The sequence below is a fragment of the Ruegeria sp. HKCCE4148 genome (assembly GCF_017872495.1).
In the GTDB taxonomy this organism is placed as follows: Bacteria; Pseudomonadota; Alphaproteobacteria; order Rhodobacterales; family Rhodobacteraceae; genus Ruegeria.
This window is the reverse complement of the sequence record NZ_JAEDOS010000006.1, coordinates 1-57,671: the sequence shown is the minus strand read 5'-3', so window position 1 is coordinate 57,671 and position 57,671 is coordinate 1. Positions and strand designations below refer to the sequence as shown.

Sequence of the window (57,671 nt, the reverse complement as noted above, 5' to 3'; positions counted from 1 at the left end):
ATGCCCCAGACAGTATAATCCTCGGCCACATCCGTAAGACCCATCGAATGGCTCAGCGTCGCCTGTGGGTCAAAGTCCACCACAAGCACACGATACCCATCCAGTGCAGAGGCGTGCGCAAGATGTAACGCCACGGTCGATTTTCCAGCTCCGCCCTTGAAGTTGGCAACAGCAGCGCGAATGGCGCGCTTGCCTTCGGGGCGCGGGGGCATCAGGGACTTCCGGTTCACCTTGAGACGTCGTCGCAACTCGTTCACCTCTTCCAGGCTGAACCACCTCTGGCGCCCATCCGGCTCGACCTCGCCACTGGGCAGGGACGGATCCGCCGCCAATTTGCCGCGAAAGGTCGACTGGTTGACTCGGAAGATCAGCTCGGAAACCTCCCAGCTTGAAAACCGGCGGAGTGTCTTCTCCATTTCGGGGCTAAAAGTCTGCTGGCGAATCCAGCCCTGCAGCTTGAGGGATTGGTTGCGCAATGCGCTCAGGTCTTCGTGCGTGTACATGCCTCTGATCTCTATATTTGGAACGTAAATTTCTGTTCGTTTCCTATTTACGACCGATTTGCACTTTACGCAAAAGAAAATATCATGAAACTGCAACCTTACCCACGGGTAAGAAAACAAGGCGTCTAAGCGCAAAAGCGATTCGGGAGATTCGGCCGCGCCGCTCAGCGAGTCATGTACCAGGAACCTCGTTATTTAGGGGGACAGGGAACTGTCAAATCCTATATATAGGGGGACATTAGAACTCTTTAAGGGGACGTACTGCATGTCCCCCTTCACCAGTGATTCACCAAATTCTTTTCTTTTTTGAAGGATGACCGACCTAAAGGTTGCCTCGACTTCAGACTCTTCTTGACAGAATCGAAGGTTTGGACGCTAATTAGGCCAAGATGGCGAAAAGCGTTGGAAAACAGCGCGGACATGGCGGGATAAACCCGTCTGAGGCAGAAGAAGCGGTGAGAACGGGTATGCAACTGGCTAAACCGGTCGGGCGTAATGCGGCGGCCTTAAAATACGATATACTCTCTGCGCTGACCATTCACGCCTTGTCAGGAGACAAACATCGACAGCGTAGTGTTCTGCGTATCATCGCCTTGATTACGACCAGATATAACTGGCGCAGCAATGAATTGTCGATTGGACGCGAAGAAATTTCGCGCCTTTGGGCAGTGAACGAAAGGACAGTAAAGCGCGAAATGTCCAAATTTCGCGCATTAGGGTGGGTATCCGTCAAAAGGCCTGCGGCGCGTGGCAGAGTCGCCGTATACGAGATTGACCTCAAACAGATCATGATCGACACGCAAGAGGTGTGGCCGATCATAGGTTCGGACTTCCATGCGCGTATGATGCATGAACCGGAGCCGGAAACAAATATTGTGCCGTTCACGATGAAACCCGCGCCCACCGAAGATGGCGAGAGCGATGTCTGGTCACAGGTCCAGTCGAATCTTCATGAACGAGATCCAGAACTGTGGGCAAGCTGGTTTCAACATTTATCCGAAGCTGAGCGGGCAGGGGGGACTGTGACCCTCGTTGCTCCTTCGCGGTTTATGGCTGATTACATTTCTCAAAAGTGGAACCAACGTTTGCTCGCAGCCTATAGCCGGGTCGATCCCAGCATTAGAGTTGTGCGGGTGGAGTCGGCGGAGTGAGGGGCATCCGCCCATACTGGCGCAAGCCATCTGACCAACAGGAGAGCTCGTCCATGTTTCTGAAAAACTGCTGGTATGTCGCCGCTTGGAGCAAGGATATCGGGCGCGAACTGAAGGCCGAGACCTTTCTAGGCGAAAACATTGTGTTCTACCGCCAGCAGGACGGCACCCCCGTCGCGCTTGAGGATGCCTGCCCGCATCGCAAGCTGCCGCTGTCTAATGGCAACCTGATTGGCGATGTTGTGGAATGCGGCTATCACGGTCTGAAATTCGACTGCTCGGGTAAATGCACCGATAGCCCGACCCAGCGCGGTATGACCCCGCGTAGAGCGGTTGTAAAATCCTACCCGGTGGTGGATCGCTATCGCTTTCTGTGGATCTGGATGGGCGACCCGGATCTGGCCGATCCTGACAAGATTTTCCCGATTGATAACTTCGATGACCCAAGCTGGGGCAAAACCGATGGCGGGGTGATGGATATTGACTGTCACTACCTGTGGGTCTGCGACAACCTGTTGGACCCAAGCCATGTAGCCTGGGTTCATGTGTCGTCCTTTGCAGGTGCAGGCACGGATGAAGAGCCGTTGGATGTGAATAGAACAGATCGAGGCGTAATCGTTTCGCGCTGGATCGAGAACAAGCCGCCGTCGCCTTATTACGCGAAACTGGTGGCCTTTGACGGTGATTGTGACCGACTGCAGCACTATGAGATGTGTATGCCTGCGATCGGGCTGAACAAATCCATCTACACTCCCGTCGGGACCGGAGGCTATGATAAGCAACCGGTTGCTGAGACATTCATCAACATCTCTTACAACTTCATGACCCCGATTGATGAGGATCGAACCCGGTATTTTTGGTTCCAGCACCGCAATTCCGATCCCGACAATGCCGAGGTGTCCAAATTCATGAATGATGGCGCGCGGATGGCGTTTCTTGAGGACAAAGAAGTGTTGGAAAAGGTTCAGCTGGGCATGAAATACGCCAAGACGCCCCATATTGATCTGGGACTGGACGCGGGGGCCAAACTGTTCCGGAAAGCTTTGAACCGCGCGATTGAGGCTGAGGCTGGACCGATCGACATGGTTGAGCGGTTGTAAGGCTTGCTGGTCGGTTCTGAAACCCACTAGGCATCGAGAGGAAAGTGAAACCGGGGATGCACCGCATCCCGCCGCTCGAATCCGCAAGCCAGGTAGGCGGCTTGGGCTTTTGAATTGTCGGGGTGGGTGCCGACCATCATGTAGGAGCAGGACAGCGCGCGCGCCTAGTATATTGCGCCTTCGATCAGCCGCCGCCCGACGCCCATGCCGCGATGGGGCCGTTCGACAAAGGGGTGGTGCATGTCGATACCACGACGACCCAGCTGCAATTGGCTGAGCGGGCTCAGGACGGTGTAAGCTTCGCGACAGTAGCACAGCCATTACTTTCTCGAAGTAGGAAGAGTTGGAAGCTTGTCTTCTAACAAACTTCGATCATACGAAAGTGGCTGACTGCACACTTAGCAGACAGGTTCTGAAGTCAATATCAGCGTCGGCAGGTAGATCGAGTTCCAAAACTGTCAGCGCCCAAAGCCGCCCATCGCGGCAAGCCCCAACCGCAGTTTATCGCTCAGAAAAGGTGAAATCCAACCCAATTAGCGGAAGCAGAGACAGTTCAATCTTTGGCGTAGATGATTGTTCAGTCTGACAGCAATTGAACAACTTGGCCCGTTTCAGGTCTGCGTCTCGATTGTTCTGGCATTTCGATCACAAGAGAACGACCTGTATGGCAGGATTGACTATGCACGAGCGTCAAAGCACCAGAAGCTAAAGCTTCTTCGATCAGACACATATGTCCGATCAACATGCCTGCGCCGGCCTTGGCCTCTTCGACGGCAAGGCTGTAGAGCGAAAACTGAGGTCCACTTTGATCATCGCGCAGTTTATACCCAGTATTTTGGGCCCAAGTGGACCAATCGTCTTTCCAAGCCTGATCATGCAGTAGTGGAATGTCTTCAAATCCGTTTCCGCCTCGGGCGCGATCCAGAAGCGTAGGCGCGCAAACCGGAGCGATAATGTCCTTGCAAACAGCGATCTGCCTTGGCGATCCATCCGGCACGGCGAAGAAGATCGACAAATCGAACAGCTCACGCCCAAGAGTGGGCGGAGTTTCCATGGCTGTTACAGAAAAAGTGATGTCTGGCAATTGAGCTCTGATCTGACGCAGACGCTTGGGCAGCCAAAGTTGGGCAACACTGGGCAGGGATGCGATGTGAAAATCGGCCTTGGGCGTTAAGTTGCGCAACGCTCGGGCCGCATCGGCCACTTGGTCAAAGGCCGAGGTGAAATCCGCGACAAGTGACTGCCCTTCAGGGGTGAGCTCAACGCCCTGGGCATTGCGGCGAAACAGCGGGGACCCTGCCCAACCTTCCAGTGTTTTTATGTGTTGAGATATCGCGCCCGGTGAGACGCTCAACTCTTCGGCTGCCGCGGCAAAGCTTACGTGGCGCGCAGCAGCCTCAAAGGCGCGCATGGCGTTCAGAGGTGGTCCATTCGGGCGATTAGGAACAACGCTCATTTCAGAAGCCTTAGTTTTTCTACGCCAAGAAATATCAATTCTGCTTTGCGATGTCACGCGGCAGTCGTCACATTGAGAAAAACAGGAGATCGTCAGATGACACTTGCGCAAAGAAATTGGGTGCCCGCCGTAAGCGAAACCTTGGTTCAGGACATCGCAACAAAGGCCGCTGCGACACCGTCGGGTGATCTATTGGCCCGGATTGAGCATTTGGCAGAGGAAAACCGTCGCATCCACGAGAAAGAGTGCTTCAACCTAAACCCGGCAACCAATGTGATGAACCCCAAAGCCGAACTGCTTTTGTCTTCAGGCATTGGGTCGCGACCTTCCTTGGGTTACCCCGGCGACAAATATGAAATGGGGCTGGAAGCAATCGAAGAGATCGAAGTTATCGCCGCAGAACTGTGCGCCGAGGTTTTTGATGCCCAGTTTGCCGAAGTTCGCGTGCCTTCAGGCGCCATTGCCAACCTCTATGGGTTTATGGCGACTTGCAAACCAGGCGACACAATAATCGCTCCTCCCGCCTCAATTGGCGGGCACGTTACCCATCATGTAGCTGGTTGCGCCGGACTTTTTGGTCTGCGAACAATCGAAGCACCTGTGAACGCTAATGGCTACACCGTCGATCTGGATGGGTTGCGCGAACTGGCGAAGTCTGAGAGGCCCAAGCTGATCACGATTGGCGGCAGCCTTAATCTGTTTGAACATCCTGTGGCCGAGGTCCGCGCCATTGCGGACGAAGTAGGAGCATGGGTTATGTTCGACGCCGCCCATCAGTGTGGCATCATTGCCGGACGCGCGTGGTCCAACCCGTTGAAAGAAGGTGCGCATTTCATGACTATGAGCACCTATAAGAGCCTTGGTGGTCCGGCTGGGGGTCTGATCGTTTCAAATGAAGCCGAAATTGCGAAAGCGCTGGACGCGATAGCCTTTCCCGGCATGACTGCCAATTTCGATGCAGCCAAGACTGCTGCTCTCGCCGTCACGATGTTGGATTGGAAGGAATTTGGTTCGGCCTATGCGCGCGAGATGATCGCCATGTCACAAGCGTTGTCCCAAGCGTTGCACGAGCAGGGTGTTCCGATCTTCACTTGCCGGGATGGTTTTACAAATTCCCACCAATTCGCGGTTCTTGCGAAGGCTTTCGGCGGAGGTCAAACAGCATCCAAAAAGCTGCGGGCAAGCGGGTTCCTCGCATGTGGCATCGGCTTGCCGGTCGAACCCGTAGAGGCGGACATGAACGGCCTGAGGATCGGCACCCCAGAGTTGGTGCGGTGGGGTATGAGGTCCGACGACGCTGAGCGTTTGGCCGATCTGATCATGCGCGGCCTGAGTGGTGAAACTGTTCTAGCAGAGGTTTCCGACTGGCGCAGAGAGTTCGACCAGCTGCATTTCGTGAATTGAGATCAAAGCGGCCGTTTGAGTTGACCTCTCGAATTCCGGTCGCTTTGACAACATCCTTGGAGACGGCAAAGGGACGATTTGCCGCCGATCGTACTTGTTGGGTCGAGCGGGCTGTACAATCTCTGTCATCACCGTTAAGGGCGTGATCTTTCTTCTGCAAGGTGATCTATGCACAACCCCTTCGACCTGCCCAAGACGCTTTCGCAGGCGTTGACCCAAAAGGGTTACAGCGAACTAACACCCGTTCAAGTCGCGGTGACACAGCCTGAACTGGGCCAGATTGATTTGTTGGTGTCAGCGCAAACCGGATCGGGAAAAACGGTGGGTTTTGGCTTGGCGATTGCGCCAGATTTGTTGGACGGCGATGGCCGATTTGATCGCCCCGCGTCCCCTTTGGCTTTGGTCATTGCGCCCACACGTGAATTGGCCATGCAGGTGCAACGGGAATTTGACTGGCTGTTTTCTGAGGCCGGGATCGTTACCGCATCCGCCGTTGGTGGCATGGATGCGCGTGCTGAACGCAGAGCGATCGAGCGCGGCGCGCATGTCATTGTCGCCACGCCCGGTCGACTTAGGGACCATGTCTCTCGGGGTGTGATCGATCTGAGCGATCTCAGGGCTGTCGTCCTGGATGAAGCGGACGAAATGCTGGACATGGGGTTCTCGGAAGATCTGGAGTTCATTCTGGACCACACGCCTGAAAACCGTCGCACATTGCTATTCTCGGCAACGGTGCCGCGCGGTATCGCCAAGCTTGCCCAGACCTATCAAAAAGATAACGCTCGCCGCATTGAGGTCGGCAACAAAGACGCCCAGCACGCGGACATTTCCTATCTTGCGCTGTCTGTGGCCCCGTCTGATATCGAAAAGGCAATCATCAACCTTTTGCGTTTTCATGATGCGCAAACGGCGATCATCTTTGCCAATACCCGGTCTATGGTGGCCCGCCTTACAGCGAAGTTTTCCAACAGAGGGTTTTCCGTGGTTTCGCTTTCGGGTGAACTGAGCCAAACGGAACGCACCCATGCCTTGCAGGCGCTTCGTGATGGCCGCGCGCGTGTTTGTATCGCAACAGATGTGGCTGCGCGTGGCATTGACCTTCCCCGGCTTGAGCTTGTGATCCACGCAGATCTACCATCCAATGCGGAATCTTTGTTGCACCGGTCCGGGCGGACGGGCCGTGCCGGACGAAAGGGTACATCCGTACTGATTGTGCCGGGGCGTCAAAGGTCAAAGGCACAGCGCCTATTGAAATCCGCCAAACTGGAGGCCGAATGGGGTACGCCACCCTCCGCCGAGGAGGTGCTTGCGCGCGATGAAGAAAGGCTGATGTCCGATCCGGGATGGGGTCAATCTCCAAGCGCCGAAGAACAGGCCTTTGCCCAACGCCTTTTGCAAGAACACTCTGCCGAGAAAATTGCTGCGGCGTTTCTGCGTCTCTACCGCGAGCGCAATTCCGCGCCCGAGATTTTGGGTGATGTGCCCGAACCGGGTGCCCGCAAAAAACGGGACGCTTCGGATTTCGGGCCCAGCACTTGGTTTTCGCTGTCTTTGGGCCGCAAACAACGCGCCGAGCCGCGATGGCTGCTGCCCATGCTGTGTCGTAATGCGGGGATTTCCAAAGATGCAATTGGGGCCATTCGTGTTCAATATCAGGAGACATTCGTTGAAATCCTGACCGATGCCGTGCCTGCGATGAAGAACGAGCTTGGCCCAGAGCTTGACCTTGAGCAGGGCGCGCGTTTGACCGAATTGCCCGGCGTCCCGGATTTCGACGCCTCACCAAAAGGCCCCCCTGCGGCACCAAAGACGCCGCGTGCAGATCGCAAAAAGGACGTATCGCGTCGCGACTCTAAGCCCGCTGTGGATCCAAACGCCGCTGAATCCGAACAGAGCGCGAAAAAGCCCTCAAAGCGCCAGGATAACGTTGACAAACCACAGTCTGGCAAGCCGAAGCGGAACCATGGCAAGAGCCAGGGCAATCCTGAGAAGAAAACAACCGTCAAAAGCAACGGTATCGAGACCAAGCGGCGCAAGAACGCGGCTGATCCGTCAAAACCCATGGGTTCTCGGAAAGAACGCGCCAAGGGCCGGCAGGATGGCGACAAACCCAAACGCTTTAAGGTGCGCGCAGGAAAAGGCCCGGATGCGCGGCCGATGCGCAAAGGGTCACGGAAAAAGTGAACCCCATTGTTGCTTTCTGGTGGCATTGCAAAAGGTGCATCAGCCGAGCCATATGATGGATGCGATAAGCCGGGTTGGGATCCAACTGATCTTAAAACCCAACCCGGCGCGTCTTTGTGATCTATTCGCCTATTCGTACGGTTTCGCCGCTTTCTATCGCTTTTTGTGCCGCGTGTCCCATCCGTACGGCCCAAAGACCGTCCTTCAGGCTGACGTCCGGTTTGGCCTTTTCACCGCGCAGCACGGCCAGAAACCCTTCGTGCTGATAAAAGGTTGACCCATTGTGGTCTCCGGCCGCCAATATTCTGGCGTCTACGGGTACATCTATTGTCGTGGGCCCCTTGGGGCTGCGGGGGCTTACAATAACTTTGGGCACTGGTGGTTCCCCCAGATGATCCGGCCAGAAGCGCCCTGGGCCGGGAACCAGCGCCTCGACCTTGGCCTTGGCTCCAACAGCCGAAATTTCTTCCTGATACCGGGAGCCTTCTGCAAACATGCACAGCTCTAACATGGCCCGTGCGCCCGAGGCGAAATCGACAATGACGTACCCGTGGTCCAGAATATCGGGTGTTTCGCCTTCGTAGCTTTCGTCCAGATGGTTGACGGCTTGTCCGCCGCTTGCGGTCACACGCACCGGGTCGGATTGCAGGATCAAGCGCATGAGGTCGAAGAAATGGCAGCATTTTTCGACAAATGTGCCCCCGGTATTGCGATTGAACCGGTTCCAGTGGCCGACCTTTTCCAGAAATGGGAAACGATGCTCGCGGATAGACAGCATCTTCACGCCACCTGTTGCTTCCGCCTTGTCGATCAATGCAGCAATAGGGGGCATGTATCGGTATTCCATCGCAACCCAGATGGGGCAGGGATAGCTACGCTCAACCTCTTCTAACCGGGCCGCATCCTGTGGGTCGGTGAACAACGGCTTTTCCACCAACAACGGCAGGGGTCGCGTTTCGGCCACTTCGCAGATCTGGTCTACATGCAAGTGATTGGGGCTTGCGATGACAAGGCAATCCAACTCCGCGACTGCCAGAAGCTCTTTGACCGAGCTCACCATCGCGGCATCCGGTGCGATGGCTTTGGCAGCCTTTGCCATCACCGGATCCGGCTCAAAAATCGCCGCCACGCGCGTCCGTTCCAACAGGCCGATATTGTGCAAGTGCTCTTGCCCCATCATGCCGCATCCAATCAGCCCGTAGTTGATGGTTCGGGTCATGCGTGTTTCCTTTTACTTCAAACGTTGGACGTAGTTGGCCCGATCTGGGTCGAACCATGTTTTTGAGAATTCAACGGGTTCAGCGGTCTCTGACCAGCTGAAACGCTCGATATACCCCACTGTTTGGCCTGCTGGTTTGGTGAAGCTTTCGGGCGTCCAATCGGGAAGCGATTGGACCGAGACCCTGTCTTCGGCCCGAATGATCCAAAATCCCAATTGGCGTTGATAGTAGCGGTAAAGAGAGTCGGACAAGAGGGTCCGGTCGATCAAACCTGCTGATTCGTCCAGCCAGATTTCTTCGACGGCTATGATTGTGTCATTCAAGTAGCGCATCCGACGCACGCGTGATCCGCGGGTTGACTGTCCGAACGGGGGCAGATCGGAAGGTTTTTCCAAGTGATCCACCGACAGGATATCCGCGCGCGGCAAGCCGCCACCTTTAGGCAATTCAAGCCGGAACATCGCATAGACGCTGTTCTGTGTTCCTGTTTCCCGAATGTAATTGCCCGAGCCTTGGATGCGCTCGAGCATCCCCTTTTTTTCTAGCTCGGCGAGCGATTTTCGCAGCGTCCCGACCGAGACATTTAGTTCTGCGGCCAGCTCGCGCTCGGGTGGCAGGCGCTCGCCGTCTATCAGCCGACCCGCCGCGATGTCGCGGATCAGAAGCTCCGCAATCTGGATGTAAACCGGAAGGGCATTTGGGTTTCGATTAGCAGAGGGCACAGTCAGTCGCTTCACTTAGTCGCGGAAAAAATTGATACACTATTGATCTACATCAAAGCGATTGCTACGCAAGAGAAAAAGCAAACGCTGCGCGGAGACCGACTCAGATGACTATCGTCCCCATCACTTCCCCTGATCTGGATGCGGCAGAGGTCTCGTGGTTTGCTGCGCTCTGCTCGGACGACTACCAGTTCCTTGGAGTGCCCGATGGCGATCTGCGGTCCAGTTGGGCGCATTGTTCCGGCATCGTAAAAGAGGCCGAAGCGCAAGGGTTCCGCAATATCCTGTGCCCATCCTCTTATCAGGTTGGCCAGGACACGCTGAGCTTTGTCGCGGGCTGCGCCCCGATCACTGAAAAGATTAATATGTTGGCTGCCGTGCGGTGTGGTGAGATGCAGCCCATCATGCTGGCCCGCACCATCGCTACGCTGGATCACATGCTGAAGGGGCGGTTGACGGTCAACATCATCTCATCGGACTTCCCCGGTGAGAAAGCCGATAGTGCGTTCCGTTATCAGCGATCGCGCGAAGTGGTTGAGATTTTGAAACAGGCCTGGACACAGGATGAGATCAATCACGCCGGCGAAGTGTATAACTTCTCGGGTCTGACAACGGATCCTGCGAAACCCTATCAGACTGGCGGGCCACTGTTGTATTTTGGTGGATATTCACCTTCGGCTTTGGATTTGTGTGGTGAACATTGCGACGTCTACCTGATGTGGCCCGAAACCAAGGATCAACTTGCCGAACGGATGAAGGCCGTTCACGCTGTGGCCGAGAACTACAACCGCACGCTGGACTACGGCCTGCGTGTCCACATGATCGTCCGCGATACCGAGGCTGAGGCACAGGAATATGCGGATTACATCGTCTCGAAGCTGGATGACGAATACGGTCGCGCCATTCGTGAACGGGCGTTGGACGCGACGTCGCTGGGTGTGGCGCATCAGGCCAAGAACCGCGATCTGGCAGATGAGTATGGCTATGTCGAACCCGGTCTCTGGACTGGTGTTGGCCGGGCGCGGTCTGGCTGCGGTGCTGCTCTGGTCGGATCGACCGATCAGGTTATGTCGAAGATCGAGGAATATCAGAAGATGGGCATCCGCGCTTTCATATTCTCGGGCTACCCGCACATGGATGAGGCCAAGCACTTTGGTGCTCGGGTGTTGCCCAACTTGAAGACCTGCTCGCTGCCCGAAGCTTACGGGCGCGTGCCAGCAACGACCCCAGCGACCCCACTGGGCAACGGAGAACGCCGCTGATGCAACGTGTGAAATTATCTGACTCGCTTGAGATGAGCCGTCTTGTCTATGGCATGTGGCGGCTGGGCGATGACAGCGACACGTCCACAGGGCATGTGGTAGCCAAGATTCAGGCTTGCTTGGATCAGGGCATCACCACCTTTGATCAGGCCGACATTTATGGTGGTTACGCAGCCGAAGCTGTTCTGGGCAATGCCTTGCGCGCCAACCCGAGCTTGCGCCAGAAGATGGAGATCGTCACCAAATGTGACATCATCGCCCCGGTGGGCCGTTACGCGGATGCGAAGGTGAAATACTACGACACGTCGCGCGCCCATATTCTGAAGTCGGTCGATACCTCGCTGACAGAAATGGCCATTGACCATATCGACCTGCTGTTGATTCACCGCCCTGACCCGCTGATGGACCACAATGAAACTGGTGCCGCTCTGGACGAGGTTGTCGCCAGCGGTAAGGTGGGCGCTGTGGGTGTATCGAACTTCCGCCCGTGGGACTGGTCGCTGCTGCAATCGGCGATGAAGACCAAACTGGTCACCAACCAGATCGAGATCTCGCTGGGCGAGATCAGCCCTTTCACCAATGGCGATCTGGCGTTTCACCAGCAACACGGCCATCCGCTGATGGCGTGGTCGCCGCTTGGTGGCGGCCTGTTGATGGCCGGAAACCCTCCGGTCGGCGTTGTGGCCGATGAAATCGCAGCCGAGTTCGGTGTGGATCGCGCCGCCGTCGCTGTGGCTTTCCTGCTGGCACATCCGGCCAACATCCTGCCGGTTCTGGGAACCAACAATCTGGATCGGATCAAACGCGCCTCGGACGCGTTGAAAGTCAAACTGGATCGCGAAACCTGGTATCGCCTCTATGAGGCGGCACTGGGGCATGAGGTACCATGATGAACGCAATCTCAAAGGACATGAACCACACCTTCGTTCCACATAAGGACGACACCCGTACCCTGCGCGACGCCTTTGGTCGCTTTGCCACTGGGGTGACCATCGTCACCTGCGACAGCGCGGATGGTCCGGTCTGTATTACGGCCAATAGTTTCTCATCCCTGTCATTAGACCCGCCGCTGATCATGTGGGCGGGTGACCGCAATTCGCGGCGCTTCCCCTATTTCCAAGAGGCCCGTCATTTCAGCGTTCACGTACTGTCATCCGAACAGGCCGAGCTGTGCTTTGGCTGCTCCAAGGATGCCTTCGCCCTGCGCGACATCGCGCATGAGCGCTGCGAGAACGGAACGCCGTTGTTGTCGGATTGCCTGGCGCGGTTTGAATGCGAACAACATGCATATCACGATGCGGGCGATCACGTTATTGTTGTGGGAAAAGTTCTTAGGGCCAGCATGGCGGACGGAGACGCGCTGACCTTTTATGCCGGGAAACTCGGCCAATTCGCGCAGCACTAAGCGCGATCTGACGGCCGTGGGACATACCCGCGGCTGAACAAGGGAGGATCCGCATGGGCGGACTGGCATCGGTGCTTGTGCCGATTGCATTCGTGAACGAAACCGTGCTGCGTCTGGGCCGCGCGGTTGGTGTCGTTGCGATTGCACTCATGGTCATTGCAATCCTGATTCAGGTGTTCTTCCGATATGTTCTGGGCAATGCGCTGCCCTGGCCGGATGAGGCCGCGCGGTTCTGCATGTTGTGGATGACCGGTCTGATGGCCCCCACGGCGTTTCGGCGCGGGGGTTTTGTGGCCATTGATATGCTAGAGCGCTTTTTACCGCGTTTTATTGGCCAAACGCTGAACCTCTTCCTGTTGGTAATCTCGCTCGCCGTGCTTTTGGTCGCCGTCAATATCGGCTGGTCCGAAGTGACTGGCTTTGGCGGTAGGTTCGCCACCGCAGCGCTATACCTGCCCACATCTTTCGGGTTCGACGAATGGTACCGCATCCCGCGTAGCTGGATGATGGCCTCGCTGTTGGTGGGGATCATCTTGCTGATCTCGGTGAATATCGAGTTGATCCTGCGATCTTTCATCACTCTGCTGGGCGGAGGTCACCTGTTGCCCGAAATTCCTGATGCGGCAGTGGGGGCCGAATAAATGCTGATCTGGTTCCTGCCCACCTTTCTGATTTTTCTGCTGATCGGTCTGCCGGTCTTTTTCGCCCTTCTGGCCGCGCCCGGTATCCTGCTGTGGCTGAATGGCCAAACCAACGACATCACGCTGCTCTACCGCAACGTCTATAACGGCATGGACAGTTTCCCGCTGATGGCGATCCCCTTCTTCATGCTGGCCGGAGAGCTGATGAACCGAGGCGGCATCACCATCCGTCTTGTCGAGTTTTCACAGGCGCTTATGGGCCATCTGCGTGGCGGTCTGGCACATGTGAACGTGCTGAGTTCGATCCTGTTTGCGGGCTTGTCCGGCTCGGCAGTCGCAGACACCTCCGCCCTAGGGTCCATGCTGATCCCGGCGATGGAGAAACAGGGTTATACCCGTAAATTCGCTGCGGCGATCACAGCGGCAAGTTCGGTGATCGGACCGATTATTCCGCCCTCGGGCATCATGATCATCTATGCCTACGTCATGGGCGAAAGCGTGGCTGCCCTGTTCCTCGCGGGTATCGTCCCCGGTGTGATGGTTGGTGTCGGCCTTATGCTGATGATCAAACTGATGGCTGACAAATATGACTTCCCGGTCGCCAGCCGGAAATACACCTGGCCCGAGCGTCGTCAGGCCAGCCTTAAAGCCTTCTTCCCGCTGATGACCCCGGTCATCATTCTGGGCGGTATTCTCGGCGGTATTTTCACCCCGACCGAGGCTGCAGCCGTCGCCGTAGGCTATGCTTTCATCATCGGCTTCTTCGTTCTGCGCACTTTGACATGGAAAGAGGTGCCCGAGGTTCTCAGCAACGCAGGCATGACCTCGGCCGTCGTGCTGCTGCTGGTTGGTGCGGCGATGGCGTTCAAAACTGTGGTCAGCCTCAGCCATGCGCCCGAGCAATTGGCTTCACTGATACTCAGCCTTTCGGAAAACCCGCTGATCCTACTATTTCTGATCAATCTGCTGCTTTTCATCGTCGGTATGTTCTTGGACGCCGGTCCCGCGATCATCATTCTCGGGCCCATCCTTGGCCCGATCTTCACCAGCCTCGGTGTTGACCCAATTCACTTCGCCATCATCATGAGCGTCAACCTGACCGTTGGTCTGGCCACCCCACCGATGGGCTTGGTCCTGTTCGTGGCCGCCGCCGTGTCACGCGAACGGGTTGAGACCATCGCCAAAGCGATCCTGCCATTCCTGGCGGTCGAAATCATAGTGATCTTCCTGATCACCTACATCCCCGCACTATCCATGACCATCCCGCGCATAACGGGGTTTGCCAACTAACTGAGTTCCACAGGGAGGAAACGCATGCTCAGAAACTTTATCAAAACCGCAGCGGTGGCCACATCGTTGGTGGCCGCGTCTGCCGTGGCCGCCACAGCCGCAGACTACACGCTGCGCGCCACTGCCAATTCGAACGAAAATGACGAGGACTACGACGGCCTGATCGTCTTCAAGAACTATGTCGAGGCCGCCTCGAACGGTGCGATCGAGGTCGAGCTGTTTATCGGCACGCAGCTATGTTCGAACGGGGCCGAGTGCTTGCAAGGTGTGGCAGACGGAACCATAGACATCTACATCTCCACCTCCGGCGGTGCGTCGGGCATTTTCCCATACGTGCAGGTTCTGGATTTGCCATATCTGATGGCCGATGACCGCATTGCAGAACATGTTCTGTCCGGTGACTTCACCCGTACCATGCGCAACATGGCGCTTGAGGACTCGGGCGGCGCGATCCGTTTGATGACCATTGGCAACACCGGTGGCTGGCGCAACTTCGCCAACACGCAGCGCCGCATTGCCGAGCCTGCGGATATGGAAGGGTTGAAAATCCGCACCGTGGTTGCTGACCTGCCGCAGGAATTGGTCAAAGCGCTGGGCGCCTCGCCCACCCCAATCCCGTGGCCCGAACTGTTCACCAGCTTCCAGACCGGCGTTGTTGAAGGGTCCAAGAACGGCATCACCGACATCATGGGCATGAAATTCCCGGATGCGGGTCTGCAGTACGTCACGCTGGACGGGCATGCATACATGGGTGCGCTGTGGTGGATGAACAACGCCAAGTTTCAGGAGATGCCCGAGGACATGCGCCGCGTCGTCGTTGACGGCTTCTATGCGCTTCAACAGGCTACCTTTGCCTCACCCAAGCGCAAGTCGATCCAAGCCTATGAGGATTTTGTCGCCGGTGGCGGCGATCTCTATGTGCTGACACCTGACCAGAAGGCTGCGTTCAAAGAGGCCGCAACGCCGGTCTATGACTGGTTCCAGTCCAATGTTGCCCGTGGGGATGAGATCTTTGTTGCGTTGACAGATGCGGTGGCGGCGGCTGAGGCCGATGTGAACGCGTCGCGCGATGCGGATCTGAACTAAGCTTCCGGGTCGGGCCCCTTAAGGCCCGGCCCTTACCGAAACGGGTACATCCACCCTTTGTAGTCGTTCACCAGAACATGCGCCCTTTCGATCTGCTCCGGCGACATTTTCTTGATTACTTCCTCAAGGCTGATCGCTGCGTCGGGATCGCCGCCAATCGCGCTGAGCGTGTACCACATGTAAGCCCTGACCAGATCAGGCGCGGGCATCCCAAGACCCAGCTCATAATACCAGCCAACCCCCGACTGGGCCCCCGGATGCCCCTTCATCGAGGCGCGCAGATACCATTCGAACGCGCGCTCATAGTCCCGTTCGACGCCCAGGCCCAGCCCGTACATCACGCCGATCAATTCCTCGGCCTCGGCATTGCCCGAGCGGGCGGCGGGCAGCAGTTCTTTGCGCGCGGCCTCAAACTCGCCGGCCTCCATCAAATCGCGCGCCTGTTCCAGTTCGGCGAGCGCCGGGCTGGCAAGCAGACAAAGGGCAAGTACAAACTGGCGCATGGGGTTGCTTTCCTCTTGGCCGGGAGCGCGGCGGCACAGGATGTGCCGCGCCCTCTGACAGATGATGATTTCCTGCCTTTTGATATGGAACAGGCCGCCATCGGTCATCAACTGTTTTACGACCCGATCCTGTCGGGCAATCAGAATATATCCTGCGCGCATTGCCATCATCCGGACTTCGGGACTTCAGATGGGCTGTCGCTTGGCATCGGGGAAGGCGGTGAAGGTCTGGGACCGGACCGTACTCCGGGCACCGGCGCAGACAGAATCCGAAAGCGTATCCCGCGTAACTCACCGGGGCTATGGAATCTCGGGGCGAAAGGTATCCACACGGTGTTTCACGATGGCCGCCTGAGCATCTCGGATGTTTATGAAAACGGGTTCAACTCACCCGCGCAGGAATGGTTGCCTGAAGGGTTGAACTCTTTGCTAGCCGCACAAGCGCTTTTTCCATTGACCGCACAGTTCGAAATGGCGGGAAATGTAGCCGAAAACCAAGTGACCGGGGCCGTCCACGATCGGATCGACAAAGGTTGGCCGATCCTTGCCAAACGCGTAAGAACCGATCCGTTTTACGGACCGGCGATGGTCGCGGCGTTCGGAGAAATCGAAACAACCGAGGACATTACAATCACGCAGGTCGCCAATGCCTTGGCAGCGTTCATGGCCATCGAATGGCGCAGCACGGACAGCCCATTCGACCAGTATCTGGCAGGGGACATGAATGCGTTATCAACCGTTCAAAAAGACGGGATGGATCTGTTCTATGGTAAGGCAAACTGTTCCGTGTGCCACGCGGGCCCGTTGATGTCCGATCAGGAATTCCACGCTTTGGCCATTCCGCCTTTTGGTCCGGGCCGAACCCGTCAATGGGATCCGTATGCGCGCGACGTTGGTCTTATGGGTGAAAGCAACCGGTTGGAAGATGCCTACAGGTTTCGCACCCCCATGTTGCGCAACGTTGCTTTGACGGCCCCTTACGGTCACAACGGGGCTTTCCCCGACCTTGAAAGCGTCATCCGCCATCATCTGAACCCTCAGGCAAGCTTTGATGCCTGGACGCCCGATATGGCCGGGTTGCCTCAGGTTCCGTGGTTGCACGACGCTGACTTTCTGGTTTGGGATGATCGACTGGAAATGGAACGCCAACGCAGCAAAACTGACATTGATCCGATTGAACTCTCGGAAGTGGAAATCCAGAATCTGATCGCTTTTATGGACGCTTTGACAGGTTCCAGTGTGGATGCACCGATTTTTGGCGTGCCCAGTGGATTTGTTCCTTAGCTGTCCTTGTTTTCAGCAGGGGTCGACAAAGCCACGCCTTCAACCGTGACCCGGTGCATCAGGCGTCGAAAACCGTGATAGTCGTTGATTGCCTTGTGCCATGTGGCTCTGTTGTCCCACATCGTTATGTCGCCCGCGCGCCAGCGCACGCGGCATTGGAACTCGGGTTGTTTGCAGTGTTCGTACAGCATCGCAAGAATTGCATCAGACTCGTCTTTGCTGAGCCCTTCGATATGCGTTGTGAAGACAGGGTTCACAAAAAGACCACGACGCCCGCTGAGTGGATGTGTGATGACAATGGGATGGTGCGCATCTTGTGTTGCGGCGTCTGCGTTGCCTAATCGACCGCTCTTGGCGGCTTCGCTGTCTTGTATGGCGGCACCAAAGACGTGACGTGAAGAATGCACAGCAGTCAGCCCGTCTAGAAACTGAAGCATTGGGGCCGAGAGTGCCTCATACGCGGCTGCCATAGACACAAACAGCGTGTCTCCTCCATAGGGCGGCATCTCAATCGCATGCAGGATTGATCCCATGGCTGGCGCTTCGTCATAGGAATGATCGGTGTGCCACCCTTCACCCACCGCTTCTTTCTGGCCCTTTTCTTTTAAGACCGTCGCAATCTCGGGATAGCCATTAACCGGTTTGAAGAAACGGTTGACGTTGATCGCGCCAAAGCTGCGAGCAAAGTTCAGATGGTCTTCAGGGGTGGCTGTTTGACCCCTTAGGACGATAACGGAATACTTGGCAAAGGCTTGGTGAATATCAGGAAATTGCCCGCTGTCTCGAATATCGGCGCCGTAGATTTCAGCGCCTAAGCCGCCGGTGAGTGGTGTGATGTCCATCGGGGTGCTCCTGCTTTTTCAAGATCAGGATAAAGGACGATTGGGCTTTGGAGAAACGGAATTAGCTAGTACTACGCCGTCGCGCATTCTGGACGGCAGCCCCCTGACCATAGCCCTAATCCAATGCGGATCTGGACGAATAGTAAAACGCAATGGCCTGAGTTCTGTTTTTCACGGCCAGCTTGTCATAGATATTGGACAGGTGAAATTTGACCGTGTTTGTCGAAATCTGCAGTTCTTTTGAAAGGTCCCGATTGGACATGCCTTGGGCCAAGGCTTCAAGAATGGCGCGTTCTTTGCGGGACAAGCTTTGGATAGGGTCCTGTTGCATTTTTCGAACGTCGATGAATGGAAAGACCATTTTGCCAGCCGCCACATCGGCGCAGGTTTCAAGCAAGCCTTCAACCTCGCCGGATCGCGCCGCAAAACCAGCGGCCCCGGCTTGCATGGCCAGCCGCGGCGTTTCGCTGGTCACATCCCCATACACCACAAACCGGGGTGCATTGGCCTGTTCTCGAAGAACCTCGATCAGCTTTGCCGCTCCGAGCACCGGGAGGTTCCAGTCGACCACCCCGACCTGAACCGGAACTCGCATGACGGTTCCCAGGAACCCTTCGGCGGTGGCTGACGTCGCCACCAACGAGAATCGCGGGTCGCGTTCAAAGATTTCAGACATGGCAGACAGAACCAGCGGATTGCCGTCTGCCAGCATGACATCAATAGGGGTACCTGGCGCGCCAATCATCTGTTTTTACCCAACTTTCGCAATTTTCTACCCAAACGGGTAGGTGAAAACTCAGTATACCTTGGTATTTTTACCAATTCGGGTGGGAAATTCCCCATCCTTTTGGCCATCCTAAAGCAGTAGTAAGTTACGTTGCGTCATTGCGCAAGGCGGCGTTTTCTGTCCGGCAACGAAACACGACGGGTCCAAGAGCCCGACCAACGCCGAGGATGACAGACAATGACGTTTCAGATTTTCCCTCCTCTTGAGATCCCCGAGACTTTGGCCGCTGGCCCGGGACCGGGCAACACCGACGCCCGTGTCCTGCGCGCCTTCAGCAGCGCAGGCGTAGCGGATCACATGCAAGGTGACGTTCTGCGGGGCATGATCGAGTGCAAACACATGCTGCGGAAAATCTGGGGCACGTCCAACACGTATACTTTTGCGGTCGCAGGCACCGGTTGGAGCGCTCTGGACGCTATGTTCTCTGCCGTCATGCCTGGCGACAAGGTCGTGGCGTTTGCCAACGGGACATTCTCGGGTATCGACGCTCTGACCCTTCGGATCAAGGCAGCTACACCTCAAGAACACGCATCCAACCCGCTTGACCCACAAGCCGCCAGTGTCACCGTGATCGAGGTTCCGCACGGTCAGCCGGTGACAGGTGAACTGGTTGACGCTGCTTTGTCTGAGCACCAGCCCAAATGGGCTTTCATGGCGCATTGGGAAACCGGATCCGGGCGTGTCAATGATCTGCGCGGCTTTTCGGACGCCTGTGAACGCAATGGTGTCATGGGTCTGATCGACGCGGTGTCGTCGTTGGGTGCCGATGACTTTTCGATTGATGATTACCCCGGTGTCGCCGGGTGGGCGTCTTGCCCGCAAAAAGGTTTGTGCTGCCTGCCGCTGACTTATGCGCCAGTCAGCTTTACGGATGCTTATGTCGAAAGTTTGAAGGCGTCTGGCGCTTATTCTTATGTTCACAATCCGATCTTTGAAGCGCGCCATTGGGGCATTGTCGATGGGCAAGACGTAGAAAAAGGCACATACCACCGGACGCATTCGGGATACGCCGTTGCGGCGTTCCACGAAGCCCTGCGACTGACCCTGCAAGAAAGCCTGGCAAAGCGGGCCATGGCCTACCGCACCCATGAGAAGGTTCTGCGCGATGCGGTGATCGAAATGGGCTGCGAAGTGACATCGGACATGCCCAGCCTTGTTGTTCTGAACCTGCCACCGGAACTGGCGGGGCGAGAGATGGAGCTGGTCCAGAACTGCCGTGCACGGGGATTTGGCATCTGGCCGACTCTCAGCGCTCCGGTACAGGTGCGGATCGGAATCCTCAATCAGCTGAACCGGGACGCGGTCAGCCGGATCATACGCCTGTTTGCCGAAGCCCTTCGCGAGCTGGGCGGGGAGGTCGATCAGGATGCGATCGAGGCTTTACTTGAAAGCCGTTACGGCACTTCAATCGCGGCTTAACCACACTGCATGAACGGGAGGATTGCAGATGGATATTCATGAATACCAAGCGAAAGAACTTCTTTCCAATTTCGGGGTGGACGTCCCTGCTGGCGCGCTTGCCTACAGCCCGGAACAGGCGGCCTATCGGGCGCGCGAGCTGGGCGGTGACAAATGGATCGTCAAAGCGCAGGTCCACGCCGGTGGGCGCGGCAAGGCCGGAGGGGTCAAGCTGTGCAATACAGAGAACGAGATTTATCAGGCCTGCGATGACCTGTTTGGTCGTAAGCTGGTCACACATCAGACTGGTCCCGAAGGCAAAGGCATCTATCGTGTCTATGTCGAAGCGGCCGTGCCTATTGACCGCGAGATTTATCTGGGATTTGTTCTGGACCGATCCAGCCAGCGGGTGATGATTGTCGCCTCGTCAGAGGGTGGGATGGAAATCGAGGATATCTCGGCCGACCGTCCGGACAGCATCGTGCGATCCATTGTGGAGCCAGCGGTCGGGCTTCAGGAATTCCAAGCGCGTGAAATTGCGTTCAAGCTTGGTCTTGAACCCAAGCTGATCCAGCAGATGGTGCGCACACTGCAGGGGTGCTACGCCGCGTTCAGCGACTTGGACGCCACCATGGTTGAGATCAATCCGTTGGTCATCACCGGTGACGACCGGGTGCTGGCGCTGGATGCAAAGATGAGCTTTGACGACAACGCTCTGTTCCGCCACCCGCAGATTGCCGAGCTGCGCGACAAAAGCCAGGAAGACCCGCGCGAAAGTCGCGCGGCGGACCGGGGGCTGTCTTACGTGGGTTTGGAGGGAAACATCGGTTGCATCGTCAACGGTGCCGGTCTGGCAATGGCAACTATGGACACGATCAAGCTGGCCGGTGGTGAGCCCGCAAACTTCCTTGATATCGGTGGCGGTGCTTCGCCAGAACGGGTCGCCAAGGCGTTTCGGCTGGTTCTGTCGGACACCAATGTCCAGGCCATCCTCGTCAACATTTTCGCAGGCATCAACCGCTGCGATTGGGTGGCCGAGGGCGTCGTTCAGGCGCTGAAAGAATTGGATATCGACCTTCCGGTCGTTGTCCGGCTCGCTGGTACCAATGTCGAAGAGGGCCAGAAGATCCTTGCCAAGTCCGGGCTGCCGATCATCCGCGCCACAACACTGATGGAAGCAGCAGAACGCGCTGTAGGCGCATGGAAAAACGACCTTACCCAAGGCACCAAGATGAGGGCTGTGTAATGAGCATTCTTCTCGATCGCGACTCGCGTGTCATAGTACAGGGCATCACCGGCCGGATGGCGCGGTTTCACACCAAAGACATGCTGAAATATGGCACGAATGTCGTAGGCGGCGTCGTTCCCGGCAAGGGCGGCGAAACCGTCGAAGGCGTTCCGGTTTTTGACACCGTCAAACAAGCCGTTGAGGCGACCGGCGCGGATGCCAGCCTTGTATTTGTTCCTCCTCCGTTTGCCGCAGATTCGATCATGGAAGCAGCGGATGCCGGTATCCGGTACTGCGTTTGCATCACCGACGGTATCCCAGCGCAAGACATGATCCGGGTGAAACGCTACATGTACCGCTACCCCAAAGACAAACGTATGGTTCTGACCGGTCCGAACTGCGCGGGCACGATTTCGCCCGGTAAAGCTTTGCTGGGGATCATGCCGGGTCACATCTACCTTCCGGGGCATGTGGGGATTATCGGACGCTCGGGCACGCTGGGCTATGAGGCCGCAGCGCAGCTGAAAGAACGCGGAATTGGTGTATCGACCAGCGTCGGGATCGGGGGCGATCCCATCAACGGGTCTTCGTTCAAGGACATCCTTCAACGGTTCGAAGAAGACGAAGACACCCATGTCATCGCCATGATTGGTGAGATTGGCGGCCCGCAGGAAGCCGAGGCGGCAGAGTACATCCGTGACCACATCACCAAACCTGTGATCGCCTACGTTGCAGGTCTGACCGCTCCGAAAGGGCGGACCATGGGCCACGCGGGTGCGATCATCTCGGCCTTTGGCGAAAGCGCTAGCGAGAAGGTTGAAATCCTGTCTGCCGCTGGTGTGACCGTGGCGGAAAACCCTGCCGTAATTGGTGAAACAATTGCGCGTGTGATGGAGGCTGCGTGATGGTCAAACCTTCGGTTCTTGTGACCCGTCGCTGGCCTGCTGCCGTTGAGGCGCAGTTGGCCGAGAACTATAACACCGTGCTGAACACCGGGGACAAACCTTTGTCCCCGTCCGAAATCCGGCAGGCGTTGAAATCCTATGACGCGGTCTTGCCAACGGTAACCGACACGCTCAGCGCCGAGGCGCTGGACGTATCTGGTGCGCAGACAAAAATCCTTGCCAATTATGGAGTGGGCTACAGCCACATCTGTGAGCCGTCCGCCCGCGAGCTGGGTATGACCGTGACGAACACGCCTGATATTCTGTCAGAATGCACCGCAGATATCGCCATGACCCTGCTGCTGATGGTGGCGCGTCGGGCGGGCGAGGGTGAACGCGAGCTGCGTTCCGGCAACTGGACCGGTTGGCGGCCCACGCATCTGGTGGGGACCAAGGTCAGCGGTAAGACGCTTGGCATCATCGGCTACGGGCGCATCGGTCAGGAAATGGCCCGCCGTGCGCATCACGGCTTTGGCATGGACGTGCTGGTCTATAATCGTAGCCCGGTGGACCCGGCTGTATTGGCGCGGTGCAAAGCTACTCAGGTTGGGTCGATTGATGAGTTGTTGCCGCAATGCGATTTCGTCTCACTTCATTGCCCCGGCGGGGCTGCGAACCGCCACCTGATAAATGCGCGCAGGCTGGACCTTATGAAACCCGACGCGTTCCTGATCAATACGGCGCGTGGTGAAGTCATCGACGAACGGGCGCTGGTTCAATCGCTGGCTTTCGACATGATCGGCGGTGCAGCACTGGATGTGTTCGATGGTGAACCCCGTATCTGTGCGGATCTTCTGCAATGCGACAACCTTGTGATGCTGCCGCATCTGGGCAGCGCCACGCGCGAGGCACGCGAGGCGATGGGGTTCCGTGTACTCGATAACCTGCGCGATTTCTTCGAAGGCCGAGAGCCACGCGATCGGGTGATCTGACCTGCCAGCGCGCCTGAGGCTAATTGCCGATGCGGCCCACGGTGGCCGCGTCGCCGCCATCCACCGGAGGATTTACTTTTGAATGCACCGCAACGTGCCGATGGATTTTTCACCCAATCCCTGTCTGACCGCAACCCTGAGCTTTTTGGCTCGATCACATCTGAACTGGGCCGTCAGCGCGACGAGATCGAGCTGATTGCCTCTGAGAACATCGTCTCTGCCGCCGTGATGGAGGCGCAGGGCTCGGTCATGACCAACAAATACGCCGAAGGCTATTCCGGTCGGCGCTATTATGGCGGTAGCCAGTTCGTCTTCATCGCCGATTGGTTCATCGAAGTGGTCGACGGTCTGGCCGCGAATGGTGAAGACGGCAACGGCGCTGTCGAAGCCAAGGTCAAAGCCGAAGTCGCAGAGCTTTGCGCACGATTCCCGATCCATGCGAACTAGTAAGAAGAAGGACCAAAACATGAGCTTTCACCCCATTGAACAAGCCCCAGCGCGTCTGAACCGCAGCGAGCTTGCCGTTCCCGGTAGCCAGCCCGAAATGTTTGAAAAGGCGGCAAAATCGGATGTGGATGTCATCTTCCTTGATCTGGAAGATGCTGTCGCGCCTGACGAAAAGGAACAGGCGCGCAAGAATATCATTCAGGCGCTGAATGACATCGATTGGGGCAACAAGACCATGTCGGTGCGCATCAACGGGCTGGACACCCATTACATGTATCGCGACGTGGTGGATGTTGTTGAACAGGCTGGCACGCGGCTGGATCTGATCATGATCCCCAAGGTCGGAACAGCTGCTGACGTCTATGCCGTGGATATGCTGGTCACGCAAATCGAGGACGCCAAGGGCTATGGCAAGCGCATCGGGTTCGAGCACATCATCGAAACTGCGCTGGGCATGCAAAATGTCAGCGAGATCGCCGCTGCCTCGAAGCGCAACGAAAGTCTTCACTTTGGTGTCGCCGATTATGCGGCGTCGACACGTGCGCGGACAACCATCATCGGTGGTGTGAACCCCGATTATTCAGTTCTGACGGATGCGGATCCCGATGGAGGCCGTATGACACATTGGGGCGACATGTGGCACTACGCGCTTGCGCGCATGGTCGTGGCCGCACGCGCCAACGGGCTGCGGCCCATCGACGGTCCATTCGGGGATTTCCAGGACCCTGACGGCTATAAAGCTGCCGCCAAGCGCGCCGCTGTTTTGGGCTGCGAAGGGAAATGGGCAATCCACCCCAGCCAGATTGCTTTGGCAAACGAAGTTATGTCGCCGTCCGACGCCGAAGTGACCAAGGCGCAGCGCATTCTTGTCGCCATGGCCGAGGCGGAAGCGGATGGGAAAGGTGCTGTTTCTCTGGATGGTCGGTTGATCGACTATGCCTCGATCCGCCAAGCGGAAGTGCTGGTTGAGAAAGCAAGCCAGATTGCCGCAGCTTAAGAGCGATTAGGCAAAGGCCAGAACAGTTGCCCAAACGAAAAATCTGGTCTTTGCCACTTCGATGAAGCGAGAATGGGGCGCTTCATCAGTCCATGCCATTGTCTTTGACAGGAATGCCCAAGCCAACTTTCTTGCGTCCCATCACAACTGACGTTCGAAACCGGCGAACGTTTGAATTGTCGAAAAACAACTTTTTGGTCAGCTCTTCAAAATCATCCATATCACGCGCCGCACAGATCAGGCAGAAGTCCGCATCACCTGTGATGTAATAGCACTGTTGCACCCTTGGCTCTGCCTGCGCCTGCCGCGAAAAAGCGTCGATCTGATCCTGGCGTTCGCGTTCTAATTCGACCATGACAACGAAGCTCATTGCAACGCCCAGTTTTTTCGGGTCGACAATTGCCACTTCCGAGTGAATAGCACCAGAAGCTCTGAGCGCCTTCAGACGCCTTTGAACGGATGCGACCGATAAGCCTGTTTCGGATGCAAGCGCCTCCAGCCCCATTTTGGCATCACGTTGCATCAGGTGCAGCAGGCTGCGGTCAAATTGGTCGAGTTTCACAAAGATTTCCTTGATGTGAAAAAGTTTCCCGGAAAATCGGCAAATGTGACCATAATAGATCGCAGCTTGTGCGTAAAACTCTGATCATGGAACACAGTAAGAAACTTGATGTGGCAAAGCCGCTGGCGTTGCTGGCGGAATGTCCAGCTTATAAACCAAGCCCGTTAGAAACCCGCAGTTTCCAATGGCGAACGATCCTGATCAAAGATGAAACCAACAGGATGGGCCTGGGCGCGTTCAAAGCTCTGGGCGGTGTTTACGCTGTTGCCAAGCTGATCGAAGCGCGTGTTGGTCGTTCTTTGACACCCAGCGCCTTTCTGAGCGATCCCGTAAAAGATGTGGCGCGATCGATGACTTTTGTGTGCGCCAGCGCAGGCAATCACGGCATGGCCGTGGCCGCTGGCGCGCAGCTCTTTGGTGCAACGGCGCGCATTTATCTTGCCGAAACAGTCCCCGAAGAGTTTGCTGTTCGTCTTCGGGCGAAAGGCGCAGATGTTGTTCGATCCGGCAGTGACTATGAGGCAAGCGTGGCCGCAGCCGTCGCTGACGCCGAAGCAACCGGTGCCATTCACCTCGCCGATGGGTCGTGGCCGGGATATACCGAGCCTCCGCGATTGGTGATGGAGGGTTATACTGTCATTGCTGAAGAAATGCGCAACGATTTAGAAGTGTCCGCAAATTGGCCGAGCCACGTGTACCTGCAGGCGGGCGTTGGTGGGCTGGCCGCGGGCATTGCCTATATGATCCGGTCGAACTGGCCGGTGCAGCCAAAGATCACAGTGGTTGAACCAGATGCTGCACCCTGTCTGAAGGAAAGCGCCCGAGCCGGAGAAATCCTTACGGTTGAAGGGCCCGTTTCAAATATGGGGCGTTTGGATTGCAAAACGCCATCCATGTTGGCTTTGGATATCTTAAAGCGCTGTGCAGACGATTGGGTTACAATCAGTGACCAACAGGCTCAGAACGCAGTAAACAGCGCCTTTGATTTGGGTTTCTCGACCACGCCATCCGGAGCGGCTGGGCTTGCCGCCTGCCTTGAGGGCGACGATGATTTGCCATTGGTCATCTTGTCCGAAGGGGGCGTTTCTGATGCTTGATCTTGTTGCGTTTCGTCGTGATCTTCATGCCCATCCAGAAACCGGGTTCGACCTTGACCGGACCCCCAATTTGATCGCGGCCGAGTTGGAGCGCGCTGGGCTTGAGGTCACCCGAGGCGTGGGTCGGACCGGGGTTGTTGCCACTTTGCGCCGTGGTCCTGATGAGACCGCAATCGGGTTTCGCGCCGATATGGACGCGCTGCCGATTCACGAGATGACCAATTTGCCCTACCGGTCAAAAACAGAGGGCAAGTTTCACGGCTGCGGTCATGACGGGCATAGCACGATGCTGCTTGGTGCTGCCTTGGCCCTTGCTGCGGACACATCGTTGGACAGGACCGTTCACTTTGTTTTCCAGCCGGATGAAGAGAACGGAAATGGGGCCGCTGCGATGATTGCTGACGGTTTGTTCGAACGCTTTCCTATGACCGCAGTTTTTGGGCTTCACAATATGCCGGGAATGGAGCTGGGCCACTTCGCCACTCAGGCAGGACCTTTCTGTGCATTCGAGGATAATTTTGAAATCCGCCTTAAGGGGCAGGGGGGTCACGCGTCCATGCCAGAGAAGGGCGTTGATCCGATCGTGACGGGATCTGCGATTGTATTGCACTTGCAGTCGATTGTATCGCGCTCGCTTCCTCCCGGCGAACATGGTGTGGTTTCAGTTACTGAGTTCCTGACAGACGGCGCGCGCAATATCCTGCCGAGTAATGTGACCTTGCGTGGGGATTGCCGGGGGTTTTCCAAAGACGTCTCAGACAACATTCAGCGCAGAATGCGCGCCATCGTTGATGGTGTGTGTGCTGCGCAAGAGGTGGCGGCGGAGGTCGATTATTCAACGTCGTTCCAGCCTTTGGTAAATGATACCCGGGCCACCGAGGTAATCTTGGGCGCAGCTCGCGATGTTGGTTCTGTTGACGCTGAATACGGTCGGGTGGGTTTCTCGGAGGATTTTGCCGAGTTTCTGGCGCACCGACCGGGCGCGTTCATTCTGATGGGAAACGGGTTGGACGGGAACAACGCCATGCCGCTTCACAACCCGTCATATGATTTCAACGATGACGCGATCCGACATGGAATTGCGTTCTGGACCAACCTTGCGCAACGCGGTTTTTGAGCCTGACGCAGTGGCCCTTCTGGTGATCCTTTGTCGGTTTTGTTTTGAAGTTCAGAGAATGACATATCAGGTCAGACACGTTTGGAAACTCGCTCATTGACCTTTGGACAGCAGAAGGCATCAATACGTCGACTGTTCGCCAGGTCTCGGATGCGCACATTGGTGCTTACTTTGTAACGCATGGCACGAATGATCGTGAGTTCACCTATTTCCGTGCAGTTTCCTCCAGCAGCCGTATGGGTCCAGACGATCTGCCGGTGACGGCGCTGCGGTCGGTGAAGGTTTTACATGTGTCTGGAATCAGCCAAGCTATTTCAAACACCGCTGCTGATGCCGTTTCCGGTAGTGTGTCGGTCAGAGGATGTTCAGACAAAGCACCTGGCGCACCAATAGCCAAAACCCGTGTTTCAGGTTGGCGATCTCCCCACGTACCGTGCCGTGCGATAGAATTGGTGGCATGAGCACTTGCGTCTTATCGCGAACTGTCGCTTTCACAAAGTTCCTTTACTTCCGGTTTTGAAGTCCGAAAAGCCCGATCCACGGTTGTGATGCCGGCGAAAACTAATGCGTATGCCCGGGTTAAGAGAGGCCAGATTGCTGCATAGTTGCGCGTTGGATCATTGATCGCGATGCCATGTCGCCGCCACGCAAGGTGTCGGCGGTTTGAAACGCATGGATTGCCTCGGTGAAACGTTTGGCCCTGAAATGGGACAAGCCGTCTTCGTACGCTTCGATCCAGTCGTGTGATCCTTCGAAATTGTCGGCCATCGCGATCAACTCAAACACAACAAGAGCTTCAGACCGGCCTTGTATCTCAACCGTCTCCAGCTCACGCACGACGATGGCATCGCCCGCCTCGCGCCGTGTTTCCGGGCCGATAATGATTGCAGTGCCGTAAGTTTTGTTGACCCCTTCCAGACGGCTGGCGACATTCACAACATCACCGATTGCGGTATAGTTCAACCGTTGCTCGGACCCGATATTTCCGACCAGAGCCTCGCCGCTGTTTAGCCCGATGCGAACATGAAGCGCGCTGTCGGTCTGGCTCTGCAGGCTGGAATTCTCGACCACGTCCACCAGCTCCAGCGCGGCACGGCAGGCGTGTTCGGCGTGTTTTGGGTTCTGCTTTGGTGCGCCCCAGAAGGCCATCACCGCGTCGCCAATAAATTTGTCGATCGTCCCGTCGTGGCGTTCTATTGTCGATGAGGCGGCGCTGAAAAAGGGCGCCATCAGTTCAACGATTTTGGGGCCGTGTTTTTCGGTCAGTCCCGTGAACCCGGACACATCGCAAAATAAAACGGAGATCTGTTTTGGCTCACCGCCCGGCTGGGTCTTGATGCCTTCCGCCACAAGCATCCTGACCAGATCGGTCGGTACGTATTTGCGGAAGGCCGACAAACCCACAGCCATGCTGGCGGTCGCGGCGGACAGGTTTTCAAGCTCTTTCAGGCGCGAGGGCCTGCGCGAGACCTGTTCAACGTCAAATTGTTCGATTCGGCTGAGGTCTTCGGCTACACGCGAAAGTGGGTTCGCGACGACGTGGCGCACAAACCAGATCGCCAGACCAATCGCGACAACAACGACGCTAAGCAAGATGTAAACCAGATTGATCAGAGTTTTGTCGATCCCCGACAGGAACGCGGATTCCGGAATCACTGTGGCTACCCGCCAGCCGTAGAATCCAAGAGGTGTCAGCGCCACCGCATAGGGCACATCCTCATAGATGATCCGTTTCGTCACAGGGCCTGGTGTTTTGTTGTCCGCGTCGGCCATCAGCCTTTCACCCGAGATTTTGGCAACCTCGTATAGTTCCCCCTCTCCCATTCGGGCTGGCGTGATTTCGTCGGCTTCGGGATCCGGTACCGCAATGACTTTGCCGTCGGCGTTGATGATAAAGGCCGCACCAAACTCACCAGGACGTAGTGAGCCCAGAAAGCGTGACAGGCGATCCGTATCAATCGCAACAGTCAACACGCCCTGTCGTTGTCGGCGTACGTCGATGGGCCCGGAAAAGGCATATAATGTTTTGTCGCTGCCGGGCAGATCCCGAACCTCGATCCAATCCGGTTTGCTGCGGCTTATGAAGTTGCTGTACCAAGCGTGTTCACGTGGGTCGTATTCGGTTTCTGTAAAGCTCCGTTCTTCGAACTGAATGTCACCGGGAATGAAAATATACCGATCCTTCCGCAGCATTCGGTTACGGATATTCTTGTCGATTTCCATCATCTCCAGCCCGCTGTCACCCAGCCGGTGGGCAGCAAAAAAGTTGCCATCGGGCCAGCCAAAGGTAAGCCACGAGATATTGGGCTGCGCTTGCAGCTGCGAAAGGAACACGAACTCGCGTTTGTCGGCCTGACGTGTCTGGATGACATCCTGGATGAAAATCGTGCGGACAGCGGCCCATGCGGCCTCGGCAGATCTGAGAGTTAGCCCAAGCTCGATGCGCACGGTGTTGGCAATCTGGCTGTTGATTTCAGCCGACAGCATGCGGCTGTTTTCGCGGGCTGTTGTCCACCACAGGGAATGCACCACAAAAGTTGACACGCCAATCGACAGGGCAACAAGTATAGATACGGCGATCCCTACGCTGACACGCATTCTAGCTCCACAACAGCCCATGGCGGCAGACGGTTCAATTGCTATGCCAAAGGGTCAAATTCAGCTTAGTGTCTGCCCCCTTCGGTTTCCAGACGGTTGAGCAGGATATGCCAACTTGTTTACTTGCCGTTGAATAGTTTGAGTGGTTTTCGACCTCTTTGGTTTTTAAGGGGGGGCAGGCAGGCACTTGCCGCAGGCTTTCCACGGTTTCAGGGGTTTGCTGGGCTTGCACCTCAGCCGGAACAGGACCTGCTATGGCAAGAAAGAAGACGCGAAGAAGGCTTTAAACATCCTCAACTGCGCATGAGCGAGAAATCCGGATCATAGGGTGAAAAAGGTATAACTTCTGCCGCGACCATATCTCCGCACATGTCCAAGTTCATTGTGGTGCCTGGACTGGTCAACTCGGGGGTTACGAAGGCGTAAGCCAGGTTCATCCCGACGCGATGACCCCAATCTCCGGATGTGATGGTGCCAACAACTGTGTCGCCCTCCATCAGCGATGCGCCGCCGTGGGCCGGGGCGTGTATGGCGTCGATCTTCAGCGTCACCAACGATCTTTTTGGGCCGCTGGCCTTGCGTTTCAGCAGCGCGTCTTTGCCAACAAACTGGCCTTTGTCCAAATTGACAAAGCGATCCAGCGCTGTCTCAAACGGGTCGAACTCGGTCAGCAGATCGGCTTTCCAGTGCAAAAAACCTTTCTCCATACGCATAGATTCAACCGCACGCGCGCCGAACAGTTTCAAACCATGCCTCTCACCGGCTGAACGTAGTGTAAGATAAGCGGCATAAAGCGAGGCATTTGGGACGTGGATTTCATAAGCGTGCTCGCCCGAAAAGCTGATGCCCATGACGGTGGCCGGGGCAAAGCCAATGAAGGTTTCGCGAACCGAGAGCCACGGGAAGGCCTCTTTCGACCAATCTCCACGCGCGCAGGCGGACAGGACGTTACGCGCGTTGGGGCCTGCCAGAACAAGGATCGTCTGGTCATTGGTCATCGACCGGATTTGCACATCCTCGTCCGCGCGCAGATGCTGGGACAGCCAATCCATATCGTGGTATTCACTTGCAGCTGCCGATCCATACCAGACGCGGTCTGGCCCACGATCGCTGGCTGGAATGTTGGCGATTGTGGCCTCGCCCTTGATCATGCCCTGATGGTTCAAAAGATAGCCCAGACCGACACGGCCTGAACGCCTGGTGACGTTGCCACAGAACAACCGGTAAAGAAATGAATGGCGATCAGGCCCGGTGATTTCCAGCCGGTTAAATCCATTCACTTCGCACAGGCCGACATTCTCCTGCACGTTCTTAACTTCGCTTGCAACGACGTTGAAGGCTTCGTCAAAATTGAAGGTGAGGCTGGGATGAAAATCGGGCGACGGTTTGATGTAATCCACCCGTTCCCATCCGTTCACCACAGTAAACTCGGCGCCTTCCGCTGCCAGAATTGGCGTCAGCGGCGTCGTTTTGGCGGGGCGACCTGCGGGTCGGTGTTCGTGTGGGAAATGGAAACGGAATTCATTCTGATAGTCCTCGATGGCCTTAAGCGAGGTCAGTTCTACATTGGCATGTCCGGTGAAGCGGCGCGGATCGAGACACCAGGTGTCGTAACACGCCTCGCCATGCACGATTTGTTGCGCCAGCAGCGAACCGTGCCCGCCGCCTTCGCCAAGACCGGCACGCAAGCCGATAATGCAGAAAGCATTGCGCTTGCTCGGTATCGGCCCAACCAACGGTGCACCGTCGATTGTATAGGTGATCGGGCCGTTCACGACCGATCGAATGCCTGTTTCACGCAAGGCGGGCATCCGCTCGAACGCGCCTTCCAGCACATCCATGACCCGATCCAGATCATCCGGGCAGAGCGCATTAACAAAGTTTGGATCGATACCGTCCATGCCCCAGGGCTTGCAGTCCTGTTCATAAAATCCCACCAGCAGTCCGCCTTTTTCCTGACGGCTGTAGTAGTCGCTGATTGGGCATCGTAGCAGCGGCATCCGGTGTCCGGCCTCTGCAATGCCGGGGATGTCTTCGGTCAGGAAGTACTGATGCTCCATCGAGGCGACGGGGTGATGGACACCCATCATCGCACCCACTTCGTTGACACGGTAACCACAAGCATTGACGACGATGTCGCAGTCGATGTCGCCTTGTTCAGTGTGAACGGTCCAAGTGTCGTCTTTGTGCTGAGACAGGGCGGTTACAGGTGTATTGCGATAGACTTCAGCCCCCGCTTTGCGCGCGTGATAGGCCAGAGCCTGACATAGTTGCGCAGGATCAATATCGCCGTCCAGCGGATCCCATAGTCCACCAAGCAGGTTGGTGGTTGAGATCAGAGGATGACGGCGGGCGCATTCTTCGGCGTCGATAACCTCGAATTCCACCCCCATGCCCCGCGCCATTGACGCAAAATGGCGATAGCCCTGCATTTGCGCTTCGGTATTAGCCAACCGGATACCGCCATCGGCGTGGTGATAGTTGATTGGGTATTCCGGGTTTTCAGACAGATTCTTGTACAGATTAATCGAATGCGTTTTCAGGCCGACCATGGTTTGGTTCATACCAAAGTTGGTCACCTGCGCCGCTGAATGCCAGGTTGTGCCACTAGTCAGCTCGTTGCGCTCGACCAGAACGACGTCGCTCCAGCCTTCCTGGGTCAGATGGTAAAGCGTGGAACAGCCCGCAATGCCACCCCCAATGACAACAACCTTGGTACGGGATTTCATGTGACGCGTGCCTCCGACAAATCGTTTGCGGAGATAGGCCCGTATATTGGTGCAAGTCGCAATATGGCGCAGTTTTTTTCATAACATATCGAACTTTAACTTCGATTGTTTCGCATTAAGTGCAAGGTTGTTGAATTGTCGAAGTTTAAGCCTCTTCTTTCCCGCTTAAAACACGGTCGAAGGAGCAAGCATGGCAGGGCATCGCGTAAAGCGGGGGGGTCGACGCGAGCGGATGGCTCAACGTGCGTCAAAGCCCGCGATTGATCCTTGTCCGCCGGGACAAATCGGCGGCGTCTACAAGCCGCTGAGTGACACAGACCTTCACCGGATTTTCGACACAGCTTTGGATCTTCTGGAAAAGCTCGGTTTGGGCGAGGTGCCTGAGCGCCTGCACGCTGATCTTCTGGCGGTGGGTGCGATCGACAATGGCGAAGGGCGCGTGTTGTTTCCACCGGCTTTGGTGAATGAAGCCATCGACCAAGCGGCCAAGACTTTTACGCTTCATGGCAGGGATCCTGCGCGGTCAATTGAGGTCGGCGGTAACAAGGTCTATTTCGGTACAGGTGGAGCCGCTGTGCAGACACTGGACTTGGACAGCGGTACTTATCGGCCTTCAACTCTGAACGACTTGCACAACTTTACCCGGCTTCAGGACACGCTTGCCAATGTCAGTTGGTACACGCGATGTTGTGTTGCCACTGATGTGCCCGAAAATTTCGATCTGGACGTCAACACCGCATTTGCGTTGATCAAGAACACAACCAAACCAACGGCAACATCGTTCACGCTGGCCGAGTATGTGGCCCCAATTGTCGAGATGCTGGACATTGCAGCTGGTGGCCCGGGCGAGTTTTCCAAGCGACCATTTATGAAGGCACATATCAGCCCGATGATCTCACCCATGCGCTACGGTGAGGATGCGGTGGATGTGGTTTATGAATGCATTCGACACAATATCCCGATTTCTTGTATTACCGCGGCACAGGCGGGGGCGACTGCACCGGCCACGCTGGCCGGGTTCCTGGCGCAATCGCTTGCAGAGACGCTGGCCAGCCTGCTTATGGTGCATGCAATCCGGCCAGGATTTCCAATGGTATTCTCCAACTGGCCGCTGGTCATCGACCTGCGCACTGGCGCATTCTCAGGCGGCAGTGGCGAAACGGCGGTGCTGAATGCCGCATCAGCTCAGTTGTCGAATTGGCTGGGCCTGCCCTCGGGCATTGCGTGTTCGATGACCGATGCTAAGGCCATTGATGCCCAGTATGGTATGGAGAAAGGCCTGACCTCGATGGCGGCTGCCTTGGCCGGAGGCAATCTGATTTATGAAAGCTCAGGCATGACCGCCTCATTATTGGGGTCCAGTTTCGAAGCGTTTGTTCTGGATGACGAAATGCACTCGAACACGTACCGCGCATTGCGGGGGATCGAGGTGAGTGATGAAAACCTTGGGTTCGATGCGATCTGCGATGCGGTTCTGGGCGATGGCCATTTTCTAGGCGGTCAACACACCTATGCTGCGATGGAGCGGGACTATTTCTATCCGTCACTTGCCGACCGTGATGAGCCGCGCACATGGGCAGAAAACGGGGCTCAGGATGCATGGGCACGTGCCCGGATCCGAGCGCGGGAAATCCTGACGGTACACAACCCACACTATCTGACACCCGAGCAAGAGCGTGAAATTCGCGATCGGTTCAATATTTTGCACCCGTAGCACTTGGGCATTATCTGACAATGAGCAATTCAGTCAGCTGAGAAGTCGGAAGCTTTCGGCCAGCCAGGGCTTGCTCTGGGTTTGATGAGAGATAGCGTGCTCGGTGATCAGATTGCGCATCTTCTGGTCGACCAGTTCAAGCAGCGATCTGGAACAATCCGGTGTTGCGACGATGGCCAATGTGCGCGCGAAACTCTTACCGGGAAAACGATGCATGCTTAGGCTATTTTGAAACCGTTTGGCGCGGGAAAACAACAAAGGCGTCGTAATGGTCCATCCGGCACCCGCCGCGACCATTGCCATCAGTGTTTGATTGTTGCTGCATTCGAAGTTCGAAACAGAAGACAGACCGAGGCGGCGCATCTGCGACTCAATTTGCCGGGCAATGATCAGGTTGCTTGAGAATTTCAGAAAAGGCAGGGTACTGCGGCCGTCCACGATGTCTTCCACTGGGTCCTCGCACGTTCGTGGTAAGACCACAACAAACGGATCGCGCAGCAGAGGCCGCTCCTGCAGGTCACGCGCACGTTCAGTCGGAGATGTCGTGATCCCCAGATCAAGGTGCCTGTTGCGCAGCATTTCTATGATCGTGTGACTCGAGTCCGTTTGATACATGAAATTGCAACTTGGCATGTACTGCGACAGGAAAACGGCCAGTTCGGGCATGATGTCGCTGTCGAAATCTTCAATTGACCCAACCCGCAGCAAACTTGCCTCGGCTATGCTTCCGGCAGACGCCTCGGCCTTGGCCTTGCGAATGGCGAACAGGGCTTCGTCAATATTGCGCAGAAACACCTCTCCTTTAGGTGTCAGAACCATGGGCCTGCGAGAGTGGTTGAAGAGCTCGACCCCCAGATGATCTTCGAGATTGCGCAGGTGATGCGAGACCGTGCTGATGGTCAATCCCGTTTGTTTTGCGGTTGCCTGAAGCGATCCCTGGTGTGCGCAAATCTGGAAAAGTTCCAACCATTTGAGACTGAGATCTTTGGCGGCTGATTGGCGGGGCATATCGGTCTTTCCGGCATGTTTGAAAAAAGTGGCCTATTGTTTCGAAAGTATACAAGTTTTGTTACCATTTTTCGCAGCAATTCGATGATCTTTGGCCAACGGAAAACTCAGCAACCCATTTCACGACAGCCGACTTGGTTTTTCTCATGGCCGTGTGCAAAAACAAGAAGTTGGATCGCCTTGCGGTTTCGCCTCTGGTGCCCCTGACTTGGTCTATTGCTGATTGCGGTTCGCAGATCCGGCGGTAACCGCCCTCTGGCGGGCCTGGTGGGGCCAAAGCATCAACATTCGTTGAAATTTGATCTACTAACGGAGTCCTCGACCAACCAGTTGAAAACCAAGGCGGCGCGATCCGATGAGGTGTTGTGTAGCACCACGTAGAAATCAAGCGGGGCTGACAGTGTCTGCGGTAAAAGCTTGGTCAACTTGCCGGATGTGATCAAGCCTGCGGTCAGGCCTTCCCACCCCAGCACGGCACCCATGTCATCCTGTGCAGCTTGCAGGGCAATGGTGTAGTTGTTCACCCTGTGCCCCGATTTAAGCGACCCTGAATATCCAAGGCCGGCAGCCCATTCCTGCCAACCTGTCCAATCGGTGCCAGGTGCGTCCAGATGTATAAGCGGGACTTTGGACAGGTCCTGCAACTGGTCGATTTTGTGCTGCCGGACGAACTGAGGGCTCGCCAAAGCCATGATCCGGTCCCGAAACAGCACCTGACTTGTACCGCGTTCCCGAGAGGCATCGCCGTAACGGATACTGATGTCGCACTTTTGTGTGTCATACCCCAGATCGGTGACAACCTGAGTAACCGAGATATGCCCGTAGCTTTTCCAGAATTGCGCCAGTCGCGGTGTCAGCCATAGCGAACTGACGGCCGTGCTGGATCGGATCGTGACACCGGAGCGATCGTATTGTGAGCGCAGCTGCTTGAGCGCCTCGCTGATGCCTTCGAAACCGCGTTGCAGCGCTACCAGCAGATAGGCTCCGCTTTCGGTCAACTCGACCCCTCGATGGTGGCGGTGAAACAAAGCGCAATTGAGTTCGACCTCCAGCGCTTTGACCTGATGGCTGATGGCGGCGGGCGTTACGTTCAACTCAGTCGCGGCCTGTTTAAAGCTGACATGGCGTGCCGCGGCCTCAAAACTGATCAGTGAGCTGAGCGGCGGCAGTTCGTATGGGCCAATGGGCAAGGTGATCTGACCTGTATCTTGCAGTTTTAAGTTATTTTCCTCGTCATAGGATTATTCGCATTAGCTGAATTTGCCCAGAGTGAAAATTTTTACAATTGCCATCCTCGCCCATGAACGCGATGATTTGGCCAAAGAAGCACGTGTTGCACAGTGTCCCGGTCAAACCGAGTACCCGCCCGGCGGGACAACGTTGGCCGGGATTTGGCGCGTAACGGAAGAGGAGAATTCAAATGCAGTCACATGCAGAAGTGGTTGTTGTCGGGGGCGGGTGTGTCGGAGCCTCGATCCTGTACGGCCTGACCGAACATGGGTGCACCGATGCCGTAATGCTGGAACGGACGACATTGACCTCGGGCTCGACCTGGCACGCGGCCGGTCTGCTAGTGACTTTCGTGCGCTCGCACAATGTGTCGAAGATGACGATGGAAACCATCCGCATCTATACCGAGGTCGAGGAAAAGATGGGCAGCTCGGTCGGGTTGCGGAAAGTCGGTCAGCTGCGCGTTGCAAACACCGAAAAGCGCTGGGACGAGTTCCAGTCTTATATCTCGATCGCCGAGGCCGCTGGTGTGCCGTGTAAGCTGTTGACTCCGGAAGAGGTGGCCGAGGTTCATCCGTTGCTGAATCAGTCTGAACACATCCGGGGCGGTATCCTGCATACCGAAGACGGCTATGTGAACCCCGCTGACATCACCATGGCGATGGCAAAACTGGCGCGTGATGCAGGGGCGAAAGTTTATCAGAACACCGAAGCGCAGTCTTACGAAAAGTTGGAGAACGGGCTTTGGAAAGTGACCACCGACAAGGGTGAGATCACCTGTAAGCATCTGATCTTTGCCACTGGCAACTACGCGCGCGAAAACGCGCGGCGGGTGGGGCTGGATCTGCCATGTATTCCAATCGTACACCAATACTGGACCACCGAGACCGTGCCGCTGCTGAAGGAGCGTCGTGCACAGGGGCTGCCGGAATTCCCGATCCTGCGCGACGAGGATTATGGTGCATATCTGCGCGAGGATGTGGGGGGCATTCAGTTTGGACCCTACGAATTCACCAAAGACCTCAAGCTGTTTGCCGAAGACCGTGTGCCGCCCGACTTCGGCGCCGATCTGCTGCCTGAGGATTTCGACGCGGTGGAAACCCAATGGGAGCGTGCCATCGAGCGTGTGCCGACTTTGGGCGAGGTTGGTATCAAGGCCAACACACGCGGCCCGTTCCAGATGACACCGGACGAATTGCCTTTGGCGGGCCCTGCCCCCGGGCATGAAAACCTGTGGCTGGCCGAAGGGATGCCGGGAGGTATTTTGTGGGGCGGGACAGTCGGCAGTCGCCTGGCGCAATGGATTGTAAATGGCGATCCGGGTATGGACATGTCCGAACTCGACCCACGCCGTTTTTCCGACTACGCTTCGAAACGCTGGACCATGGACAAGGTGCGCGAGACCTGGGGCACCCATATGGACGCGCATGTTCCAGGAGAGGACTTCCCGGACGCGCGCCCGATGAAAACCATGGGGTCTTATGATCTGCTAACCGCGCACGGCGCGGTGTGGACCAGCTTCAACGGATACGAGTTCCCCCGGTGGTTTGCCAAATCCCCCGAGGAGGCGATCCCCGAGCACTCTTTCCGGCGCACCAACCATATGGAACTGGTACAGGCCGAGGTGCGTACGACCCGCGAAGAGGCCGGGTTCATCGAAATGTCGCCGATGACCAAGTTCACCGTGCGCGGCCCCGGTGCCGCAAAATGGCTGGACAGTCTGATGGCCAACAAATTGCCGAAGATTGGCCGCATGACCCTGTCGCTGATGTTGAACGACAAGGGCGGTATGGATGCGGAATACACCATCGTTCGATATGCCGAGGATGATTTCTATCTGATCTCGACCCCTAACTGGCGAGCGTACAACTGGGATCAGTTGCAGCGCCTGCTGCCCAAGGATGGCTCGGTCATGATGGAGGATATCTCGGAACAGCTGGGCGTTATTGCTTTGGCCGGTCCGAAAGCTCGTGAGATCCTGCAACCGCTGACGGACAACGACCTGTCGAACGAAGCTTTCCCGTGGCTGTCTGCGCAGATGGGTGAGGTGGGCTATGCCAAAGGTGTTAATCTGCTGCGCGTCTCGTATACCGGCGAGCTGGGATGGGAGCTGCACCACCCGGTCGGATATAACCGCCATTTGGTCGATCTGCTTCTCAAGGCTGGGGTGAAGCCCTTTGGCCTGGAAGCCTTGGAGTCGATGCGGCTTGAGAAATCCTATCGGGCGATCAACCGCGAGATTTGCAAGGATATGACACCCTACGAAGCTGATCTGGGCCGCTTTGTCGCCATGACCGAGAAAGTCAATGGCGAGGTGGTCGAGCGGGAATTCATCGGCAAGGCTGCGTTGCAAAAGCAAAAGGCAGAGGGTGGTTACAACACGCTGGTGACTCTGAAACTGCCGTTCTGCGATACCTCAGTCATGTTTGACGAAGGCGTCTATGCCGATGGCAAGCTGATCGGGCGCGTCACGTCGGGTGGATTTTCCTACTACTGCAACCACGACATCGCGATGGCCCTGGTGCCACAGGGCATGACCGCACCGGGTACGACAATGCAGGTGCTGATCCACAATGAAATGCGTGATGCCGAGGTGATCGACATCTGCGCTGTTGACCCGACCAGCGCACGCGCCCGGGCCTGAGAAGGAGAGCTGAAATGGCACAAGCAAGAGGACGGTCCAGCCGTGGCGGTGGGCGCGCGGCACGCGTTCAGGCCCGCACCAACCCACCCCCGGTCTATTTACCGACCCTGAACCGCAAGATTGGGCCGATCGATCTGCTTGGCCCCGAGGGGGTCGAGCGTATTCACAATGCCGCAATGACCATTCTGGAAACCACCGGCATTGAATTTCGCGATCCGGTGGCTTTGGCGGACTGGAAAAAATACGGCGCAGATGTGCAGGGCGAGCGCGTCCGGATCGGGCGCGACATGCTGATGGACCTGATCTCGTCAGTACCTTCAGAATGGGCTTATGCGGCACGCAACCCAGAGCGGTCTTTGCGTGTGGGTAACGAACACTCGGTCTTCGCGAACGCCTATGGCGCACCTTTTGTCTATGATCTTGACGGCGTGCGCCGCCCCTCGCAGTTGGAGGATGCGCAAAACTTCTTCAAGTTGAGCCAGATGAGCCAGTCGATGATGGTTCCGGGTATTCTGCCGGTGGAACCGCAGGATGTTCCGGTTCCGCAGCGCCATCTTGAGCTTGTGCATGCGGCGTTGACGCTGACGGACAAGCCGATCAAAGGTTCGGTATTGTCAGAGCAGGCAGCACGTGACTCGGTGGACATGACCCGGATCGTGTTTGGCGCAGAGTTTGTAGACAATAACGTAGTGATGGCTGCGCTGCTGAACTGCAACACGCCGCTGGTCTGGGATGAGACCATGCTGGAAAGCTTGCGCGTTTATGCTGCGGCCAACCAGCCTTGCCTGCTGTCGCCTTTCGTTTTGGCGGGGGCTTCAACGCCGGCCAGCCCGCAGGGTGGTGTGGCATTGCTGATTGCGGAATCCTTGGCGGGCATGGCCTATAGCCAGATCATCCGACGCGGCGCGCCGATGGTTCTGGGCGTGGCAATCATGGGTGTGTCGATGAAAACCGGCGCGCCGATGATGGGGTCGCCGGAGCCGGGTCTGATGAACCTGTTGGTGGGTCAGATGGCGCGGTTCTATCAGGTGCCCTGGCGGACTTGCACCATGTGGACCGGGTCAAAGTCACCCGACATGCAGGCCGGCTTTGACACGGCCAACACGATGTGGCCCGTGCTGCTTGGCGGGGCGAATTACATTGTGCACTCTGCCGGTTTTCTGGAAGGGGCGTTGGGGGTCAGCTACTCGAAATGGGTGCAGGACACCATGCAGCTTGAGAATTTCCATCGCTTTTTCAGTGGGCTTCAAGAGGAAAACCTGGATCTGTTGCTAGACGACATCGCCCGGATCGGCCCCGGAGGGCATTTCCTGGGTACGGACCACACGCGTGAAAACCCGATGCATATGAATCACTTGCAAAACAACGACAGTTTTGAACAGTGGGAAGCCGAAGGTTCGAAGACGGCAGAGGTTGTTGGCAATGAAGCCGCGCGGCGTATGCTGGACAACTATGTGCAGCCTCCGATGCCTGACGATCAACGCGGTGCGCTGGACGAGTTTGTTGCCAAAAAGCGCCGGGAATACAGCAGTTAACCCTGACGTGGGCGCTGACGCGCCCCGTTGAACCACACAAGGACAGGATCACCCCAATGACGGAAATCTCGACGAAGACGCTCTCACTCGAAGAGGTCAGGGAATTGGCCAGATCGATCCTTGTGGCAGCGGGTATGGATGCGCAAGGCAGCACCGTTCTGGCGGATATCGTCACCCGATCCGAACGGGACGGTCCCCGCAGTCATGGGTTGCGCATGCTACCGGTTTATGTTCAAAGTTTTACTTCTGGCTATGCCAATCCGGCGGCGTCGCCCAAGGTTGAGCGTATTGCGCCCGGTGTTTTGCGCGGGGATGGCGACAACGGGTACTATCAACTCGCAGCGGGGATGGCGCGGGACGAGTTGATTGCCATGGCCCGAGAAAACGGCATTGCCGCTTTCACTTGTGCCAATTGCCATCACCTGGCTGCGCTGCGTTTTGACACCGAACCTCTGGCCGAAGCGGGTCTGGTGGCGCTGGGCGTTGTGAACTCATTGTCAACGGTGGTGCCACAAGGCGGAGTGCGCCCGGTTTTCGGGACCAATCCGATGTCATTTGCGTGCCCGCGTGAAGGGGCTGAGCCGATTGTTTGGGATCAGGCGTCTTCGATGGTTGCGCTTATGGATATTCGCATGGCGGCGGCCGAAGGGCACGATCTGCCCCGCCCGGCGGGTTTGGCGCCGGATGGCCAACCTACGGCCGATCCGAATGCCATTCTCGAGACCCGCAGCCTGTTGCCCTTTGGCGAGCATAAAGGGGCCGCGATTGCCTTTCTGATCGAAGTTTTAGGCGCGGCGCTGGCCGGTGGCACCCTGTCAGTAGACAATGCCAAACGTGTGGAGCACGGCGCTTTGAACATCAAAGGCGGCTCCACTCTGATCGCGATTGATCCCACGCGCTTTGGGAACCCGGGTTTTGACGACTACGTCAAACGCATATGTGCCGAAATCGACGGCAACGGCACGGCTCGCGTTCCAGGTGACGGACGGTTGAAAAATCGCGCCGCTGCGCAGGAAAAAGGCGTGGTTGTCAGCGTAGAGTTGCTGTCACAGCTGCATGAAATTCAGCAGGAAAGCCTTTAAATGTCAGAAGTTGCGGTTGTCGGCGGCGGTATCGTCGGCATTTCCTGTGCTCTGGCGCTTCAGTCAGAGGGGCACCAGGTCACGGTTATGGAACCCAACACCGTTGGTGAGGGGGCCAGTTGGGCGTCGTGCGGCTGTATTGCGGTGGGGGAAATTGTTCCTCTATCGCAACCCGGAATGATGCTGAAAGTACCTGGGTGGTTGCTGGACAGCGAAGCGCCCTTGTCGTTGCGTCCAAGTTCAGCGTTGAAGTTATTGCCGTGGTTCTCACGGTTCACCGCCAACGCCCGCCCATCAAAAATGCGTGCCATTGCCTCTGATCTCGCGCGGCTGACATTCTCGGCCACCGCGGATTTCAAGGCGCAATTGCAGGACATCGGCGAACCTGAAATGCTGATAGAGCGACCCGTCATCAAGCTGTTCGACGATGATGCCGCCAATGCGACCATGGGGGCGGCTTTTGATCTGGCGCGCGAACTTGGCTGCACCATTGATGAAATCTCGGGCCATGATGCACACGAGCTTGACCCAGCGATAGCGCCCGATTTCAAATATGCGGCGGTGTTGCGGGACTGGAGTTATGTGACGGACCCTAAACGCCTGGTCGAAGCCTTGCACCAGACATTTTTGAAACGAGGCGGAACTGTAAAACGGGTAGGGGCCGTAGGGTTCGACCGCGAAGGCCGAAAGGTGCAATCGGTTAAACTGACCGACGGAACTGAGTTTTTTGCAGATCAATTTGTCTTGGCTGCGGGTGCACGATCCAAAGGCTTGGCGAAAGATCTTGGCGTACCAATTCGACTGGAGGGTGTGGCAGGGTATTCAACGGCATTGTCAGATCCGGGTGTGGAGCTGAAACACACGATTTTCTACCCTAAAGGCGGGTTCGGCGTTACGCCGTATGACGGAGCTCTGGCTGTCGCGGGTACAATCGAGTTCGCCAGTTTGGACGCAGCACCAAACTGGAACCGGGCGGATGTGCTTGTGCGACGGGCGCATCGGATCTTGCCCGGCCTGAAGACGGACGTTGCCGAGCGTCGCGTCGGCTATCGCCCCTTCACTCCGGACACGCGACCGATCATCGGGCGCAGTCATCGTCTGGACAACGTCCAATTCGCCACCGGGCATGGTCAGCTTGGGCTGACTTTGGCTGCCACCACCGCCCGGTTGGTGGCAGATAACACGGCTGGGCGGAGACTTCATGTCGATGTAAAGGCTTTTTCACCTGATCGTTTTTCCTGAACCAGGCGCGAAGCTTGATAAGCTGTTGCGGTGAGCGGAATTCAGTAGCGGCTCAGGCCAGCCGCGCGCCATGTGTGTCGAAGCGATAGCTGCGATCTGGCGTATAGCCAATCTGTATCTCTTGGCCCGTGTCCACGTGATGCTGGCCAAAAAGGCGGGCTGTGACCTGATGGCCTTGCATCATCGCGATCACATTCGTGTCTCCGCCCAGATGCTCGACATGGGTCACTTTTGCGGCAAGCGGACCGTCATCGGCCAGAAAGAGATCCTCGGGGCGGACGCCCATTGTGATGTCCGCGCTGTCGCCAACCACGCTGGCGGGGAAGAAATTCATTGACGGTGCGCCAAGGAAACCGGCGACAAACTGATTGGCAGGATTGTTGTACAGCTCCATCGGGCTGCCGACCTGCTCAACGCGCCCATCGCGTAGCACGACGATCTTGTCTGCCAAAGTCATCGCTTCGGTCTGGTCATGGGTTACATAAATCATCGAAGCGTCCAGCTGCTGGTGCAAATTCGCGATCTCAAGCCGCGTGTTCATACGCAAAGCCGCGTCCAGATTTGATAGAGGTTCGTCAAACAGGAACAGTTTGGGTTCGCGAACAATCGCGCGACCGATGGCAACACGCTGACGCTGACCGCCGGACAGCTCGGACGGGTAGCGGTCGATGTAAGGTTCAAGGTTCAACATCTTGCTCGCCTTGGCGACACGTTCATCAATGACCTGCTTAGTTTGGCCTTCCTGTTTCAGCGCCAGTGACATGTTCTTTCGCACATTCAGATGCGGGTAGAGCGCATAGCTCTGGAACACCATCGCGATACCGCGCTTGGAGGGCGGTGTGAGGTTCATCAGCTCGCCGCCAATGCGCACTTCGCCCGATGTAACATCTTCCAGACCTGCGATCACGCGCAATAGGGTGGACTTGCCGCAGCCCGAGGGGCCGACGAAGACGACGAACTCGCCGTCTTCCACTTCGATATTGATGTCCTTGAGAACCTCGACATTGCCAAAGGACTTGTTCACGTTCGTAAGCGTCAGGGCGGTCATTGGTGTGCCTCTTTCAGCGAAATGGGTTGGCCAGTACGGATGCTTTCGTCTGCTGCCAGACAGATGGCCAGCGATTGCACGGCGTCGTTCATGTGGCGGGTCAGATCGATATCCTCGACAATGGCGCGCAGCATATAGGCCTGCTCTGCGTCGCAAAGCTCCTGATGGCCGGGTTCATCGGGCATGTCGATCTGACTGTCCCCCTCGGGGCGGTGGACCAGAATGCCGCCGACCTTGGTGTGGCCGTCGATATCTGAGGATGCGCCCTCGTTGCCATCGGTGATCGAAACCGACCCGTTGGGCGAGACGATGTCTTTCACGAAAAACGCGGTCTCAGACATCATCGGGCCCCAACCGGCCTCGTACCAACCGACCGAGCCGTCCTCAAAGACCACCTGAAACTGTCCGTAATTGTACATGTCTTTAGCGATCTCATCGCTCAGGCGCAGCCCCATGCCATGTACGCGCACCGGGTCTGAGTCCGTGATCTGGCACATCACGTCGACGTAGTGCACGCCGCAATCGACGATAGGAGAGGTGGTCTGCATCAGCGCCTTATGCGTTTCCCACTCGGCCCCGCTGCTTTGCTGGTTGAGGTTCAGGCGAAACACATATGGCCCGCCAAGGTCACGCGCCTCGGAAATCAGGCGCATCCACGACGGGTGATGGCGCAGAATGTAGCCGATCACCAGTTTGCGGTTGGTTTGGGTGGCCTTTTCGACAACGCGTTTGGCATCGGCCACTGTGGTGGCCAGTGGTTTTTCAACGAAGACATGCGCGCCGGCTTCCATTGCGGCGCAGGCATAATAGGCATGGCTGTCGGAATAGGTGGCGACAACCACCAAATCCGGATTTGTTTCGGTCAACGCAGAGTGGAAATCCGAATAGGCGGGATAATGACCCAACTCGGGATGCTCCACATGACCGGACCTGTTCACCAGCCCCACGATTTGCGCGTCCGGATGCTGGTGATGGGCCAGCGCGTGGCTTAGGCCCATATTGCCAAGGCCTGCAATCAGAACTCGGGTCATTTGACAGCTCCTGAAGTGATGCCGCGGATCAGTTGGCGTGAGAAGATGACGTAGAGCACCAGCACCGGCAGGATCGCCATCGACAGGGCAGAAAGAACCGCATTCCAATCGGTGACGAATTGACCGATGAAGACCTGACTGCCCAGCGTCAGGGTCTTGGTCTCTTCAGCGGGGGCGAGGATCAGCGGGAACCACAGATCATTCCAGATCGGTATCATGTTGAACACAGCCACTGTCGCCATTGCCGGGCGCACTAGCGGAAGGACAAGACGGAAAAAGATTGTGTATTCAGACAATCCGTCGACACGGCCCGCATCTTTCAGGTCGTCCGAGACCTGTCGCATGAACTCGGACAGGATAAACACCGCCAACGGCAATCCTTGTGCCGTGTAGACAAGGATCAAGGCCCAAAGCGTGTTGACAAGCCCGGTGGCCACCATCATCTCGAGGATCGCGACGGTACCGATACGGATCGGAATCATGATCCCAAGCGCCAGATAGAGACCCATTAGCAGGTTGCCCTTGAACCGGTATTCACTGAGGGCAAAGGCCGCCATGGCACCAAAAAGCAGGATGAATGTCAGCGATACCACCGTAACGATCATCGAATTCTGGAAATAGAGGAAGAAATCCCCTTGTTTCATCACCGTCTGGTACCCGATCAGCGAAAAGCTTTCGGAATCGGGTAGGGCAAGCGGTTCACGGAAGATGGCGCGGCGGGTTTTAAAGCTGTTGATGATGATGACGAAGACCGGGAACAGGGCGATCAGCGTGTAAAGGATCAGCGCCCCATGCATGGCGGCTGTGTTCAGCGGGTTTTGGCGTGCTTTGTTCATGGCCATGCCCTCACAACTGGTACCTGCGCATCCGGGTCTGGATGCCGAATAGGTAGATGCAGACCCCCACGAGGATGATCGCGAACATGGCCCCTGCGATAGCGGATCCCATATGCGGATCACCCAGTTGCAATTGGAAGCCAAAGAAAGTGCGGTACATGAATGTACCAAGGATGTCGGTTGAGAAATCCGGCCCTGCCAGTGCCCCCTGAGAGACATAAATCAGGTCGAACGCGTTGAAGTTACCTACAAATGTCAGGATTGAAATGATTCCGATAGACGGCAGGATCAGCGGCAGTTTGATTTTCCAGAACGCGGAAGCTCCGGTAATCCCGTCAATCTCTCCGGCCTCTAGGATTTCTTCCGGGATCGACAGCAAGGCGGCATAGATCAACATCATCGGGATGCCGACGAACTGCCAGACCGACACCAGCGCCAGCGTTGTCAGTGCGTATTCTTCTTTACCCAGCCACGGTGCAAACAGTGATTTCAAACCAATGGCGTCCAGCATCGACGGAGCAATGCCCCAGAGTGGTGACAAGATCAGTTTCCAGGCAAACCCAACGATCACAAAGCTTAGGATCGTGGGGATGAAAATGGCCGAACGGTAAAGCGCGGCGAACCTCAGACGCGGATGTGACAAGATTGCTGCCAAGGCGATGCCGATGGGGTTCTGCACGAGCATGTGGATCAGGAAAAACCAGAAGTTATTTCCCAACGCGTTCCAAAACTGTTCGGACCAGATAGGGTCGAAAAACAGCGTGCGGAAATTCTGTATGCCCACATAAACGCGCGTCTGATCGACCTCGGTGAACAGTGCGAGGCGGAGCGTGTTGAACAAAGGGAAGATCATCACCCCCGTGTAGACCAGAACCGCAGGGGCAAGGAAAACGACGATATGCCAGCGTATGCGGCGGGTCTGCATGTTGGTCTCCGGGAAAAGGACCGGACGCGAAATCCCGCGTCCGGTGATGGTTAGCTGTCAGGTTTTACTGATGCGGCGCGTACCAACTGGCCAGACCGTCCTGCAGTTGCTGGCCCAGAGCCTCGGGGTTTTCGGTGCCTTTTATAGCAGCAACAGATGCGCCCCAGGTTTCATTTTCTAGATTCGGTGTGCCGCGCGACAGGATCTGGTAGGTCGAACGGATCGTGCTTTCGCACTCATCTCGCCAGCCCACGATTTCTTTTGCCAACGGGTCTTCCAGTTCGACCGGAGTGTTGGATAAGGGGAAGAACCCAGGAACCGCGTTGCCAAAGATGCTGGCGAATTCCGGGCTGGCGACCCAGGACAGGAATGTCCGCGCGGCCTCTTGGTTTTCACTGGCGGCATTCAGGCCGATGCCAATATCGGTGTGGTCCGAGATAAAGCAGGTGTCACCTGCATTCTGGACCGGAGGCTTGAAGGCACCCATTTCGAAATCGGCCTGCGTGTTAAAGCCAGCGATTTCCCAACTGCCTGCCGGATAAATCGCGGCGCGACCGAGGGTGAACAGGTTCTGACTGTCAGGATAGGTCTGTGCCTCATAACCGTCCCCCAGATAGTCCGCCCATTTAGCAAGTGTTGCATAGGGTGCAACCCATTGCGGGTCGGTCAGTTTCTGCTCGCCTTTGATCAGCGCCTGACGGCCTTCCTCACCTTTCCAATAGTTCGGGCCGATGTTGTTGTAGCCCATCGTCGCGGCTTCCCACTGGTCGTTGGTGCCCATCGCCATCGGGATATAGGTGCCGTCTTCCTTGATCTTGTCCAAAGCAGCAAAGAACTCGGCCTCTGTGGTGGGGACTTCAAGGCCCAACTCGTTGAAGGCGTCTTTGTTGTAAATGAAGCCGTGGATCACCGACGCCATCGGCACGCAGAAGCTGGCGGATGCGTCATCGGTCTGCCATGCGGATTTCGCAACATCTGAGAAATTGCCCATGGCCTCGAGGTCGGACAGGTCGGTGAGATGCCCGCTTTCGTACAGCGCCAGCGAAGCATCAAACGGGCGGCAGGTGATCAGGTCGCCGGCCGATCCGGCCTCAAGTTTCGAGTTCAGAACCGCGTTGTACTCGGCAGGCGCGGAGGGTGAGAAGATAACCTTGATCCCCGGGTGCTCTGCTTCGAACGCTGGAATGATCTTTTCCTGCCAAAGGGCCAGGTCGTCGTTGCGCCAGCTTTCGATTGTCAGCGTAGCCTCTTGCGCATAGGCGCTTGTGACCAGCGCTGTGGTCATTAGTGCCAAGCTTAAAACTTTGCGTTTCATTTGGTTTCTCCCAGGTTGATGTTATCGTTTTTGTGTTTCAGTCGATTCATTGCGCGACGCAGATGGCCGTTTTCTTCATTCAGCAACGCGTGTGCAGCCTCGGCAGACCTGGCTCCAGCTGCAACAAGCGCGCCGATTTTGAGGTTGCCGTCAGCGGCGGTCAGCGCCGATGCGGCTTGTTCCGAGGTAACACCTGTCAGCTGACGCACGATTCCATTGGCGCGGGCGCGCAGTTTGTCATTGTCGGCACGCAGGTTGATCATCATGCCGTCCTGAATATGCCCCAACTCCATGGCCATCAGAGTCGATAACATGTTCAACGCTATTTTTTGCGCCGTTCCCGCGCCCATTCGGGTTGAGCCGGAAACCAGTTCGGGTGGTGTAGGCAGAAGGATCGCGTGATGTGCCAATTGCAACAGCTCGGTGCCTGCGTTGTTGGCGATACCTATAACTTTGGCGCCCTTATCGCGTGCGATACGCGCTGCCGCGACCGTGTATGGTGTTGTTCCGCTTGCCGATACAGCGATCAGAGTATCCCGGACGGTCAGGTCGGCAAGTTCATCTGTGAGAGTGGTCGAGATATCTTCGACGTCGCCAGGCATTTCCGCGTTGGAAGGTAAGCCACCCGCCATGTGGATGCGAACCTGATGTGCCGGGATTGAAAAAGTGCCCCCAAGTTCAAGCGCGTCTGCCGCAGCCATCAACCCGGAAGAGCCAGCAGCTAGATAACGCAGAACGCCTTCTGCCCGGATCGTTGCGGCCATGGTCACAGCCCCTTCGCAGATCGGGTCAACTGTGTCCAGCGGCGCCGATGCAGCCTTTGCTTGCGACTGTGCAAGAAGGGCGGCGACATCCGACAGCGGTCGCGCGTCCAGCCCGATCGCGTTTGGGTGCAACTGCTCTGTCACAGGCGTGTTCAAGTGATTCTCCCCCGGTCTATCGGCATCATACCTTTTAGATACCATTAGTCTACCACTTTGTTTACGGCATTAGAAAATACCAATTTTTCGATATCAGGTCACGTTTTGGCCTTCTAAATTTAAAAAAGGTATTATAAAGGTCTCTTCATGACTAGCGGCTCTGACAATCTGATTCTGGCAATAGATGGTGGTGGCACGCGGTGCCGCCTGGCCCTGTTCGATGGCGTTCAAACTTGGCGGGTTGAGGTTGGATCGGCAAACGTATCGACCGATTTCGAAACGTCCTGTGCGGAGCTTGTGAGTGGACTGGCTGTCCTTTGCAAACAGGCTGGTATTGAACTTGCAGAGATTGCACGAGCGCCAGCATACGTGGGCTTGGCGGGCGTCACCGGACAAGCCATTGCTGACCGTTTGGCCGCAGCCCTGCCATTTGCGCGCGTGCGCATAGAAGATGATCGCCCATCTGCTCTGCGTGGCGCGCTGGGGCCGCGTGACGGGTTTGTCGCGCATTGTGGCACCGGATCTTTTATAGCTGCGCAGCGAAGTGGAGCGACCGCCTTTGTCGGAGGATGGGGGCCGGTCTTGGGTGACCAAGCCTCGGCCCAGTGGGTCGGCAAGCGCGTTTTGTCGGAGGTGTTGGAGTGCGCTGATGGCATGCGTGCGGCGTCTGAAATGTCCGAACACTTGCTGCGCCAATTCAATGGGACCTCTGGTGTCGTAAAAGCCGCATCTATGATGACACCCACTGAGTTTGGCGCTTTGGCACCTGTCGTCACGCAGTTTGCAGGGCAGGGGGATACAGGTGCACAATCGATTATGCAGGCGGGCGCCGACTATCTGGCGGATAGGCTTGTGAAGATGGGTTGGAGCCCTGGTGCTGCAATTTGCCTGACGGGCGGAATTGGCCCGTACTATTCCACGTTTCTGCCTGAGGACATGCAGCAAGCCTTGGTGCAGCCATCAGGTGATCCACTGTCAGGCGCGATCGCTTTGGCGCAGGCTTTCAAAGAGGAGATCGAACATGAGCGTTGTTGATTTCCTAAGGCCCGAGGGATGGCTGGGGCAGACCGCCGGGCCACGTTATGTGCAGCTGCGCCAGCGGCTTGAGCAAGGCATCGAAGAAGGTATCCTGCCGCCCAACAGCTCTCTGCCGCCCGAACGTGAGATTGCAGAGTTGACCGACCTGTCGCGTGTCACTGTGCGCAAGGCCATTCAGGAACTGGTGCGCAAAGGGACGATAGAACAGCGGCAGGGTTCAGGCTCATTCGTGCGTGAACCAGTCGCCCGGGTCGAGCAGTCTTTGTCACACCTGACTTCATTTACCGAGGACATGGAGCGGCGTGGTTTTGAGACGACCTCAACCTGGCTGGAACGCGGAATTTTCCTGCCAGCACCGGACGAGATGCTGGCACTGGGTCTATCGGCCAATGATCAAGTTGCGCGAATTCACCGTCTTCGAGCCGCCGGAGGACGCCCGATGGCTCTGGAGCGCGCGGCGCTTCCTTTGGATATCCTGCCCAATCCGACCGAGGTGACCGGGTCGCTTTATGCCGTTCTGGAACGATCGGGCCATCGCCCGGTGCGTGCGATCCAAAAGATCTCGGCCATCAATCTTGAAGCAGCCGAAGCGCGTTTGCTGGACGTTGCCGAAGGAACCGCCGGGCTACGCATCCAGCGCACGTCATATCTGGAAAGCGGGCGTGTCGCAGAACTTACCCGATCCATTTATCGCGGCGATGCCTACGACTTCGTGGCCGAACTGCGCTTGTCAAACTGAAAGGCCGGACCTGATGTCCAACCAACTCACACTCATGCGACAGGAAATCAACGAAATTCCCACCGCCGTTGACCGTCTGCTGACTGACGGTTCCGAGGCGATCAAAGCAGCCGCACTTGAAGTGCGGTCGCGCGATCCGCGCTTTTTGATTTCCGTCGCGCGCGGTTCGTCCGATCATGCCTGCAGTTTTCTGAAATACACTTCTGAACTGCTGCTGGGCCTACCTATGGCCTCGGTGGGTCCAAGCGTCAAATCGATCTACGGTGTGGATATGCGCTGTCCCGATGCGCTGTGTGTCTCGGTTTCCCAATCCGGTCAGAGCCCCGACATCGTACGCCTTACACAATCACTGACCCAGGGCGGTGCCTATTCGGTTGCAATCACCAACGACACCGGCTCGGCCTTGGCGAATGTTGCTTCAGCCGCGTTGCACATTCATGCAGGGCCGGAACTGAGCGTTGCCGCGACCAAAACATTTGTGACTTCACTGGTTGCCGGGCTTTGGTTGCTGGCTGAGATTAAGGACGACGCCGCATTGTTGTCCGCGATCCGAAATCTGCCAAAAGACCTGGAACGAGCCATAACCTGTGATTGGGGAACGGTGATCGACGCGATCAATGGTCAATCGCTGTTCACTTTGGGGCGCGGAACGACTTGGGCGATCTCGAACGAAGCTGCGTTGAAATTCAAGGAAACCTGCCAGATCCATGCCGAAAGCTACTCCTCTGCAGAGGTGCTTCACGGCCCGGTTTCCATTGTGGATCAAGGCTTTCCGGTGCTTGCCTTTTCATCCGGCGACGCAGCTGAGGACAATTTAGCCGAAGTTGCCGATGCTTTGGCAGCCAAGGGCGCAAAGGTATTTGCAACAACGGATCGCGTGAAGGATGCGGTGTCGCTGCCACATGTTCGGACCGCGCATTGGATGACCGATCCTGTCGCCTCTATCGCATCTTTTTATAGTATGGTTGAAATCGTTGCCACCCGCCGTGGTATCAATCCCGACACACCTCGCCATCTTCGGAAAGTGACTGAAACGGTATGAGTGGCTCGATCATCACCTTTGTGGGCGGACCGATCTTTGACGGAAGGACGCTGTTTTCAAACCACGCCGCCCGGTTTGTAGATGGAACGCTTGACGCGATCGTACCTACAGATGATCTGCCATCGGAAACCCGGACCGAGGATCTGGCCGGTGACATTCTTAGCCCCGGTTATGTGGATCTACAGGTGAATGGCGGCGGCGGCGTGATGTTCAACGACGACCCATCGGTCGAGACGTTGCGGCGGATCGCTCGGGCGCATCGCGGGTTGGGTACGGTTTCTATTCTGCCGACCCTGATCACAGGCACGCCGGAAAAAACCACAGCTGCCATTCGAGCCGCGATACAAGCTGTACGCAGCCGGGTTCCGGGCATCGCTGGGCTGCACTTGGAAGGCCCGCATTTGTCAATACGCCGCAAGGGTGCCCATGATGGCGCACTAATCCGCCCGATGGAGAGTGCCGATCTGGACCAATTGTTGACAGCTGCCCGCGACTTACCTGCGCTGATGGTCACATTGGCTCCTGAAAATGTCGCGATTGATCAGGTCGAAGCTTTGACCAAGGCAGGGGTTATCGTCTCGCTGGGTCACACCGACGCCCCGTACGACACATGTGTGGCTTACGCGAAAGCCGGCGCAAGTTGCGCAACGCATCTGTTCAACGCAATGAGCCAGTTTGGCAGCCGCGAACCCGGTTTGGTGGGCGCAGTGCTTTCGACTGGGAACCTGTCTGCCGGGTTGATTGCGGATGCTGTACATGTGCATCCGGAAACGATGCGAGCCGCTTTTAAGGCCAAACGCGGGCCAGGAGAGATTTTTCTGGTGAGCGATGCGATGGCAGTGGCCGGAACGGATCTGAAAGAGTTTTACCTGGAAGGGCGGCTTATCCGGCGCGAAAAGGGCAAGCTGACATTGCAAGACGGCACTTTGGCTGGAGCCGATCTGGACCTGACCACGGCCATTCGAAACCTTACAACAAAGCTGGGTATGCCTTTGTCACAAGCGTTGACGGCAGCAACCCGTGTGCCGTCCAAATTGATTCATAAGGGATCATATGGGCAAAAGCCCTCGCTTTCCGAATTGATACGGATCGCGCCGGACCTCTCGAAAGCTATGCCGGTTCAGCCCCACTCTGCTGTTGCTCCAGCGGGTTCTTAGTTGTTGGCCGAGGCTTTAAGCCGAAGCATCGACGGACAACTGCTTCGTGGACAACAGCCTTGGTCATAAAGGCCGTGCTGAAACTAAGCCTCAACCGAAGTCTAAAGCGTTTCTTGCTGTTTTATATGTTCGATGAACAGTTTCAAAGGCATCATTGATCTGTACTCCCGAGGAAAATACAAGAAAATCCCGGGTGTTAGGCCAAGATGGTCTTCCAGAACAGGTTTCAAGAGGCCAGCATCGATTTCGGCCGCCACATAGGCCCTGAATGTGTACACCAGCCCCAACCCTAGCTTTGCCATATCGACCGAGGCAGGTAAGGTGTTTGTAATCAGATTTCCTTGTACTTGGACGGAATACGAGCCGTCTTTCGAGTTAAAACTCCAAGGCGCAATCTGGCCGGAGGAGTGAAACCTGTATCGGACACAGTTGTGTTCAAGAAGATCGCGCGGTTCTTTGGGCGTGCCGTGGGCGGTGAGGTACGCAGGGCTGGCTGTAACGGCAACGGGCAATGGTCGAGTAAGCCGAACCGCAACCATGTCTGGTGCAACACGGTCCCCTAGACGGAAACCGGCATGCAGTTCTTCGCCCAGAATGTCCGCAAGCGCATCCGTCAAAGACAGTTCCAACTCGATCTCGGGGAACTTGGCGCAAAAGCTGTTCAAGATCGGGCTCACGTACAGATGGTAGGCAAATTCTGGCATTGCCAGCTTAAGGGTGCCACGCGCGGCATGACCCGTGCTGCGCGCGCTTTCAACGGCCTCGGACAATTGGTCAAAGGCCGGGCCTGCGCCGCGTATAAGCGCACGTCCGGCTTCGGTCAGGCTGATCGAGCGTGTCGTTCGGATGAATAGTGCGGTGCCGAGCTGATCCTCCAGTGACTTCAACTGATGGCTCACTGTCGACGGTTTGACGCCAAGCGCTTCGGCTGCAGCTCGCAGCGACCCCTGTTGGGCTATGGCAGTGAAGACTTCGAGCGTCGCGAGCGGTAAGCGCATGGGATCTCCGTTCCAGAATATTATTCGAAATAATACATGAAAGAAGTGAAAGTTGAGGGAATTATCTTTCAAGAACGGAATAGTTAAATTCTCGTCATCACGGCATGGACCCGTAGAAAGCAGTGCTGTCGCCAAACGCCCGAGCGCCAGAGAGGACGAAAATGAAAACCCTGACCAAAACAGTAGCACTCACCATCGCAATCATAGCTGGAGGTAACGCCATGGCCGCCTCGCCGGAAGAGAACATCAAAGTGGTGCAAGATTTCTTTGCCGCCTATGGGGCAAATGATCTGGATGGCATCGCCGCCGTAATGGATGAAGAGGTCAAATGGCACATTCCCGGCCGTCATCCGTTGTCCGGCACTAAATCTGGGCGTGATGAGGTGCTTGCTTTCTTCGCGCAGTTGGGCGCAGCCGGGTTTCAGGCCGAGCCCATTTATTTCGGAGCGGATGAAACACATGTGGTCGATATTCACCGGGGTTGGTCAAATGCAGACGGCAAGCCAAATGTCGATACGACCTGGGCGCTGGTCTACCGTATCGAGGATGGCAAGATCGTCGAAGCGACCAACCTTTCCGCCGATCAGGATTCAGCCAACACGTTCTTCTGGTCGCAGTATAATCTAGCACCGTTGCCGGATCGGTTGGCTAAGTAACCCATGAAATGGCGACGCTCATGAACGACTATCCTGAAATTCGATCGTTTATAACAGATTGGTTCGCGGGGTTTGACCGGCTTGATCCGATTGATGCGTTTTTGCAAGACCTGCATCCTGACGTGGATTGGGACATGCCGGATATTGACGCTGCCCTTATAGGCCATGAACGGGTTCGCGCTTGGTACGCAAAAGTGCTTGCAACCCTGCAAAGCCCGACCGAACACCACGTGAGCAATATTGAGATCACGCCAGACGCGGCACAGTTCGAAGTTTTGTTTCGTGCCCAAACCATTGCAGGTGAGGCCATCGAAGCACGCGTTCAGGAAAACTGGCGGTTTGATGTGCGGCCAAACGGTCGCCCGTTTATCACATCTTATTCAGCGAAACTTCTGCAAGAGACAATCACATGAAAATCCTTGTCCTCACAGCACATCCGGACCTGAACACATCCCGCATAAACCGCGCCTGGTTCGACGCACTTTCGGACGCGAGCGACGTAACCGCACGTGATTTGACAGCCATCGGTGGTGCAGAGATGCGTTTTGACATTGAAACGGAACAAGCTTTGCTACTTTCGCATGACCGGATCGTGTTTCAGTTCCCGTTCTACTGGTATTCTGCACCTCCTGTCTTGAAAGCATGGATGGATCAGGTTCTGAGCTATGGCTTCGCCTACGGACCCGGCGGTAATCGATTGAAAGGGCGTGAGATTCTGATCCTGGTTTCTACGGGTGGCCCCGAGCACAGCTATCACGCAGGCGGTTACAACAACTATTCGATGGCCGAGTTTCTTAAACCTTACCAGCAGACTGCGAACCTTGCGGGTATGACGTATCTGCGCCCGTTTGTTGCCCATGGAATGGCTTTGGCCACCCAGGACCAGATTGAAGCGACCGTACCGGATATGTTGGCCCATCTGACTGACTCGGACCTGGACCCAAAAGTCAAACAGGCACACCTGTTGGAACAGCTTGAGGATGATCCGATCAAAGCTGCGGCCGTCAGTTGATCATGTACCCAGCAATCCCATTCGGGTCCTGCAACCCGCGTTGAATTTGCTGATCGTCTTTATGAGCGTCAGTGCGGGTTCTTTCCCGACGAAAGACATGTAAACTGCCTGCACGTCCATACTTGCCAGAGGGGACCGTGTCCGAGATTGACCCACTGAATCATTGGCTGATTTCCGAAGGGCGGCTGTTGGGGGATGAAACCGCAATCGTCAAAGGATATTGCGAAGGGCTTGTCCGGCTTGGTGTGCCGCTGGCAAGGGCGCGTATTGCGCAGAACTACTCGAACCCATTGCTCAGCGCTTGGGGTATAATCTGGACACCGGACAAAACCCGCCGTTACACGGTACCCACCACCGTGCTGTCGACAAGCGCATGGCATGGCAGCCCTTTTGAATACATCGTCACCCATCGTTGTCCGTTGCGTAAACGGTTATCGGATCTCAACCTTGCGACTGAGCACCCGATCTACTCCGAGCTTGCCGAGGCGGGTGCCACCGATTTTTTGGCCATTCCACTGGAACACGGAAATGGTTCGGTTCAAGGCACTAGTTTTACCTCGAATGCAGAAACAGGGTTTTCTGATGCGCATATCCGATACATTGAAGACTCTCGGTATGCCTTGGCGGCGGCCTTGGAACCCATCGCAATGCGTCAGTCACAAAAAAGCCTGCTGCAAACCTATCTGGGCCATGGTCCCGCTGAAGAGATCGGACAAGGGCACATAAAGCGCGGGGAACACAGAACCGTTTTTGCAGCGATCCTGTTTGCGGATCTCAGAGGGTTTACAGAAAAAGCCCAAGCCTGGCCCGAAGATCAATTGCTGGACATGATGGGCAACTATTTTGAAATGGTGGTTGCACCAATTCAGGATGAAGGGGGCGATGTGCTTAAGTTCATGGGCGACGGTATTCTTGCAGTTTTTGAGGCTGATAACGGCGACGAGGCGGCATGCCAATCCGTCGTCGCAGCCGCAAGTCAGGCATTGGTCAATCTTGATGCCTTTAACAAAACCGCAGGTGGCAGCGGCCGTAAGGAAATTGAATTTGTCATAGGTATCGATTTCGGGCAGGTCACATTTGGCAATATCGGCAGCCCTGACCGGTTGGATTTCACGGTCGTGGGGCAGACCGTCAACGTGGCCAGTCGCGTTCAGGACTTATGCAAGCAACTGGGCGAAAGGACGTTGCTGACCACACGTGTCACAAAGCACCTGAAAAACAGGGGTCAATCCGTCGGTTACCACGCTATCCGGGGATTGAGCGAAGACATTGAAGTTTTCAGAGTTCCCGCTCAGGTGTCCTGATGTCAAAGGCTTTAGACGTGAGTAGGCTATTCTATTAACGCTCGGAAAAGGCGTTGCGCATCGTCTGATGAATGGGTTTCAACATGTATGCGAGCAGAGTGTTTTCACCAGTATTCATTTCCGCCACCACCGTCATTCCAGCCAAAATTGGGCGCTTGTAAGCACCGGTTCCAACAAATTGATCGTTGAGTTGGATTGAAGCGCGAAAATAGGTGTCGCCGGTTTGATCATCTATCAGCGGAACCGGAGACGGCTCTGTTGCGAAGTTTCTGACAAAACGAAGAGTTGACACCGAACCCGCGGCCT

At 56.4% G+C, this 57,671-nt stretch carries 50 protein-coding genes and 2 pseudogenes (1 of these 52 running past the window's edge); 32 read left to right on the top strand and 20 right to left on the bottom strand.

Annotated features, from left to right (window positions below; translation table 11 throughout):
• A protein-coding gene (locus tag I9187_RS16190; RefSeq protein WP_171180549.1) for an AAA family ATPase crosses the window boundary here: on the bottom strand, positions 1 to 503 show its 5' portion. It extends 805 nt beyond the left edge of the window; only the first 503 of its 1,308 coding nucleotides appear in the window; it begins with the start codon at positions 501 to 503; its stop codon lies off the left edge, out of view.
• Positions 504 to 970: 467 nt separating this feature from the next.
• Between I9187_RS16190 and I9187_RS16185 the strand changes: the two genes are divergently transcribed.
• Positions 971 to 1,654 carry a DnaA N-terminal domain-containing protein gene (locus I9187_RS16185; RefSeq protein WP_171180709.1) on the top strand — a complete coding sequence of 228 codons (684 nt, stop codon included), beginning with the start codon at positions 971 to 973 and terminating at the stop codon, positions 1,652 to 1,654.
• Positions 1,655 to 1,707: 53 nt separating this feature from the next.
• Positions 1,708 to 2,754, top strand: coding sequence for an aromatic ring-hydroxylating dioxygenase subunit alpha (locus I9187_RS16180; RefSeq protein ID WP_209940250.1), 1,047 nt, complete (start codon positions 1,708 to 1,710; stop codon positions 2,752 to 2,754).
• Positions 2,755 to 3,331: 577 nt separating this feature from the next.
• Here the strand turns inward: I9187_RS16180 and I9187_RS16175 are convergent.
• The gene (locus I9187_RS16175; protein ID WP_209940249.1) at positions 3,332 to 4,210 is read right to left on the bottom strand and encodes a LysR family transcriptional regulator; all 879 of its coding nucleotides are present in this window, start codon (positions 4,208 to 4,210) and stop codon (positions 3,332 to 3,334) included.
• Positions 4,211 to 4,306: 96 nt separating this feature from the next.
• Here I9187_RS16175 and I9187_RS16170 point away from each other — a divergent pair, with 96 nt between their 5' ends.
• Both I9187_RS16170 and I9187_RS16165 read left to right on the top strand, forming a co-directional pair.
• Entirely contained in the window at positions 4,307 to 5,614 is a 1,308-nt protein-coding gene (locus I9187_RS16170) for an aminotransferase class I/II-fold pyridoxal phosphate-dependent enzyme (RefSeq protein WP_209940248.1), read from the top strand.
• Between the two features lie 168 nt (positions 5,615 to 5,782).
• Entirely contained in the window at positions 5,783 to 7,798 is a 2,016-nt protein-coding gene (locus I9187_RS16165; RefSeq protein ID WP_209940247.1) for a DEAD/DEAH box helicase, read from the top strand.
• A 121-nt stretch (positions 7,799 to 7,919) separates the two neighbouring features.
• Here I9187_RS16165 and I9187_RS16160 read toward each other — a convergent pair whose 3' ends face one another.
• Positions 7,920 to 9,017 carry a Gfo/Idh/MocA family oxidoreductase gene (locus I9187_RS16160; protein WP_171238743.1) on the bottom strand — a complete coding sequence of 366 codons (1,098 nt, stop codon included), beginning with the start codon at positions 9,015 to 9,017 and terminating at the stop codon, positions 7,920 to 7,922.
• Positions 9,018 to 9,029: 12 nt separating this feature from the next.
• Positions 9,030 to 9,740: a GntR family transcriptional regulator gene (locus I9187_RS16155; protein ID WP_171180711.1), complete on the bottom strand. Its 711-nt coding sequence runs from the start codon at positions 9,738 to 9,740 to the stop codon at positions 9,030 to 9,032.
• A 107-nt stretch (positions 9,741 to 9,847) separates the two neighbouring features.
• Between I9187_RS16155 and I9187_RS16150 the strand changes: the two genes are divergently transcribed.
• The 6 genes from I9187_RS16150 to dctP are packed head-to-tail and all read left to right on the top strand — an operon-like array spanning position 9,848 to position 15,424.
• A complete protein-coding gene (locus I9187_RS16150) occupies positions 9,848 to 11,002 on the top strand; it encodes an LLM class flavin-dependent oxidoreductase (protein WP_171180562.1) in 1,155 nt (384 codons plus the stop codon).
• The gene (locus I9187_RS16145; RefSeq protein ID WP_171180564.1) at positions 11,002 to 11,892 is read left to right on the top strand and encodes an aldo/keto reductase; all 891 of its coding nucleotides are present in this window, start codon (positions 11,002 to 11,004) and stop codon (positions 11,890 to 11,892) included. Before I9187_RS16150 ends, I9187_RS16145 begins: the two co-directional genes overlap by 1 nt.
• On the top strand, positions 11,892 to 12,407 hold the full coding sequence (locus I9187_RS16140; protein ID WP_171180566.1) for a flavin reductase family protein: 516 nt from the start codon (positions 11,892 to 11,894) through the stop codon (positions 12,405 to 12,407). The genes I9187_RS16145 and I9187_RS16140 overlap by 1 nt, the downstream gene beginning before the upstream one ends.
• A gap of 53 nt (positions 12,408 to 12,460) precedes the next feature.
• Positions 12,461 to 13,048, top strand: a complete 588-nt coding sequence (locus I9187_RS16135; RefSeq protein ID WP_171180567.1) for a TRAP transporter small permease subunit — start codon at positions 12,461 to 12,463, stop codon at positions 13,046 to 13,048.
• Complete coding sequence (locus I9187_RS16130; protein WP_170337175.1) at positions 13,049 to 14,338, top strand: TRAP transporter large permease; 1,290 nt, start codon at positions 13,049 to 13,051, stop codon at positions 14,336 to 14,338. It begins immediately after the preceding gene.
• A 24-nt stretch (positions 14,339 to 14,362) separates the two neighbouring features.
• Positions 14,363 to 15,424 carry a TRAP transporter substrate-binding protein DctP gene (dctP, locus tag I9187_RS16125; RefSeq protein WP_171180569.1) on the top strand — a complete coding sequence of 354 codons (1,062 nt, stop codon included), beginning with the start codon at positions 14,363 to 14,365 and terminating at the stop codon, positions 15,422 to 15,424.
• A 32-nt stretch (positions 15,425 to 15,456) separates the two neighbouring features.
• On the opposite strand, the gene I9187_RS16120 is transcribed toward dctP, so the two are convergent.
• Entirely contained in the window at positions 15,457 to 15,927 is a 471-nt protein-coding gene (locus I9187_RS16120; protein ID WP_171095376.1) for a tetratricopeptide repeat protein, read from the bottom strand.
• A gap of 15 nt (positions 15,928 to 15,942) precedes the next feature.
• On the opposite strand from I9187_RS16120, the gene I9187_RS16115 reads away from it, so the two are divergent.
• Positions 15,943 to 17,211: a cytochrome c peroxidase gene (locus I9187_RS16115; protein ID WP_171180571.1), complete on the top strand. Its 1,269-nt coding sequence runs from the start codon at positions 15,943 to 15,945 to the stop codon at positions 17,209 to 17,211.
• On the opposite strand, the gene I9187_RS16110 is transcribed toward I9187_RS16115, so the two are convergent.
• The gene (locus I9187_RS16110) at positions 17,208 to 18,053 is read right to left on the bottom strand and encodes a TauD/TfdA family dioxygenase (RefSeq protein WP_171180580.1); all 846 of its coding nucleotides are present in this window, start codon (positions 18,051 to 18,053) and stop codon (positions 17,208 to 17,210) included. The two genes, I9187_RS16115 and I9187_RS16110, sit on opposite strands and share 4 nt — an antisense overlap.
• Before the next feature lie 115 nt (positions 18,054 to 18,168).
• Complete coding sequence (locus tag I9187_RS16105; RefSeq protein ID WP_245223249.1) at positions 18,169 to 18,798, bottom strand: response regulator transcription factor; 630 nt, start codon at positions 18,796 to 18,798, stop codon at positions 18,169 to 18,171.
• 219 nt (positions 18,799 to 19,017) lie between these two features.
• On the opposite strand from I9187_RS16105, the gene I9187_RS16100 reads away from it, so the two are divergent.
• The 6 genes and pseudogenes from I9187_RS16100 to I9187_RS16075 all read left to right on the top strand — a co-directional run bounded on the left by I9187_RS16100 (position 19,018) and on the right by I9187_RS16075 (position 24,786).
• A complete protein-coding gene (locus tag I9187_RS16100) occupies positions 19,018 to 20,259 on the top strand; it encodes an aminotransferase class V-fold PLP-dependent enzyme (protein ID WP_171238741.1) in 1,242 nt (413 codons plus the stop codon).
• 28 nt (positions 20,260 to 20,287) lie between these two features.
• Positions 20,288 to 21,484, top strand: coding sequence for a malate--CoA ligase subunit beta (locus tag I9187_RS16095; protein WP_171180584.1), 1,197 nt, complete (start codon positions 20,288 to 20,290; stop codon positions 21,482 to 21,484).
• Positions 21,484 to 22,371, top strand: coding sequence for a succinate--CoA ligase subunit alpha (gene sucD / locus I9187_RS16090; RefSeq protein WP_171180586.1), 888 nt, complete (start codon positions 21,484 to 21,486; stop codon positions 22,369 to 22,371). The genes I9187_RS16095 and sucD overlap by 1 nt, the downstream gene beginning before the upstream one ends.
• On the top strand, positions 22,371 to 23,342 hold the full coding sequence (locus I9187_RS16085; protein ID WP_171180588.1) for a D-glycerate dehydrogenase: 972 nt from the start codon (positions 22,371 to 22,373) through the stop codon (positions 23,340 to 23,342). Before sucD ends, I9187_RS16085 begins: the two co-directional genes overlap by 1 nt.
• Before the next feature lie 78 nt (positions 23,343 to 23,420).
• Positions 23,421 to 23,666, top strand: a pseudogene (gene glyA / locus I9187_RS16080) (serine hydroxymethyltransferase); the annotation flags it as partial.
• Between the two features lie 142 nt (positions 23,667 to 23,808).
• On the top strand, positions 23,809 to 24,786 hold the full coding sequence (locus tag I9187_RS16075; RefSeq protein ID WP_171180590.1) for a CoA ester lyase: 978 nt from the start codon (positions 23,809 to 23,811) through the stop codon (positions 24,784 to 24,786).
• A gap of 85 nt (positions 24,787 to 24,871) precedes the next feature.
• Here I9187_RS16075 and I9187_RS16070 read toward each other — a convergent pair whose 3' ends face one another.
• Complete coding sequence (locus I9187_RS16070) at positions 24,872 to 25,354, bottom strand: Lrp/AsnC family transcriptional regulator (RefSeq protein ID WP_171180715.1); 483 nt, start codon at positions 25,352 to 25,354, stop codon at positions 24,872 to 24,874.
• A gap of 104 nt (positions 25,355 to 25,458) precedes the next feature.
• On the opposite strand from I9187_RS16070, the gene I9187_RS16065 reads away from it, so the two are divergent.
• The gene (locus I9187_RS16065) at positions 25,459 to 26,445 is read left to right on the top strand and encodes a pyridoxal-phosphate dependent enzyme (RefSeq protein ID WP_348540117.1); all 987 of its coding nucleotides are present in this window, start codon (positions 25,459 to 25,461) and stop codon (positions 26,443 to 26,445) included.
• Positions 26,438 to 27,562 (top strand): amidohydrolase, encoded by a 1,125-nt coding sequence (locus I9187_RS16060; protein ID WP_171621402.1) that lies wholly within the window; start codon positions 26,438 to 26,440, stop codon positions 27,560 to 27,562. The genes I9187_RS16065 and I9187_RS16060 overlap by 8 nt, the downstream gene beginning before the upstream one ends.
• A gap of 579 nt (positions 27,563 to 28,141) precedes the next feature.
• Here I9187_RS16060 and I9187_RS16050 read toward each other — a convergent pair.
• Together I9187_RS16050 and I9187_RS16045 are read right to left on the bottom strand one after the other, a co-directional pair.
• Positions 28,142 to 30,160 carry an adenylate/guanylate cyclase domain-containing protein gene (locus I9187_RS16050; protein ID WP_209509782.1) on the bottom strand — a complete coding sequence of 673 codons (2,019 nt, stop codon included), beginning with the start codon at positions 30,158 to 30,160 and terminating at the stop codon, positions 28,142 to 28,144.
• 293 nt (positions 30,161 to 30,453) lie between these two features.
• Positions 30,454 to 32,889 (bottom strand): FAD-dependent oxidoreductase, encoded by a 2,436-nt coding sequence (locus I9187_RS16045; protein WP_209940246.1) that lies wholly within the window; start codon positions 32,887 to 32,889, stop codon positions 30,454 to 30,456.
• A gap of 190 nt (positions 32,890 to 33,079) precedes the next feature.
• Between I9187_RS16045 and I9187_RS16040 the strand changes: the two genes are divergently transcribed.
• Positions 33,080 to 34,603: a trimethylamine methyltransferase family protein gene (locus I9187_RS16040; protein ID WP_209509784.1), complete on the top strand. Its 1,524-nt coding sequence runs from the start codon at positions 33,080 to 33,082 to the stop codon at positions 34,601 to 34,603.
• A 33-nt stretch (positions 34,604 to 34,636) separates the two neighbouring features.
• Here the strand turns inward: I9187_RS16040 and I9187_RS16035 are convergent, their stop codons facing one another.
• A complete protein-coding gene (locus I9187_RS16035) occupies positions 34,637 to 35,611 on the bottom strand; it encodes a LysR family transcriptional regulator (protein ID WP_171180603.1) in 975 nt (324 codons plus the stop codon).
• 281 nt (positions 35,612 to 35,892) lie between these two features.
• Positions 35,893 to 36,801, bottom strand: a complete 909-nt coding sequence (locus I9187_RS16030) for a LysR family transcriptional regulator (protein WP_171180605.1) — start codon at positions 36,799 to 36,801, stop codon at positions 35,893 to 35,895.
• Between the two features lie 230 nt (positions 36,802 to 37,031).
• Here I9187_RS16030 and I9187_RS16025 point away from each other — a divergent pair, with 230 nt between their 5' ends.
• Genes I9187_RS16025 through I9187_RS16010 form a run of 4 tightly spaced genes read left to right on the top strand, consistent with a single transcriptional unit; the run spans position 37,032 to position 43,344 of the window.
• Positions 37,032 to 39,485, top strand: a complete 2,454-nt coding sequence (locus I9187_RS16025; protein ID WP_171238738.1) for an FAD-dependent oxidoreductase — start codon at positions 37,032 to 37,034, stop codon at positions 39,483 to 39,485.
• 14 nt (positions 39,486 to 39,499) lie between these two features.
• Positions 39,500 to 41,020 carry a trimethylamine methyltransferase family protein gene (locus I9187_RS16020; protein WP_171180609.1) on the top strand — a complete coding sequence of 507 codons (1,521 nt, stop codon included), beginning with the start codon at positions 39,500 to 39,502 and terminating at the stop codon, positions 41,018 to 41,020.
• Between the two features lie 56 nt (positions 41,021 to 41,076).
• Positions 41,077 to 42,102, top strand: coding sequence for an Ldh family oxidoreductase (locus I9187_RS16015; RefSeq protein ID WP_171180612.1), 1,026 nt, complete (start codon positions 41,077 to 41,079; stop codon positions 42,100 to 42,102).
• On the top strand, positions 42,103 to 43,344 hold the full coding sequence (locus I9187_RS16010) for an FAD-dependent oxidoreductase (RefSeq protein ID WP_209940245.1): 1,242 nt from the start codon (positions 42,103 to 42,105) through the stop codon (positions 43,342 to 43,344). It begins immediately after the preceding gene.
• Between the two features lie 52 nt (positions 43,345 to 43,396).
• Here the strand turns inward: I9187_RS16010 and I9187_RS16005 are convergent, their stop codons facing one another.
• From I9187_RS16005 to I9187_RS15980, 6 genes are all read right to left on the bottom strand, one after another.
• A complete protein-coding gene (locus tag I9187_RS16005) occupies positions 43,397 to 44,392 on the bottom strand; it encodes an ABC transporter ATP-binding protein (RefSeq protein WP_171180617.1) in 996 nt (331 codons plus the stop codon).
• Positions 44,389 to 45,423, bottom strand: a complete 1,035-nt coding sequence (locus I9187_RS16000) for a Gfo/Idh/MocA family oxidoreductase (RefSeq protein ID WP_171180619.1) — start codon at positions 45,421 to 45,423, stop codon at positions 44,389 to 44,391. Before I9187_RS16000 ends, I9187_RS16005 begins: the two co-directional genes overlap by 4 nt.
• Positions 45,420 to 46,259 (bottom strand): carbohydrate ABC transporter permease, encoded by an 840-nt coding sequence (locus I9187_RS15995; protein WP_171180621.1) that lies wholly within the window; start codon positions 46,257 to 46,259, stop codon positions 45,420 to 45,422. Before I9187_RS15995 ends, I9187_RS16000 begins: the two co-directional genes overlap by 4 nt.
• A 10-nt stretch (positions 46,260 to 46,269) precedes the next feature.
• Positions 46,270 to 47,184 carry a sugar ABC transporter permease gene (locus tag I9187_RS15990; protein ID WP_171180623.1) on the bottom strand — a complete coding sequence of 305 codons (915 nt, stop codon included), beginning with the start codon at positions 47,182 to 47,184 and terminating at the stop codon, positions 46,270 to 46,272.
• A 64-nt stretch (positions 47,185 to 47,248) separates the two neighbouring features.
• Positions 47,249 to 48,499 (bottom strand): ABC transporter substrate-binding protein, encoded by a 1,251-nt coding sequence (locus I9187_RS15985; RefSeq protein ID WP_209940244.1) that lies wholly within the window; start codon positions 48,497 to 48,499, stop codon positions 47,249 to 47,251.
• Complete coding sequence (locus I9187_RS15980) at positions 48,496 to 49,419, bottom strand: N-acetylmuramic acid 6-phosphate etherase (RefSeq protein WP_245223248.1); 924 nt, start codon at positions 49,417 to 49,419, stop codon at positions 48,496 to 48,498. The genes I9187_RS15985 and I9187_RS15980 overlap by 4 nt, the downstream gene beginning before the upstream one ends.
• 147 nt (positions 49,420 to 49,566) lie before the next feature.
• Here I9187_RS15980 and I9187_RS15975 point away from each other — a divergent pair, with 147 nt between their 5' ends.
• From I9187_RS15975 to nagA, 4 genes are read left to right on the top strand one after another with little or no spacing between them, the layout of a single operon-like run.
• Positions 49,567 to 50,454 (top strand): BadF/BadG/BcrA/BcrD ATPase family protein, encoded by an 888-nt coding sequence (locus I9187_RS15975; protein ID WP_171180629.1) that lies wholly within the window; start codon positions 49,567 to 49,569, stop codon positions 50,452 to 50,454.
• On the top strand, positions 50,441 to 51,196 hold the full coding sequence (locus I9187_RS15970; RefSeq protein ID WP_171180631.1) for a GntR family transcriptional regulator: 756 nt from the start codon (positions 50,441 to 50,443) through the stop codon (positions 51,194 to 51,196). The genes I9187_RS15975 and I9187_RS15970 overlap by 14 nt, the downstream gene beginning before the upstream one ends.
• A gap of 13 nt (positions 51,197 to 51,209) precedes the next feature.
• Positions 51,210 to 52,238 carry an SIS domain-containing protein gene (locus I9187_RS15965; protein WP_171236644.1) on the top strand — a complete coding sequence of 343 codons (1,029 nt, stop codon included), beginning with the start codon at positions 51,210 to 51,212 and terminating at the stop codon, positions 52,236 to 52,238.
• The gene (gene nagA / locus I9187_RS15960) at positions 52,235 to 53,395 is read left to right on the top strand and encodes an N-acetylglucosamine-6-phosphate deacetylase (protein ID WP_171180635.1); all 1,161 of its coding nucleotides are present in this window, start codon (positions 52,235 to 52,237) and stop codon (positions 53,393 to 53,395) included. Before I9187_RS15965 ends, nagA begins: the two co-directional genes overlap by 4 nt.
• 101 nt (positions 53,396 to 53,496) lie before the next feature.
• Here nagA and I9187_RS15955 read toward each other — a convergent pair whose 3' ends face one another.
• Entirely contained in the window at positions 53,497 to 54,393 is an 897-nt protein-coding gene (locus tag I9187_RS15955; protein ID WP_209940243.1) for a LysR family transcriptional regulator, read from the bottom strand.
• 161 nt (positions 54,394 to 54,554) lie between these two features.
• Here I9187_RS15955 and I9187_RS15950 point away from each other — a divergent pair, with 161 nt between their 5' ends.
• The 4 genes from I9187_RS15950 (at position 54,555) to I9187_RS22215 (ending at position 57,365) form a co-directional block, all read left to right on the top strand.
• Positions 54,555 to 55,049: a nuclear transport factor 2 family protein gene (locus tag I9187_RS15950; protein WP_209940242.1), complete on the top strand. Its 495-nt coding sequence runs from the start codon at positions 54,555 to 54,557 to the stop codon at positions 55,047 to 55,049.
• Positions 55,050 to 55,069: 20 nt separating this feature from the next.
• Positions 55,070 to 55,462, top strand: coding sequence for a nuclear transport factor 2 family protein (locus tag I9187_RS15945; RefSeq protein WP_171180639.1), 393 nt, complete (start codon positions 55,070 to 55,072; stop codon positions 55,460 to 55,462).
• A complete protein-coding gene (locus I9187_RS15940; RefSeq protein ID WP_171180641.1) occupies positions 55,459 to 56,061 on the top strand; it encodes an NAD(P)H-dependent oxidoreductase in 603 nt (200 codons plus the stop codon). Before I9187_RS15945 ends, I9187_RS15940 begins: the two co-directional genes overlap by 4 nt.
• A 137-nt stretch (positions 56,062 to 56,198) precedes the next feature.
• Complete coding sequence (locus I9187_RS22215) at positions 56,199 to 57,365, top strand: adenylate/guanylate cyclase domain-containing protein (protein WP_171180643.1); 1,167 nt, start codon at positions 56,199 to 56,201, stop codon at positions 57,363 to 57,365.
• A gap of 34 nt (positions 57,366 to 57,399) precedes the next feature.
• Here I9187_RS22215 and I9187_RS15930 read toward each other — a convergent pair.
• A pseudogene (locus tag I9187_RS15930) lies at positions 57,400 to 57,671 on the bottom strand (hypothetical protein); the annotation flags it as partial.

Excerpts from the sequence above, each read along its gene's own strand:
- I9187_RS16185 (WP_171180709.1), top strand. The coding sequence starts at position 971 with ATGCAACTGGCTAAACCGGTCGGGCGTAATGCGGCGGCCTTAAAATAC.
- I9187_RS16180 (WP_209940250.1), top strand. The coding sequence starts at position 1,708 with ATGTTTCTGAAAAACTGCTGGTATGTCGCCGCTTGGAGCAAGGATATC.
- I9187_RS16175 (WP_209940249.1), bottom strand. The coding sequence starts at position 4,210 with ATGAGCGTTGTTCCTAATCGCCCGAATGGACCACCTCTGAACGCCATG.
- I9187_RS16170 (WP_209940248.1), top strand. The coding sequence starts at position 4,307 with ATGACACTTGCGCAAAGAAATTGGGTGCCCGCCGTAAGCGAAACCTTG.
- I9187_RS16165 (WP_209940247.1), top strand. The coding sequence starts at position 5,783 with ATGCACAACCCCTTCGACCTGCCCAAGACGCTTTCGCAGGCGTTGACC.
- I9187_RS16160 (WP_171238743.1), bottom strand. The coding sequence starts at position 9,017 with ATGACCCGAACCATCAACTACGGGCTGATTGGATGCGGCATGATGGGG.
- I9187_RS16150 (WP_171180562.1), top strand. The coding sequence starts at position 9,848 with ATGACTATCGTCCCCATCACTTCCCCTGATCTGGATGCGGCAGAGGTC.
- I9187_RS16145 (WP_171180564.1), top strand. The coding sequence starts at position 11,002 with ATGCAACGTGTGAAATTATCTGACTCGCTTGAGATGAGCCGTCTTGTC.
- I9187_RS16140 (WP_171180566.1), top strand. The coding sequence starts at position 11,892 with ATGAACGCAATCTCAAAGGACATGAACCACACCTTCGTTCCACATAAG.
- I9187_RS16135 (WP_171180567.1), top strand. The coding sequence starts at position 12,461 with ATGGGCGGACTGGCATCGGTGCTTGTGCCGATTGCATTCGTGAACGAA.
- I9187_RS16130 (WP_170337175.1), top strand. The coding sequence starts at position 13,049 with ATGCTGATCTGGTTCCTGCCCACCTTTCTGATTTTTCTGCTGATCGGT.
- dctP (WP_171180569.1), top strand. The coding sequence starts at position 14,363 with ATGCTCAGAAACTTTATCAAAACCGCAGCGGTGGCCACATCGTTGGTG.
- I9187_RS16120 (WP_171095376.1), bottom strand. The coding sequence starts at position 15,927 with ATGCGCCAGTTTGTACTTGCCCTTTGTCTGCTTGCCAGCCCGGCGCTC.
- I9187_RS16110 (WP_171180580.1), bottom strand. The coding sequence starts at position 18,053 with ATGGACATCACACCACTCACCGGCGGCTTAGGCGCTGAAATCTACGGC.
- I9187_RS16105 (WP_245223249.1), bottom strand. The coding sequence starts at position 18,798 with ATGATTGGCGCGCCAGGTACCCCTATTGATGTCATGCTGGCAGACGGC.
- I9187_RS16100 (WP_171238741.1), top strand. The coding sequence starts at position 19,018 with ATGACGTTTCAGATTTTCCCTCCTCTTGAGATCCCCGAGACTTTGGCC.
- I9187_RS16095 (WP_171180584.1), top strand. The coding sequence starts at position 20,288 with ATGGATATTCATGAATACCAAGCGAAAGAACTTCTTTCCAATTTCGGG.
- sucD (WP_171180586.1), top strand. The coding sequence starts at position 21,484 with ATGAGCATTCTTCTCGATCGCGACTCGCGTGTCATAGTACAGGGCATC.
- I9187_RS16085 (WP_171180588.1), top strand. The coding sequence starts at position 22,371 with ATGGTCAAACCTTCGGTTCTTGTGACCCGTCGCTGGCCTGCTGCCGTT.
- I9187_RS16075 (WP_171180590.1), top strand. The coding sequence starts at position 23,809 with ATGAGCTTTCACCCCATTGAACAAGCCCCAGCGCGTCTGAACCGCAGC.
- I9187_RS16060 (WP_171621402.1), top strand. The coding sequence starts at position 26,438 with ATGCTTGATCTTGTTGCGTTTCGTCGTGATCTTCATGCCCATCCAGAA.
- I9187_RS16050 (WP_209509782.1), bottom strand. The coding sequence starts at position 30,160 with ATGCGTGTCAGCGTAGGGATCGCCGTATCTATACTTGTTGCCCTGTCG.
- I9187_RS16045 (WP_209940246.1), bottom strand. The coding sequence starts at position 32,889 with ATGAAATCCCGTACCAAGGTTGTTGTCATTGGGGGTGGCATTGCGGGC.
- I9187_RS16040 (WP_209509784.1), top strand. The coding sequence starts at position 33,080 with ATGGCAGGGCATCGCGTAAAGCGGGGGGGTCGACGCGAGCGGATGGCT.
- I9187_RS16035 (WP_171180603.1), bottom strand. The coding sequence starts at position 35,611 with ATGCCCCGCCAATCAGCCGCCAAAGATCTCAGTCTCAAATGGTTGGAA.
- I9187_RS16025 (WP_171238738.1), top strand. The coding sequence starts at position 37,032 with ATGCAGTCACATGCAGAAGTGGTTGTTGTCGGGGGCGGGTGTGTCGGA.
- I9187_RS16020 (WP_171180609.1), top strand. The coding sequence starts at position 39,500 with ATGGCACAAGCAAGAGGACGGTCCAGCCGTGGCGGTGGGCGCGCGGCA.
- I9187_RS16015 (WP_171180612.1), top strand. The coding sequence starts at position 41,077 with ATGACGGAAATCTCGACGAAGACGCTCTCACTCGAAGAGGTCAGGGAA.
- I9187_RS16010 (WP_209940245.1), top strand. The coding sequence starts at position 42,103 with ATGTCAGAAGTTGCGGTTGTCGGCGGCGGTATCGTCGGCATTTCCTGT.
- I9187_RS16005 (WP_171180617.1), bottom strand. The coding sequence starts at position 44,392 with ATGACCGCCCTGACGCTTACGAACGTGAACAAGTCCTTTGGCAATGTC.
- I9187_RS16000 (WP_171180619.1), bottom strand. The coding sequence starts at position 45,423 with ATGACCCGAGTTCTGATTGCAGGCCTTGGCAATATGGGCCTAAGCCAC.
- I9187_RS15995 (WP_171180621.1), bottom strand. The coding sequence starts at position 46,259 with ATGAACAAAGCACGCCAAAACCCGCTGAACACAGCCGCCATGCATGGG.
- I9187_RS15990 (WP_171180623.1), bottom strand. The coding sequence starts at position 47,184 with ATGCAGACCCGCCGCATACGCTGGCATATCGTCGTTTTCCTTGCCCCT.
- I9187_RS15985 (WP_209940244.1), bottom strand. The coding sequence starts at position 48,499 with ATGAAACGCAAAGTTTTAAGCTTGGCACTAATGACCACAGCGCTGGTC.
- I9187_RS15975 (WP_171180629.1), top strand. The coding sequence starts at position 49,567 with ATGACTAGCGGCTCTGACAATCTGATTCTGGCAATAGATGGTGGTGGC.
- I9187_RS15970 (WP_171180631.1), top strand. The coding sequence starts at position 50,441 with ATGAGCGTTGTTGATTTCCTAAGGCCCGAGGGATGGCTGGGGCAGACC.
- I9187_RS15965 (WP_171236644.1), top strand. The coding sequence starts at position 51,210 with ATGTCCAACCAACTCACACTCATGCGACAGGAAATCAACGAAATTCCC.
- nagA (WP_171180635.1), top strand. The coding sequence starts at position 52,235 with ATGAGTGGCTCGATCATCACCTTTGTGGGCGGACCGATCTTTGACGGA.
- I9187_RS15955 (WP_209940243.1), bottom strand. The coding sequence starts at position 54,393 with ATGCGCTTACCGCTCGCGACGCTCGAAGTCTTCACTGCCATAGCCCAA.
- I9187_RS15950 (WP_209940242.1), top strand. The coding sequence starts at position 54,555 with ATGAAAACCCTGACCAAAACAGTAGCACTCACCATCGCAATCATAGCT.
- I9187_RS15945 (WP_171180639.1), top strand. The coding sequence starts at position 55,070 with ATGAACGACTATCCTGAAATTCGATCGTTTATAACAGATTGGTTCGCG.
- I9187_RS15940 (WP_171180641.1), top strand. The coding sequence starts at position 55,459 with ATGAAAATCCTTGTCCTCACAGCACATCCGGACCTGAACACATCCCGC.